The sequence below is a fragment of the Persicitalea jodogahamensis genome (genome assembly GCF_014651615.1).
GTDB classification, from domain to species: Bacteria; Bacteroidota; Bacteroidia; order Cytophagales; family Spirosomataceae; genus Persicitalea; species Persicitalea jodogahamensis.
In genome coordinates this window covers 795,300-852,970 of sequence record NZ_BMXF01000002.1, presented here as the reverse complement: position 1 = coordinate 852,970, position 57,671 = coordinate 795,300, and the positions used below count along the sequence as shown (strand labels likewise).

Annotated in this window: 41 protein-coding genes (2 of these 41 cut by a window edge); 24 read left to right on the top strand and 17 right to left on the bottom strand. The window is 50.5% G+C overall.

Annotated features, from left to right (window positions below):
* The 8 genes from IE117_RS13775 to IE117_RS13740 form a co-directional block, all read right to left on the bottom strand.
* Positions 1 to 7,121, bottom strand: the 5' portion of a protein-coding gene (locus IE117_RS13775; RefSeq protein WP_189565010.1) for an SdrD B-like domain-containing protein. 3,025 nt of this gene lie to the left of the window's left edge; the window shows 7,121 of its 10,146 coding nt (coding positions 1–7,121); its start codon is at positions 7,119 to 7,121; its stop codon lies beyond the left edge, outside the window.
* Between the two features lie 741 nt (positions 7,122 to 7,862).
* Complete coding sequence (locus tag IE117_RS13770) at positions 7,863 to 11,081, bottom strand: hypothetical protein (protein WP_229580854.1); 3,219 nt, start codon at positions 11,079 to 11,081, stop codon at positions 7,863 to 7,865.
* Positions 11,082 to 11,100: 19 nt separating this feature from the next.
* Positions 11,101 to 12,174, bottom strand: a complete 1,074-nt coding sequence (locus tag IE117_RS13765; RefSeq protein ID WP_189565009.1) for an NAD(P)/FAD-dependent oxidoreductase — start codon at positions 12,172 to 12,174, stop codon at positions 11,101 to 11,103.
* Entirely contained in the window at positions 12,171 to 12,875 is a 705-nt protein-coding gene (gene cmk, locus IE117_RS13760) for a (d)CMP kinase (protein ID WP_189565008.1), read from the bottom strand. Before cmk ends, IE117_RS13765 begins: the two co-directional genes overlap by 4 nt.
* Positions 12,876 to 13,029: 154 nt before the next feature.
* Positions 13,030 to 13,461 carry a nuclear transport factor 2 family protein gene (locus tag IE117_RS13755; RefSeq protein ID WP_189565007.1) on the bottom strand — a complete coding sequence of 144 codons (432 nt, stop codon included), beginning with the start codon at positions 13,459 to 13,461 and terminating at the stop codon, positions 13,030 to 13,032.
* 69 nt (positions 13,462 to 13,530) lie between these two features.
* Positions 13,531 to 14,313, bottom strand: coding sequence for an endonuclease/exonuclease/phosphatase family protein (locus tag IE117_RS13750; RefSeq protein WP_229580852.1), 783 nt, complete (start codon positions 14,311 to 14,313; stop codon positions 13,531 to 13,533).
* Between the two features lie 103 nt (positions 14,314 to 14,416).
* On the bottom strand, positions 14,417 to 15,277 hold the full coding sequence (locus tag IE117_RS13745) for a fumarylacetoacetate hydrolase family protein (RefSeq protein WP_189565006.1): 861 nt from the start codon (positions 15,275 to 15,277) through the stop codon (positions 14,417 to 14,419).
* Between the two features lie 18 nt (positions 15,278 to 15,295).
* On the bottom strand, positions 15,296 to 16,069 hold the full coding sequence (locus IE117_RS13740) for an SDR family NAD(P)-dependent oxidoreductase (protein ID WP_189565005.1): 774 nt from the start codon (positions 16,067 to 16,069) through the stop codon (positions 15,296 to 15,298).
* A 146-nt stretch (positions 16,070 to 16,215) separates the two neighbouring features.
* On the opposite strand from IE117_RS13740, the gene ade reads away from it, so the two are divergent.
* Positions 16,216 to 17,850, top strand: a complete 1,635-nt coding sequence (ade, locus tag IE117_RS13735; protein WP_189565004.1) for an adenine deaminase — start codon at positions 16,216 to 16,218, stop codon at positions 17,848 to 17,850.
* 178 nt (positions 17,851 to 18,028) lie between these two features.
* Entirely contained in the window at positions 18,029 to 18,610 is a 582-nt protein-coding gene (locus IE117_RS13730) for an RNA polymerase sigma factor (protein ID WP_189565003.1), read from the top strand.
* Positions 18,611 to 18,709: 99 nt separating this feature from the next.
* On the opposite strand, the gene IE117_RS13725 is transcribed toward IE117_RS13730, so the two are convergent.
* A complete protein-coding gene (locus IE117_RS13725; protein ID WP_189565002.1) occupies positions 18,710 to 19,345 on the bottom strand; it encodes a 4'-phosphopantetheinyl transferase family protein in 636 nt (211 codons plus the stop codon).
* A 42-nt stretch (positions 19,346 to 19,387) separates the two neighbouring features.
* Between IE117_RS13725 and IE117_RS13720 the strand changes: the two genes are divergently transcribed.
* From IE117_RS13720 to IE117_RS13705, 4 genes are all read left to right on the top strand, one after another.
* Positions 19,388 to 20,290 (top strand): WD40 repeat domain-containing protein, encoded by a 903-nt coding sequence (locus IE117_RS13720; protein WP_189565001.1) that lies wholly within the window; start codon positions 19,388 to 19,390, stop codon positions 20,288 to 20,290.
* 192 nt (positions 20,291 to 20,482) lie between these two features.
* Complete coding sequence (locus tag IE117_RS13715) at positions 20,483 to 21,433, top strand: DivIVA domain-containing protein (protein ID WP_189565000.1); 951 nt, start codon at positions 20,483 to 20,485, stop codon at positions 21,431 to 21,433.
* Positions 21,434 to 21,442: 9 nt separating this feature from the next.
* Positions 21,443 to 21,793 carry a dihydroneopterin aldolase gene (gene folB / locus IE117_RS13710; RefSeq protein WP_189564999.1) on the top strand — a complete coding sequence of 117 codons (351 nt, stop codon included), beginning with the start codon at positions 21,443 to 21,445 and terminating at the stop codon, positions 21,791 to 21,793.
* Between the two features lie 183 nt (positions 21,794 to 21,976).
* The gene (locus tag IE117_RS13705; RefSeq protein ID WP_189564998.1) at positions 21,977 to 22,552 is read left to right on the top strand and encodes a pentapeptide repeat-containing protein; all 576 of its coding nucleotides are present in this window, start codon (positions 21,977 to 21,979) and stop codon (positions 22,550 to 22,552) included.
* 8 nt (positions 22,553 to 22,560) lie between these two features.
* Here IE117_RS13705 and IE117_RS13700 read toward each other — a convergent pair whose 3' ends face one another.
* Positions 22,561 to 24,090 (bottom strand): SulP family inorganic anion transporter, encoded by a 1,530-nt coding sequence (locus IE117_RS13700; RefSeq protein WP_189564997.1) that lies wholly within the window; start codon positions 24,088 to 24,090, stop codon positions 22,561 to 22,563.
* A 326-nt stretch (positions 24,091 to 24,416) separates the two neighbouring features.
* Here IE117_RS13700 and IE117_RS13695 point away from each other — a divergent pair, with 326 nt between their 5' ends.
* Together IE117_RS13695 and IE117_RS13690 are read left to right on the top strand one after the other, a co-directional pair.
* On the top strand, positions 24,417 to 25,133 hold the full coding sequence (locus IE117_RS13695; RefSeq protein ID WP_189564996.1) for a DUF8737 domain-containing protein: 717 nt from the start codon (positions 24,417 to 24,419) through the stop codon (positions 25,131 to 25,133).
* Positions 25,093 to 25,623 (top strand): DUF1572 family protein, encoded by a 531-nt coding sequence (locus IE117_RS13690; RefSeq protein ID WP_189564995.1) that lies wholly within the window; start codon positions 25,093 to 25,095, stop codon positions 25,621 to 25,623. Before IE117_RS13695 ends, IE117_RS13690 begins: the two co-directional genes overlap by 41 nt.
* Here the strand turns inward: IE117_RS13690 and IE117_RS13685 are convergent.
* Entirely contained in the window at positions 25,587 to 26,195 is a 609-nt protein-coding gene (locus IE117_RS13685; protein WP_189564994.1) for a fatty acid desaturase, read from the bottom strand. The genes IE117_RS13690 and IE117_RS13685 overlap by 37 nt on opposite strands.
* Before the next feature lie 521 nt (positions 26,196 to 26,716).
* Between IE117_RS13685 and IE117_RS13680 the strand changes: the two genes are divergently transcribed.
* The 11 genes from IE117_RS13680 to IE117_RS13630 all read left to right on the top strand — a co-directional run bounded on the left by IE117_RS13680 (position 26,717) and on the right by IE117_RS13630 (position 45,031).
* Positions 26,717 to 29,788 (top strand): SusC/RagA family TonB-linked outer membrane protein, encoded by a 3,072-nt coding sequence (locus IE117_RS13680; protein WP_229580850.1) that lies wholly within the window; start codon positions 26,717 to 26,719, stop codon positions 29,786 to 29,788.
* A gap of 62 nt (positions 29,789 to 29,850) precedes the next feature.
* A complete protein-coding gene (locus IE117_RS13675) occupies positions 29,851 to 31,692 on the top strand; it encodes a RagB/SusD family nutrient uptake outer membrane protein (RefSeq protein WP_189564992.1) in 1,842 nt (613 codons plus the stop codon).
* 45 nt (positions 31,693 to 31,737) lie between these two features.
* Positions 31,738 to 32,145 (top strand): SGBP N-terminal domain-containing protein, encoded by a 408-nt coding sequence (locus tag IE117_RS13670; protein WP_189564991.1) that lies wholly within the window; start codon positions 31,738 to 31,740, stop codon positions 32,143 to 32,145.
* Positions 32,146 to 32,160: 15 nt separating this feature from the next.
* Positions 32,161 to 33,156, top strand: coding sequence for a DUF4466 family protein (locus IE117_RS13665; protein WP_189564990.1), 996 nt, complete (start codon positions 32,161 to 32,163; stop codon positions 33,154 to 33,156).
* A 291-nt stretch (positions 33,157 to 33,447) separates the two neighbouring features.
* A complete protein-coding gene (locus IE117_RS13660) occupies positions 33,448 to 35,283 on the top strand; it encodes a heparinase II/III domain-containing protein (protein WP_189564989.1) in 1,836 nt (611 codons plus the stop codon).
* 160 nt (positions 35,284 to 35,443) lie between these two features.
* Positions 35,444 to 35,953 carry a hypothetical protein gene (locus IE117_RS13655; RefSeq protein WP_189564988.1) on the top strand — a complete coding sequence of 170 codons (510 nt, stop codon included), beginning with the start codon at positions 35,444 to 35,446 and terminating at the stop codon, positions 35,951 to 35,953.
* A gap of 144 nt (positions 35,954 to 36,097) precedes the next feature.
* Entirely contained in the window at positions 36,098 to 39,115 is a 3,018-nt protein-coding gene (locus tag IE117_RS13650) for a SusC/RagA family TonB-linked outer membrane protein (protein ID WP_189565385.1), read from the top strand.
* Between the two features lie 32 nt (positions 39,116 to 39,147).
* Positions 39,148 to 40,815 carry a RagB/SusD family nutrient uptake outer membrane protein gene (locus tag IE117_RS13645; protein ID WP_189564987.1) on the top strand — a complete coding sequence of 556 codons (1,668 nt, stop codon included), beginning with the start codon at positions 39,148 to 39,150 and terminating at the stop codon, positions 40,813 to 40,815.
* A 236-nt stretch (positions 40,816 to 41,051) separates the two neighbouring features.
* Positions 41,052 to 42,425, top strand: a complete 1,374-nt coding sequence (locus IE117_RS13640; RefSeq protein WP_189564986.1) for a 3-keto-disaccharide hydrolase — start codon at positions 41,052 to 41,054, stop codon at positions 42,423 to 42,425.
* 124 nt (positions 42,426 to 42,549) lie between these two features.
* Complete coding sequence (locus IE117_RS13635; RefSeq protein WP_189565384.1) at positions 42,550 to 43,893, top strand: Gfo/Idh/MocA family protein; 1,344 nt, start codon at positions 42,550 to 42,552, stop codon at positions 43,891 to 43,893.
* 103 nt (positions 43,894 to 43,996) lie between these two features.
* Positions 43,997 to 45,031 carry a DUF6807 domain-containing protein gene (locus IE117_RS13630; protein WP_229580848.1) on the top strand — a complete coding sequence of 345 codons (1,035 nt, stop codon included), beginning with the start codon at positions 43,997 to 43,999 and terminating at the stop codon, positions 45,029 to 45,031.
* An 85-nt stretch (positions 45,032 to 45,116) separates the two neighbouring features.
* On the opposite strand, the gene hemW is transcribed toward IE117_RS13630, so the two are convergent.
* Entirely contained in the window at positions 45,117 to 46,256 is a 1,140-nt protein-coding gene (hemW, locus tag IE117_RS13625; protein WP_189564985.1) for a radical SAM family heme chaperone HemW, read from the bottom strand.
* A gap of 68 nt (positions 46,257 to 46,324) precedes the next feature.
* Between hemW and IE117_RS13620 the strand changes: the two genes are divergently transcribed.
* Positions 46,325 to 47,137, top strand: coding sequence for an alpha/beta fold hydrolase (locus IE117_RS13620; protein ID WP_189564984.1), 813 nt, complete (start codon positions 46,325 to 46,327; stop codon positions 47,135 to 47,137).
* Between the two features lie 142 nt (positions 47,138 to 47,279).
* Here IE117_RS13620 and IE117_RS13615 read toward each other — a convergent pair whose 3' ends face one another.
* Positions 47,280 to 48,626, bottom strand: a complete 1,347-nt coding sequence (locus tag IE117_RS13615; protein ID WP_189564983.1) for a tetratricopeptide repeat protein — start codon at positions 48,624 to 48,626, stop codon at positions 47,280 to 47,282.
* Positions 48,627 to 48,908: 282 nt separating this feature from the next.
* Here IE117_RS13615 and IE117_RS13610 point away from each other — a divergent pair, with 282 nt between their 5' ends.
* Positions 48,909 to 49,460 (top strand): TlpA family protein disulfide reductase, encoded by a 552-nt coding sequence (locus IE117_RS13610; protein ID WP_229580846.1) that lies wholly within the window; start codon positions 48,909 to 48,911, stop codon positions 49,458 to 49,460.
* A 748-nt stretch (positions 49,461 to 50,208) separates the two neighbouring features.
* On the opposite strand, the gene IE117_RS13605 is transcribed toward IE117_RS13610, so the two are convergent.
* Positions 50,209 to 50,841: a hypothetical protein gene (locus IE117_RS13605; RefSeq protein ID WP_189564982.1), complete on the bottom strand. Its 633-nt coding sequence runs from the start codon at positions 50,839 to 50,841 to the stop codon at positions 50,209 to 50,211.
* 215 nt (positions 50,842 to 51,056) lie between these two features.
* Between IE117_RS13605 and IE117_RS13600 the strand changes: the two genes are divergently transcribed.
* Complete coding sequence (locus tag IE117_RS13600; protein ID WP_229580844.1) at positions 51,057 to 53,561, top strand: heavy metal translocating P-type ATPase; 2,505 nt, start codon at positions 51,057 to 51,059, stop codon at positions 53,559 to 53,561.
* Between the two features lie 257 nt (positions 53,562 to 53,818).
* Here the strand turns inward: IE117_RS13600 and madM are convergent, their stop codons facing one another.
* The 3 genes from madM to IE117_RS13585 are packed head-to-tail and all read right to left on the bottom strand — an operon-like array spanning position 53,819 to position 56,474.
* Positions 53,819 to 54,577, bottom strand: coding sequence for a malonate transporter subunit MadM (gene madM, locus IE117_RS13595; RefSeq protein ID WP_189564980.1), 759 nt, complete (start codon positions 54,575 to 54,577; stop codon positions 53,819 to 53,821).
* The gene (gene madL, locus IE117_RS13590) at positions 54,561 to 54,947 is read right to left on the bottom strand and encodes a malonate transporter subunit MadL (RefSeq protein WP_189564979.1); all 387 of its coding nucleotides are present in this window, start codon (positions 54,945 to 54,947) and stop codon (positions 54,561 to 54,563) included. The genes madM and madL overlap by 17 nt, the downstream gene beginning before the upstream one ends.
* 42 nt (positions 54,948 to 54,989) lie before the next feature.
* A complete protein-coding gene (locus IE117_RS13585; protein ID WP_189564978.1) occupies positions 54,990 to 56,474 on the bottom strand; it encodes an acyl-CoA synthetase in 1,485 nt (494 codons plus the stop codon).
* A 208-nt stretch (positions 56,475 to 56,682) separates the two neighbouring features.
* Between IE117_RS13585 and ccoS the strand changes: the two genes are divergently transcribed.
* On the top strand, positions 56,683 to 56,847 hold the full coding sequence (ccoS, locus tag IE117_RS13580; RefSeq protein ID WP_189564977.1) for a cbb3-type cytochrome oxidase assembly protein CcoS: 165 nt from the start codon (positions 56,683 to 56,685) through the stop codon (positions 56,845 to 56,847).
* Between the two features lie 102 nt (positions 56,848 to 56,949).
* On the top strand, positions 56,950 to 57,671 hold the start of the coding sequence (gene ccoN / locus IE117_RS13575; protein ID WP_229580842.1) for a cytochrome-c oxidase, cbb3-type subunit I. Its footprint extends 1,456 nt past the window's final position; the window shows 722 of its 2,178 coding nt (coding positions 1–722); its start codon is at positions 56,950 to 56,952; its stop codon lies off the right edge, out of view.

Here is a 57,671-nt window from a genome sequence, read left to right as displayed (position 1 = left end):
AGCTTACAGGTTGCCGAGTACGAAGTGGTGGCGGTCGGCTTCACATAGATGCTGGCACCCGTGGCACCATTCGACCACATTACTTCACCCTGGCAACCGATGGCGGTCAGTTTGACGCTGTCACCCGCACAAATCCGGTTTGAGCTTACGGTCAGCGTCGGAGCTTCCAGTCTGGTCACGCTTACAGTCACAGCATTGGAAACAAGGCTCATGCATTCTTCATCCAGTTTGCAGGTGGCGGTGAAGGTAGTCGTCGTGCTCAGTGCAACAGTGATGCTAGGACCTGTCTGGCCATTCGACCATACTACCGTGTTGGCACATCCCGTGGCAGTCAGTGTTACATTGCTGCCCACGCAGACCGTCGGAGAGCTAGCCGAGATGACAGGTGCCTCAACTTTACAATCCTTGACCTCAATCGTGAGTTTGGCCGTATCGCTGGCGCATTCTTTCACCAGGCATATGACCGAGTAGGTAGTTGTGACTGCCGGAGATACCGTAATGCTTGATTCCGCACTGCCATTCGACCATTCGAGTGAACCATTGCACCCAGTTGCAGTAATGGTCGTTGACTCGCCGGGAGCAATCGGGTTCTTGGAAGCCGTCAGAACAGGTTTCACTGGCTCAACCACGTTGATCTTGTACTGAATAGAGCTGGCGCTTTCGCAGCCATTCACTACACAAGAGGCAGTGTAAGAAGTCGTAACCATCGGGCTTACCACGATGGCTTCGCCGGTCTGGCCTGTCGACCACTTGGCGGTGCCTTCGCAACCCTGGATAATGAGCGTTACGCTCTCACCCTTACAAATGCTATCCGTCGAGCAGATCACGGTTGGCGGAGGTGTTGTAGTTACGTCGATCTTGATCGTCGCTTTCTCACTTACACAAACTCCCTTATCGCAGGTAGCGCCATAGGTCGTGGCCGCGGTCGGCGACACTTTAATGCTCGCGCCCGTCATACCGTTATCCCACTTCACCGTACCCGTGCAACCCGTCGCGGTCAATGTCACTTCCTCGCCCTGGCAGATGGTCAGCTTACTGGCCGTGAGCACCGGAGCAACCGGGGTGCCCACCTTGATGGTCACCGTATTCGATGGGCCGCTGGCGCAAGTCGCAGCTGTGATCTTACAGATCGCCGTGTAGCTGGTCGTCGTCGTCGGGTTTACCTTGATAGAAGCGCCCTCCGTGCCGTTTGACCATTTCACCACGCCAGTGCATCCCGTCGCGGTAAGCGTTACTTCCTCACCAGCGCATATGTCCGGCTTACTGGCCGCAATGACCGGAGGCGTACCCGCCGTGTTTACATTGATCGTAACCTTGTTAGACGCATCACTGGCACAATCATCCACCTTACAGACTGCGCTGTACACTGTCGTCGCTGTCGGAGCCACTTTGATACTGGCGCCGGCCATACCATTCGACCACGTTGTAGTGGCTGTGCAGCCCGTAGCGGTCAGCGTGACGCTGTCACCCGCGCAGACTACTGTTTTGTCGCTGGCAATGATTGGCGCAGTTGGCGCAGCCACTTTAATAGTTACCATGTTCGACTCGCTGCTTTCGCAGGCGTCGGTCTTGCAGGTTGCCGTAAAGCTCTTGGTAGCATTCAGCGTAACTACAATTGAACTGCCCGTCTGGCCATTCGACCATTTCACAGTACCATCGCAGCCAGTAGCGGTCAGCGTGGCAGTCCCGCCAGGGCAGATCGTCAGATTGCTGGATGCAATCACCGGAGCCTGTGGGGTAGTTACTTTGATCGTGTGCTTCTCAGACTCCTCGCTTTCGCAAGTACCTGTTACGCACTTGGCAGAATAGGTAGTGGTGGCAGCAGGGCTAACCGTGATGGAGGTTCCCGTGGTACCATTGGACCACTTCACCGTGCCTGCGCACTCATAAGCCGTTAGCGTCACACTCTCGCCAGGGCAGATTTCCATCTTGCCACAAGTAATAACCGGTGGAGGACCAGGCTGGCCAATCTTGATCGTGATAGAAGCACTTTCGCTCACACACTCACTTTTCTTGCAGTAAGCCGTGTAGGTCGTCGTTTCGGTAGGCGTCACCACTAATGGCGAGCCGGTAGCACCTGTTGACCATACCACTACACCGTTGCAATTCGAGGCAGTCAGAGTAGCGCTTCCACCGATGCAAACTTCGCTTACGTTGCTGGCCAATACTGGCTTAACAGGTGCAGCAACTTTGATCGTGATCGGATTGGAAGGCGCACTTTGGCACTCACCCACTTCACAGACGGCCGTGAAGGTCGTTGTTTCGTTGACCGTTGCCATAATGGAAGCGCCTGTCATACCGTTCGACCACTTCACAGTACCGTTCTTACAACCGACCGAGGTCAGCTTGATAGAAGTACCAACGCACACATTCGTTTCGGCGCAGGCAATGATCGGCGGCTCAATGGTCGGGCAACCGACGTTAACCGTCACAGAAGCTTCATCATCCTGACCGTTCGTGTATCCGTCGCCCGGGGTAGAGTCAGGATCTTTCTGATCGGACTTGCTGATCTGGGCGACGTTTTTGATCGCTCCGGCACCCGTCACCTTGGCTTCGAAAGTCAGTGATTTGGTTTCACCCACACCGATGCTGGCGACGATTCCTTTCAGAATGTTACCCGTCTTGGAGAAATCCGTGCTTGATACGAACTCAAGTCCGGCGGGGAGCTGATCCGTCACTTCCACATTCGTGGCTTTCTGCGGACCATCGTTTGTTACTTCAAGCGTGTAGGTAATGGTCTCACCCGTTACCGGATTCACTTTCGATGCCTTTTTGGCCAACATCAGGTCGGCTATATTATCTACCTTGATGGTCACGCTGGACGTATCATTGGTCGTTTTGCCAGGGTCATTATCCGCGCTGCGGACAATGGCGGTGTTGGTGATGCTGCCCGCTGCTGAATCCTTGATCTTGGCGGTCATGATCAGGACACGATTGGAGCCGTTCGTCAGATCACCGATTGTCCAGATTCCAGAGCCGCTATTGTATTCACCAACCGGAGCCGATGAAACGTAAGCGAGTGAGCTTGGGAAGATATCTTTCACCGTCACACTTTTGGCGTTTCCGATTCCCAGATTCTGTACCGTCACCGAGTAGTTGATTTCCTGACCCGGCGTATAAGGGCCGGGAGTCAGTATTGTCTTGACAACGGCCAGGTCAGAGAAGCAAGGCTTCACCACTACCGTCACCGGAGTGCGCTCGGCACTTACGCAACCTTTGTCACTGACCGTCTCGGCGTAATAAGTAGTCGTGGCCGAAGGCGTCACTACCAGTTTGCCGCCGCTTGGCGTCGACCCGATGGCCGTACCACCCTGTTCGGCCAGGTACCACTTGATGGTAGCACCCGGTGCGAAGCCGATGAGTTTCGTGCTCTTGCCCAGACATACCAGGGTATCGTCACACGCTACACCGAAAGCAGGAGCAGGCATTGGGTTGATGACAACCGAAAGCGCATCCATTTTAGGTACGCAGGTTCCGTTGCCGTCGGGATCATCAGTAGTGGCTGAAAGTACCACGCTGCCATCCGCAATATCAGCGGCCGATGGGGTGTAAGTAGTCGTCAGGCTGTTGGCGCTGGCGAATGTTCCCGTTCCGGTGGTCGTCCAGGTGATGCCTGCGGCCGATCCGGTCAGCGTGGCAGTTACCGATACAGACGATCCGGCGCATACTTCCTGATCTGCCCCCGCATTTACGTTGTACACCAACTGACAATCACAAGAAACAATGTTCACTACAATAACCGCAGGATTGCTGTAGCATCCGGCAGGAGATTTTTCGAAGAGGTAATACTTGCCGCCTTTCACTTTGGTTGGGTCGGTCACCAACGCTGAGGTAGTTGACGGGCCGACGCGCCATTCGAACACACCACCTACAATCGAGATTGGCGAGATAGTGATGGCCGTCAGATCCACCGTAGAATCTGGGCAGATATTCGTGATATTACTTATGCAGGTCGGCGTGGCGGGCTTGGCATTCACAACTACGGTAATCGGAGTGCGGTCGCTCATACAGCCCTGATCCGTCATGGCCTGCAAATAATAGGTAGTTGTTGACGTTGGACTGAGATTCAGATCCAGTCCGCTCGTGGTCGTGGCGAAAGCTGTCCCGCCAACAGCGGCGTAGTACCACTTGATCGTCACAACCTGCACATTGGACGTCGCACCCAGCACCACTGCCTCACCCACGCAGATTTCCTGGTCGGGTGATACTGTCAAAGTAATCGTGGGACACTGTGGAGCTATACCCGCATCAATATTCGGGTTGTTGCGGAGCGTATCGTCGATTGGTTTGGTAGTGTCAATAGTGATCGCCTTGGTCTTGCCAGGTACGCCACTCGCGCCGGCATCGCTATCCTTGGTAGGGTCGCTGCCTTGCTTCGGCTGCACGAGTGTCTGGTTTGGTCCGGCGATGAACCGTACGAAATAAGTACCGCTTGCCAATGAGTCGAACAGGTACTTGCCACCATTCTTCGTGACGGTAGTTTTGATCGGGATCATGGCCGAGTCTTGCAGCTCAACCGTCAGACCATCGACTCCGGTTAGTTCGTTAGCATCCTGAACACCGTTGTTGTTCGTGTCCAGCCATACGAAGTCACCAATCGAGCCGTAAGGCGTAATGATTTTATTGAATCCTGCATCAATCGTCAGGTTGTTGCGACCAATGTCGTTTACGGGAAGGCTGGTGTTAATGGTAATGCCATTGGTTTTACCGGGTGTGCCACTTTCGCCTGCATTGCTGTCCTTGGCAGGGTCACCGCCCACGTTCGGCGTGATGAAGGTTTGTCCGCTTAGTGCGAAGAACTTCACAAAATAGGTTCCGGTTGGCAGACTATCGAACAGGTACTTTCCACCGTTGGCAGTAATCATACTGTCAATGGCAACCATGTTTTCGTCCTGCAATTGCACTTTCACACCGTTGATTCCAGGCTCACCGTCATCCTGCACACCATTATTATTGGTATCAAAGAAAACGAAATCACCGATTGAGCCGTAAGGCGTCAGTGAAACATTGACTGAGGCCGAAGCCGCATCGTCTTCACCATTGTTCGAACCGTTGCCCGGAGTCGAGTCTTTATCGATCACGGGGTTGCCGTTCTGATCCTTAGCATCTTTAATCTGTGCGTAGTTGAGTAGGATGCCGCTTGTAAAGGTAGTTTCCACCTTTGTTTCTATATCGACCGTGATTGAGTCACCCGGCGCCAATGGACCTGGAATGAGCTCGGTACGGGTGGCAATGGCACCTACCTGTGGCCAGCCGGCGTCAATTGACGTCAGACCTGCCGGGAGCGAATCGCTAAGTGCGATCTGAGTTGCAGCAATCTCGCCCTCATTTTTCACAGTAATCGAGAAAGTCACTGTGTCACCAGGCAGAACCGTGGTGGGCTGATTAGAGGCCAGGGTCTTCCTTAGAGTCAGGTCGAATATCGGCGCACGGTAGATACCCGCATCGATATTCGGGTTGTTCCTCAACGTATCGTTAGAAGGTTTAGTCGTATCGATGGTAATCACGTTGGTTTTGCCCGGGGTTCCGCTCTCGCCCGCGTTGCTGTCCTTAGTGGGATCGCCGCCCTGGTTGGGCGAAACGAATACGCTGTCGCCCGGTGCGAAGAACTTTACGAAGTACTGCCCACTGGCAAGGGAGTCGAACAGGTACTGACCACCACCCGCGGTAATCATGCTGTCGATGGCTACCATGTTCTGGTCCTGAAGCACGACTTTCACACCATTGATGCCCGGCTCACCACCGTCCTGCACGCCATTGTTGTTGGAGTCATAGAAGACAAGGTCCCCGATTGAACCGTAAGGCGTTGGCGAAACGTTGATCGGCTCATCGTCTGCGTCATCTTCACCATTGTTGAAGCCGTTGCCCGGCGTCGAATCCTGATCGGTCACATCATTTCCTTCGCCATTTTTGGCATCCTGAATTTGGGCGTAGTTGGTCAGGCTGCTTCCCGTGAAGCTACCGGAAACTTGTACTGACACGTCGACAAAAACGGAATCACCCGGTGCAAGTGGCCCCGGGATTGGCGTATTCAAAGTCAGAATGTTTCCTGAGCCATTGGCGGTCCAGGCGGTTTCGCCCGGCGCGATGCTCAGGCCCGCCGGAAGTGAGTCCGTCAGCGCAATTTGCGTAGCGGGGGTATTTCCTTCGTTTTTAATGTAAAGCCGGAAGTTTACGATATCGCCCGGCATAACCAGCGAAGCCTGACCGGGGGCCAGGTTTTTCCTCAGAGCCAAATCAAATATAGGCCCGTCCACGATCTCGATGGCGCAGCAACCCGTAGCAGGGCAAGAAACACCTACCGTAGATATAAAGGTGTAAGAACCCGGCCCCATTATGGTTAAGGTAGAATCAGGGTTTACCCTTGCCCGAACTTTTCCGTCCACCATGACGGAATCCGTTATCGCGATCCCGTTGTACGACCAGACGACGCCCTTGTAGCCTGAAGGCACGGAAACGTCGAACTCATCGCCCGCGTAATAATCAATGGGTACCGAGAAGCAAGTGGAAGCCAAATCATCCTGATCAAGCGCACCATCGTTTGGCCAGGAATCCATATCGTCTTCATTCATGGAAAACACTTCGGCCACATTGAAGAAAACCCCCTGGGCCAAAACGGTAGCTGAGATGGTAAGGATCGCCGAATCACCGGGGGCAACGGTCCCTACATTCCACATACCCGTAGCCGACGTGTAGCTGGTTCCGCCGCGGACAAGCGTACTGCTCAAGTACGAAACGCCGCCGAGTGGCAGGCTGTCTTTTATCATCACGCCGGTGGCTTCCAGTATTCCGGAGTTCTTCACCGTAATGGTATAGGTAACCACATCGCCGATTGCCGGCTTGGATTTATCGATGTTTTTGGAAAGGCTTAAATCGACCTGAGCCCAGGTAGTACCGAGCGATAGAAAAAACAATGCTACAAAGGCAACAGTCCTTGCGCGAAGCTTCCCGTCGAACGCCTTTTCAGCCACCTGCCGAAGCAAAGCGGGGCGAGCGGTAACAGAAAGATTCTTGTGCCCAAGTGACGCCCTGCTGAAAAAAGAGGAAATCGCTGACACGAATGTCGCGATTGTCATCCCGATAAGTTGCGTTAATTTTTCTGGTAGAAGTGGATGGTTCATATGTGTTTCATTGGTAATACCTGTGTAGCTTTTCTCCGGTGCGTGATCTGAACTCTCAATACCAGGCGGGCTTTCCTCGCTCATGAGCGTTTTGCCCGGTTGCATAATAAATGAAATATGCAACTTTAATAGAGCACCCTGAAACAAACCGAGAAGTACTTTCGCGGCCAGACGGGCAGGGCGAAGAGTATCATCAAACCTAACAAATGTATTTGTTAGGCAGGTGATAACCAAAAGGGCAGACTTGCTCACAAATAATTTTGCTGACTTATCTATGGCAGTACTTGCTTTCTCACCTGAGCGTAAAATACCTTTCATGCGTTTTGGTATTAAAATGATTATTGATAATAATTTTTTTGATCAGCTGCCGCAGTATCCATACCTGTAAAGGTTTTGACACATTCCCTTAGCAACACAAACTATGCCAAATTGACCGTTGGGCCAATTCTCTTGGCATTAATAGGTATCATCCTACTTGTCAGGCCGTTTGCCTTTCACCAGAAGACAATTTGATTTGTATCGAAATGGTACTGAAATGGCTTAAAATGCCCGAAGAGTACCTCTCATGCTGATGAAGAAGCTTAAGCTAAAAAGGTGCCAAAAAAATAGTCTCTTGGTCAATCTTCCACCCTCCCTCACCCCAAAACTGCGTCGGCCAACTGTTTACAAGAGCCTGACAAAACAAAAAAGGGGCTGGAATCAGATGATTCCAGCCCCTTTGGGTACTTGGTGCAGGTCGTATTAAAAATCGTAGCCTAAGGTGATATACGGGATTGCCTTATTCGTGACCCCATTGTCAACTCCCCATGCGTAATCGAACTTCACATAAAATCCGAAAAGCATGGTGCGGGCACCGACACCGTATCCCATGAGGTAGGGATTCCGGAAGTTTGTAACTGTGGCCCGGAATGGATCCGATCCACTACCGATGATTTCCGTGTTCAGACTATTTTCCTGACTAAATGGTCCCTTCCCTGTCCAGGCTGTGCCAATATCGGTAAAGCCAATGATTTGGAAGTTGCGCAGAAAATTAGAAGTGATCGGGCCACGGTAGAGGTACTTGATCAGGGGAACCCTGAGTTCCAGGTTGGCCAGCACATAGTTTGTGCCTGACAATCGGTTGAGGTTGAAGCCCCGGAGATTGGTGGCAAACTCGGAAAAGAAGATATCGCGATTGTCGACCCCTTCACCAAAAGTTAATGGGTTGTTGTTTGCAGCATTATCCTTTTTATTCAAAATCCAGTTTTCCATGCCACCCATAATGCTCTGCTTGGGTGCGCGCCCACCCGAACGACTAAATGCCAAACGGCCGGCCAGGATCAGATCACGGTGAATTTTCTGATAGCGGCGCAGGTCGATGCTCAGGCGGTAGAAATTCTGGAAAGCCTGCCCGACCCCTAGCTGATTTTCATAACGGACTTTGAAGCGGGTACCCTGCACCATATTCATGCCGTTAGTTTCGGTGTTATCCAGCACAAATTCCGAGATAGCACCGGCATACTGGGTAGAGCGGTCAGGCTCCGACAGGATTCCCACATCCACCAGTCGGGTAGTGGTGAAAGTAGGGCTAACGCTTACTCTTACAAATGAAGAGAATGGATAAGAGACCGTTGCTTTGATTTGGTTGAAACGGTACTTCTGGGTAGCACGGTTGTAATCTACATACAGGCTCTGGCGATCCACTCTCAAACCGAAGTCTATCCGGTGCGTATTATTGGTATACTCAGCAAACAGGTTGCTGTTGCGAAAAGTAGTCGATATAAAGAAGCCTGCTTTTATGACATGATTTTCGAGCAGATCATTCATCGAAATAGATTGGGCGTACCCAAAGCCCCGGATAGGATCAACCCGCCAGTCTGATGACGCATCATTGGCAATAAACAGACCACGATAGTCATACGGCCCTTTGATCGCAATGTTTTCGCGTTTCCGGCTGCGGGGGATAGGAATCGGAATGTTGTTTGCCAGATTGCCACGCTTCTGCCGAAACTCGAATGTTTTCAGTACGTCTTCATCAAACTGATAGTCATCCGTATCTACCTCCCCTGGCCGCAGAGCTATTTTTTGGGGCTCCGCAGTCGGGGCCAAAGTATCCGCTTTGGAATTGGCCGGATTGGCACCGGAAACGGCACTTGGCTGCGACTTTGGCCTACCTTCTCTTGAAAGCACGGGCGCATCCAGTGAAACGTCGGGATTCAGGCGGTCAATGTAAGCCATGCTGTACATTCCATTTTCAAGCCTGGAATAGACGATTCCCCCGCTTCCCTGTAAGGTAATGTCAGCACTCAGAAGCGAGAACAGGTAGTTTGTAAGCTGAGAAATTGCCCCGGACTGGCGGTTGTATTTGAAAAGATTTTTGATCCCCTTGTAGTCGGACAAAAAGAATACGTCTTCTTCATTAGCCCGCACAGCCGCTAACGACAAACCGAGCGAATCCACGAGACGGGTAACGGTCTCGGCGCGGGGAGAACCATCGTGTTCGAAAAGGCTTACCGTCGCATTGAGATTTTTGTAATTACCCTGATCCGTTCCCAGGGAGTCGGTAGGACGGTTGGACGTAAATACCACCCGCCGTGAAGACCCGGTCACAAACTGGGGGCTCAGGTCATCGAACAAGTCATTGGTAAGTGGGATAACAGAAGCCCGTGACACACTAACCAGATAAAGGTCATTTTTGCCACCTTTATCAGCGCTAACAGCCAGCATGGTACCGTCGTCCGACACATCCATTGCCACGATCTGGTCCAGCCCACGAATGTTGCGCTTAATCCTGATGACAGGCCGCTTGGTGTCAAGTTTGTCAAAAATGAAAAGGTTGTGTCGGTTATTTTCTTCAACCACCATAGCCAACGTATTGAATTTGGTCCAGGCGATCAAAGGCAACATGCTGTTCTGCTGTGCATTGCCAATCTGGATTCCGCCCTGCCGAACTACCATGTCGCGCCCCGTTTCCAGGTTGAATACCGTTACCTTGTAACGACTTTTGTGCATCTCACTGACAGCAATCCATTTTTTGTCAGGAGAAAGCTTAATGGATGAACTATTCCCAATTTCATTGAACTCATGGAGCCGGTAACGCCAGGTAGGAGATGGTTCTGTGTATCCTTTGCTTGCCTGCTCCGTGGTGCTACTGTAAAACGCCTGCCACTCCCGCAGGAAACGCGAGTAAGAAGGTACGCCAAGGGTACTTGTAATACTGGTCTGCTCGGTGCGAATGATGCGGGTCAGATTGAGGATATTGGAAATGTTGTCTTTGCCGTATCGCTCCGCAATGTAATTCCAGATCGACTGACCAATCAGCGTTGCGTCTTTTCCATACAGAAGAGCCGGTTTCTTTATGGGCCTTTTCAGCGTGACATCCCGCATGTAATCGCTCAGTTCGGGTGTCCAGCCTTCGGCAATGTAGGCTGCAATGCCGGACATAAACCAATCAGGCAAGGTGAGCAACAGTGAGCTTTGGAGCGCATCTTTCAGATTCCCGCCATAAAGCATGTCATATACGAAGAGCCGGGAAATTTCCATGACCAGTTTCTTGCGAAAACTGATTTGATCGCCCGTGAACGCAATTTCAACGCGGGATTGGGCAAGGTCGAGCTCCTGATCGTCAAGATCGCCAAATGTGGCTAACCCCATGTTGCTCTGCATCAATTCGCCGGGCGAGTTATACAGGAAAATCTTGATTCGGTTGTAAGGTGTGTAACCGAGAATTTCAGTTATGCGATCGAACTCGGTTTCGGCAAACTGAGCAGTAAGCTTGGCCATATTGGTACCGCCCTGGTAATGGTACACCTCAAAATTGGATGTCCGGAATATCTTCCAGTCAAAGGTGCGGTACTGAATACGGTTCTTGCCAAATTTTTCCTGCGAGGGGTAGCGTTGCGCCTGCGCGGGCAGAGCAGCCCACAGCACGGCAAACAATGCAAGGAGATGCCGGGGATTTAGTCGGAGAAATATCTTCATTTGAGCTAGGATGCTGTCTTTAGTGGTAATATAACGAAAAATAGCGGGCAATATTCGCTTCGGGATTCAATTTTGTGCCTTCACAAAGATGATTCACAAACTCATTTGCAAAATATGGTGCCAGCGTAACTCCCTTAGTACCCAACCCGTTGAATATACCCACCGCTTTATGTTCGGGATGCATCCCCACTAACGGCCGGCGGTCTTTACAAGATGGGCGAATACCCGCCTGCTGCTTGTTGATCGTGTAGCTTCCCGGTACTAACGGTTGCAATTTGTTTTCAAGATACGCTCGCCCATCCTCAGTGGATTCCCAATCCAGATCGTGCCAGGAGTAAGTGGCCCCTACTCGGTACTCAGTCTTTGTTAAAGATGGCAAAATAAAAATTCCCTGATTGACAATTTTATCGGCAGAATAGTCGTCAAAAGTCACGTCGAGAATTTGCCCTTTCACAGGATTGAACGGAAGCCAATTGAATAACGTATTCTCGCGGGCATCATAGCCTTGACAAAATATGACTTTTCCGGCATCCACCCCTTTCCATGTTACTCTTTTATCGCTGATTAACAGATCCCTAGTCTCAAAACTACTCTCGGCATATTGATTGTTTTCAATAAAATAATTTTTGCTATTTTTTATCAGCTCCTTTAAGTCCACCCAACCCGACCCTTTTACCTCCAGTCCACCATGCGGAGCGTTGAGACCCTTTACTTTTGCTTGACTGTCAGACTCTTCCGCTATGTATTCCGCAAGGTCGCCATCAGAAACGTAAGACAAATAGCGGTCGCGCTCTTCGGACGATCGGTAAGGACGGAAAATGTTTTGTGGATAAACGAGTTGAACACTCAGGCTTTCTCCGATTTGATTGTAAAACCGGACAGCGTAGGGAAATATTTCATCCGCCAGCCAGGTTTTCACCAGCTTCCGGCCTGTGAGCGGATTATAAATACCGGCGGCCACGTTCGATGCAGATGGACGTGATGAATCGCCAACTACCAGCACGCGCTTTCCTGCCTGGATCAGGTGCCAGGCCAATGTGGTGCCGGCAACACCCTGTCCAATAATCAGGTAATCATACTCACTGATCTTCATTTCTTTTCGTGCCGGCGAACCGCCTGACCAATCCGCTCGTCCGCCAGCCGGACCACCAGTTCTACCTGCTCATCCACTGTCATGAATGTATTGTCAATCAGCAAAGCATCCTCGGCCTGCCGAAGCGGGCTCTCCTCACGGTGGGTATCGATATGATCGCGTTTTTCAAGATTTGCGACAATTTCGACCAGATCAACCATTTCGCCTTTGGCCAACAGCTCGGCCTGACGGCGCTGGGCACGCATCATAGGATCGGCCGTCATGAATATTTTCAACTCTGCCTCGGGGAAAACAACGGTACCGATGTCGCGGCCATCCATGACGATGCTTTTGCTTTTACCCATTTTCTGCTGCTGGGCCACCATTGCGTGGCGTACCTCGGCGACAGCACTCACCTCACTCACCCGCTCGGAGACATACATTTTGCGGATTTCCGTTTCAACATTCAAGCCGTTCAGGAAAGTGTCATTACTTTTTGTTTCGGGATGCCGCCGGAAAGTTATGTGTATGTTGTCCAAAGCCTTACCTACCTCATGCGGATTGGTAATGGAAACGTGATTCTGTAAAAAATGTAAGGTAACGGCCCGGTACATGGCACCTGTGTCAATGTAGGCGTAACCGAGTTGCTTCGCCGCCAACTTGGCCGTGGTACTTTTACCACAACTCGAATAGCCGTCGAGTGCAATGATGATGGAGGACATTTATTTGATTGACAATGAATAGTGGGCCGCTCCGGTAGCTCGGATTGGCAAATGCAGACGAAACACGGAACAATTCAACTTTTTACTTTCAGCGGTGGCAGGCAAGTACAGTCTTTAAACCAATACTACCCTTGCCTATATGGTCAGTACTGGTTTAAAGCTTAAAAGCCTGGCGAGCCAGTAGTTGCCAGCCATTGTTTGTTTTGCTCCAGACCTGCAAAACGCCCAGGTTTGGTTTGCTGGTAGTGCCATCTGAGATACTTACATTGCCGGTCATTTTGTGGCGTACTAATGCTGTATTCCCAACGACGCTCACCGTCATATCGTCCAGGTTGAGTTCATTGTACACTTCCTTTTTATCCCTGATCGTTTCGATGAAAGACGATTTGGTATCTATATGTCCATTGGAGTGGCCATAGGTCATCTCGCTGGCAAAAATTTTGTCCAGGCTTTTGATATCCTGAGCCAAAACCGCCTTGCGCCACGTTTCTACGCGGTCCAGCACCGCCTTTTCTTCCTTGGACTGCGCCATTGCCGCCGAGAGCATCAGTCCAAAGAAGAGTGTAAGCCACAGTTTCTTTTTCATATTCAATGAAAATTGGTTGAGTACAGATTTTAGGCTAAGATATGAATAGTTCTGGTTTTTGCCGGACTTTTACCAAAATTCAAAAGTAGCCAAAATGGGATAGTGATCCGAGGCGGTGGGATGGTCCCTGATTACCTTGTAGGATTTGACGCGGACTCGGGTGTTTTTCAAAACCATAAGGTAATCCAGCCGATCGCCTGATATGCCTTCTGTCCAGGTAGGCAGGAAAGAGCCCTTGGCAGCATCCATCCAGTTGGCATGATATGAGAAATACGGCTGCTCGTTGGGCCGTGCCCCCATATCCATCGCCAGTAACACGGGCTGAATGCTGGGTTCCAACACCCGATTTACAAAAGCCGACTGTAAGGCGCGATCGAACATCGAGGCGTACTCCATCCTGACGTTACACATCCTGAATGTCAGGCCCTTGATCGGACTGACCAGCGCACAAGCCATTACGCGGGGATCAGCCCCGGGAGAATGCGGCAAGAACATCTTTTGAGTGTTCTGAAAGGGCCAGCGCGACAGGATTCCCACGCCGTGGCTACCGCGGTCGTTGCTGTCGGAAGCGGCATATAAGTAGTGCATGCCTGCCTGTACAGCCAGCCGCCGGAGCTGGTGATTCACGATGCCGTCTTCCTGAATGCTGTCCACTGCCTGCAAAGCAACGAGGTCTGGTTTGTGCTCGTCGATAAGCCTGACTATATCCCGGAGGTTGGATTCCCCCCACTTGTCTTCTCCGTGATGCATATTGAAACTCAGCACCTTTACCTCGCAGGCTTGCCGGGGTCTTGATCCCAGCAAACTGCCAATGAAGACAAAAAGGAGAATTTGTAAAAGTTTCTTTTCCAAGAATCCGGGGTTAAAAGTTTCAGCGAACTTGCGCCGGGTATGGTACTTCGCAACATACGTGCCAAGTAATCACCCTCAGTTCACCACAGGACCCATTCTTCTCTTATAGTGCTTTCCAGGCAATGGCCTCCTGTTTTTGGGTTCCCAGGCCTTCGATACCCAGCTCTACCACGTCATTTGGCTGCAGGTACTTGGGAGGCTTCATGCCCAGTCCCACGCCCGATGGTGTTCCGGTTGAGATGACGTCCCCCGGCAGCAGGGTCATAAATTGGCTGAGATAGCTAATGATTTTGGGAATATAGAAAATCATGTCGGAAGTGTTGGAATCCTGTACCATCTCGCCATTCAATGACAGCCAAAGGCGCAGGTTATGGGGCTCCGGTATTTCATCAGCAGTAACCAGGTAAGGGCCCAGGGGTGCGAAGGTGTCATTGCTTTTGCCCTTCACCCACTGTCCTCCCATTTCCAGTTGAAAAGCGCGCTCCGAATAATCATTGTGCAGGGCATAACCCGCGACGTAGTCCATGGCCTCGCTTTCTTCAACATAGCTGGTCCGCTTTCCGATGACCACGGCCAGTTCCACTTCCCAATCAGTTTTAACGGAGTTCCGGGGTATAATCACCTGATCATTGGGTCCGCACAGCGCACTGGTCGCCTTGAAGAAGACAACGGGTTCAGCGGGCGGTTGCGCTCCCGACTCGGCAGCATGCTTGGCATAGTTGAGGCCGATACATACGATCTTGGAAGGGCGGGCCACGCAAGCCCCCAACCGCGTCTCGGCGGGAACTTCCGGACAGAAAGTGCTATTGTGCTGCAACCATTCAGCCAGGCGGGTGGTGCCATCGGTAGCGAAAAACTTTTCGTCGTAGTCTTCGCCGAATGCTGAAACGTCTAACCTTGTGTCGTCAAACGAGATTACTCCCGGCTTTTCCTGCTCATGCGCGCCGAAGCGAAATAATTTCATAAAATATTTTTTTGGGTTTTAATTATTTAGTTTCTCAAATCCTCCGTCGATCAGGTAGTCACATCCCGTGATGAACGACGCCTCATCGGAGCAAAGGTACAAAGCCAGGTTACCGATTTCCTCCGGCCTGGCCATGCGGCCGATGGGTTGCGTTTTAGAGAGTTTTTCAAACATTTCCTTCTCCTGACCGGGATAATTCTTGGCAATAAATCCATCCACAAATGGCGTGTGGACACGTGCAGGCGATATACTGTTGCAGCGAATGTTGTCCGCAAGATAGTCTTTTGCCACTGAAAGCGTCATAGTGAATACCGCACCTTTACTCGCTGAATAAGCAAATCGATCGGAAATTCCCACCGTTGCCGCAATGGAGACCATATTCAGGATTACGCCGCCGCCCGTTTTTTGCAAATGGGGTATGGTAGCAAAAAGGCAATTGTAAACGCCCTTGATGTTGACGTTTACGATGCGATCGAAATCCGCTTCCGCTGTGGTATGCGCTTTCCCGATATGGGCGACCCCCGCGTTGTTGACCAGGATATCAATTTTTCTTTTGGCTGCAATGGCGTCAATAGTTTCGATCACCTGAACCTGGTTTGAAATGTCCAGCGCATGGGCTTCGGCTACTCCGCCCGATGCCCTGATTTCCTCAACCGCTGCCTGCGCCTGACTCTCGTTGATTTCCAGAATATGGACTTCGGCTCCCTGGCTCGCAAAAACTCTGGAAATGGCCAATCCAATACCGCTGGCTCCGCCCGTCACGAGGGCTACTTTATTATCTAATCGAAACATGAAGAAGTATTGCTATATTGAAACAAAGGCGAAAATACGCCGATGTTAACCGTGCGAACCAAGTTTTTTTAAGAAACCAAACATTTAATTATTCTGAGATTCTGCTTTTCTTTGGTCGTAGACCCATCCTGAACCTGAAAACGCCCATGCACGCCAATATCCTGAATATTTTTGATCGTACCATCCGTGAAGGTCGCCTTGACCTAAATAATGGTAGAATCTCGGCCATTTCATATCTTGGCAAAGAGGTACCTTCCCTCCCCTACGTGCTGCCAGGATTTGTGGATGCGCACGTACACATTGAGAGTTCAATGCTCACACCCAGCCAGTTTGCCCGACTCGCTGTGGTGCATGGCACCGTAGCCACCGTCTCGGATCCGCACGAAATCGGGAACGTGCTGGGGATTGCAGGCGTGCAGTACATGATCGAAGACGGAAATCGTACCCCCTTTAAGTTTTGTTTTGGCGCCCCATCCTGTGTTCCGGCCACAACGTTCGAAACCGCAGGCGCAACCATCGGGCCGTCTGATGTGCGTAAGTTGCTGGCTATGAAAGAAATTGGCTACCTTGCCGAGGTCATGAACTACCCCGGCGTACTGAACGGAGATCCGGACATGACCGCCAAAATCGCTCTGGCTAGGGCTTTTAATAAGCCCATCGATGGGCATGCGCCCGGATTACGAGGCGACTCCGCCTGCCGTTACGCCGAGGCGGGCATCTCTACCGATCACGAGTGCTTCACTTACGAGGAGGCTCGCGAGAAAATTGATTATGGGATGAATATCCTGATCCGCGAGGGCAGTGCCGCCAAAAACTTCGACGCCCTGATTCCGCTTCTGGCCGAGTTTCCAAAAAAAATCATGTTCTGCTCGGATGACAAGCATCCTGACAGTCTTGTAGATGGACATATTAACTCCTTGGTCAAGAGAGCCTTAAATTTAGGATATGACCTTTTCGATGTATTACAAGCCGCCTGCCTGAACCCCGTTCTCCATTACAGACTCCCCGTTGGTTTGTTACGCGAGGGCGATCCGGCTGATTTCATCGTAGTCGATAACTTATCAGATTTCAATATCACAAAAACGTACCTTAATGGCGAACCGGTCGCTGAGTCCGGGCATTCTCTGTTACCAGACCTTCGTAGCGAGCATGTCAACAATTTCAACTGCCTGCCTAAAAGTACCACTGATTTTGTTTGCTCCGCTCCCTCCGAAACAATCTCATTGCGAATCATAGAAGTCCTCGACGGCCAGCTCATCACCAATAGTATAGAGGAGGAAATCCATGCTCAAAATGGTGCAATAGAAAGTGATGTTGAACGGGACATTTTAAAGATAGCCGTTGTCAACCGTTATGAAGAAGCCAATCCGGCGGTAGCTTTCATCCGAAACTTTGGCTTGAAGAGCGGAGCCATCGCTTCCTCTGTCGGCCATGATTCTCATAACATTATCGCCGTAGGCTGCGACGACGTGAGTCTGTGCAAGGCCGTGAACGCAGTCATTGAAGCCAAAGGAGGGATTTCGGCTGTGGGACTAGGTCAAACGCACACCCTGGCTTTACCCATTGCCGGCCTGATGACCGATTCGGATGGATATGATGTAGCCGATGCCTACACCCAACTGGATCAGTTTGTAAAGCAGAAACTGAAAACTACACTTACTTCTCCCTTTATGAGTCTGTCATTTATGGCTCTGCTGGTCATTCCTTCACTCAAACTCAGCGACAAGGGGCTGTTTGACGGCGAAAAATTTTCTCTCGTTTCCCTTACGGGTGGGTCGTGAGATTCTTCGTCCCTATTTTGTACAATTCCCGGATTTAAAGAAAATTAATTTGAATCGAATAGAATTTTCTAAGCTGTATATTTTTTTTTAATGTTTTTTTATAAATATATTTACAAGTGTAATAAAGACCTTTATTCCTATCTCCTCTTCAAAATCTAACCATCCTTAACCCCTGATTATGGCCTACGTACGGTACAAACAAGAAGAAGAACTGCGTTACTGGAACCAGTTTAGAAAAGGCGATGAAAACGCCTACGCCTGTCTTTATCAATCCTACGTCCACATTCTCTATCAGTATTGCTCACAGTTTACCGCCGACAAACCCCTCATTAAAGACTGCATCCACGACCTTTTCGTGGAACTCTGGAAAAACCGTAAAACTATCGGTGACACCACCTCAGTGCGTTTTTATCTCATGGCTTCCATAAAGCGCAAGCTGGTTCGCCACCTCAACGCCCTGCAGAAGCACACAAGCAACGAAGACATTCCTGTGGAGTACTGGCACATCCACACTACTTCGCACGAAAAAGATCTGATTTCGGACGAGGAGTTTGAAGCCACTAACAAGCACCTCAACAAGGCAATCAACCATCTGCCCCGCCGTCAGCGCGAGGCTATTTTCCTGAAATTCTACATGAACATGAATAACCAGGAAATTTCAGACCTGATGAAAATCAACATTCAGTCGGTTTACAATCTGGTTTTTGGTGCCTTAAGCAATCTAAAAAAGAACATGACCCTGGAAAGCGTTACACTCTAAGGTTTCTGTTCGAATCATAAAAAAGTGCAGTCTTCATTGGGAAGGCTGCACTTTTTTTATGTCGTGATTTACTCCTTCGCTTCTCAGAGTTAGGGTACCTCAACTGACTTCCGCTACCACCAGGCAATACGTCCCGAACCAGCGAAGGTGCAGATCAGCCCTCACTTTCTGGCCAGAATCCCGCAGCGTCCCTTTCAATACCGTAGTTTTTCCGTCAAAAGGATCAATACTTATATCATTTTTAAAGCTTACTTTATTTCTGCCGTTCAGTTTATAAAGGGCTTCCTTCGCGCACCAATACGTACCCAGCATCGATAAAGTATTGTCCGATTCGACCATTTCTGTTTCATTGAGGTACTTTCGGGCAGTACGTTGGAGTTTGGCATCCATTTTTTCCATATCGATCCCGATCGGAGAGCTAGGATGGATCACCGCCGCGACGTAATCAAATGTATGGGTGATCGATATGAAACAGGAGCTCTCAACCAAATGGGGTTTGCCGTGCGCATCTTTCCAGGTACCTTTGAATGTTTCGCCCATTTCGGACACAATCTGGCCCAGCAACACCCGCCCGGCTAACCATTCACGTCTTTTCTGGGGGTGTGATATGCCGGAAAACTCCACCATATCGGCGGCGGCGGGCAGCATTTCGTGCAGCACTTCCACGGATTCGGTGAGCTCCCAAACCATCAGGCGGCATTCTTCGGTGATGTTCTCGGTATGAACGAGCGGCATATTATCTGCGTTTGTTTCCCAAACCTTCCAGTACCTCTTGCTATGAAAGTGCGCAAAATAGATACTTTTTCGGGTCATCGCGACTGTGTGTACGCATTAATTGCCGATTCCGACGGGTCGGGGTTCTATTCCGCCGGGGGTGACGGGTTGATCGTGCGCTGGGACGTCACCAAGCCTGACCTGGGTACTTTGGTGGCTCGCGTCGAGTCTTCGGTATATGCCCTGGCGGTCGATCCGTCAACGGGCCTGCTTTGGGTTGGGCAAAACTACGAAGGCATTCATCTCATCGATCCCGTCGCCAAATCAATTGTAAAGTCAAAGAAGATAAGCTCAGCGGCGATTTTTGACATAAAAATCTGGCATGACAGTGCCTTCATTGCGTTGGGAGACGGTGTGATCGTAGTGATAGATGTGCCTACTTTTACGATTAAAAAGTACCTGAAAGCCGCCGTGAAAAGCGCACGAACCCTGGCCCTGCGACCTGATCACCGCGAACTGGCCGTCGGATACAGCGACTGGAATATTGGCATCTTCGATCTCGATACCCTGGCTCTGAAAACCATTATTCCCGCCCATGGCAACTCCGTTTTTGCCGCCCAGTATACCCCCGACGGAAAGTACCTGACGACGGGTAGCCGCGACGCGCATCTGAAAGTATGGGATGCCGACCAAGAATATTCGCCGGTTAAGGACGTTCCCGCCCACATGTTTGCCATTAACGACATTGCCTACCGCGCCGACGGAGCATTCCTGGCTACGGCCAGTATGGATAAATCCATCAAAATATGGCGGGCCGACACGTTGAGGCTGGTCAAAGTCGTGGATCGTGCCCGTCATGCCGGCCATGCCACTTCCATAAACAAGCTGTTATGGCTATCCGATACCAATTGGCTTATTTCCGCCAGCGACGACCGCAGTATTTCCGTCTGGGAAATTGAAGAGTGAAGTTTGTCGAACGGAAAGCTTTCCATAAAGTGAAGGCAGGGAATAATTTTTCAGGCATATTGGCGTGATTATTGATAAGCCGTATCCAAAATGCCGACGGCCGATCGCTCAAAATGTTTTTGAAATGTGCGATAATAGTCGGTACTTAACCGAATTATCCAAGCGAAATATTCCATAAAACGAGCCACCAGAATGAAAATCTCCCCTATCGATATCCGGCAGCATACCTTTGAAAAGGGATTCCGGGGCTACGACATCGATGATGTCAATGCCTTTCTGAATTCGCTTTCGCAGGAATGGGAGCGCGTGATGAATGAAAACAAAATGCTGAAAATGCAGCTCGAAATTGCGGAAAAAGAACTCAACAAATTAAGGGATGTGGAAATGACACTCTTCCGCACCCTGAAAACCGCCGAAGACACCAGTACCAAAATCACGGAACAAGCTAACAAAGCAGCGGAGAAATATCTTGAAGAGTCGCGCCGAAAGACCGATGAGACTATCGCCGAAACCCGGCGCAAGGCAAGTATGATTGTACAAGACGCCGAGAACGAGGCCAAGTATATCCGTGAAGAAATCATCAACGAACTCAAAAACCAGGAGCGCGACTTTAAGGCCATGGAGAAGTACCGTGACAACCTGGTCGTGCAGCTCAAATCGCTGGTGAATAATACCAATGAAACGGTAGAACGCTTCGAGAAAAAATTCAGTGAAGACTCCTCCTTTGCCCAAAAAATGGAGGGGATCAAGCAGCAGGTTACCGAAGCCGCCAACAAGCCTACGCAGGCAGAGATTGCGAAAAATGAAGATAACGAAGATCAGACCGCAAGTGAGGAAGAACCAGTAGCGGAAGACGCGGTTCACGAGGCGGCGGAACAGGCTGGCGAGCAGGCAGGCGAAGCATCAGTTACAGCCAGTGTCGACGACCTTTCCGAAGAGAGCGCTCATTCAGCAGATGATGGTGCCGATCACAGAAATGATAACCATGATGCTGCCGCCGATGCCCTGGCTGAGGTAGAAAAGATGGCCAATGCCCGTAGAGCCACCCAGGAACTGGAAGTGGACAAAGGTGCGAACGACGATCAAACGGCACCTGAAGAATCATCGAAAAGCAAGGGTTCATTTTTCGATGAGATCGGATAAAGGCACATCATGGGAACTATATCACTCGAAGGCCTGGAATTCTTCGCCTACCACGGTTACTACGACGAGGAACAAAAAGTTGGCAACAAGTACTCGCTGGACATCACGATCCATACCGACTTTTCGGTCGCAGCTCAGAACGACCGGCTGCGCGGCACGGTCAATTATGAGGAGCTGTATGCCATTGCTGCCGAAGTGATGCAGGAACGCGCCAGGCTGCTGGAGCACATTGCGTATCGCCTCATTGCGAAAGTACGGGAGAAATACCCCGATGTGGAAAAAGTACAGGTAGCGGTTTCCAAGTTCAACCCGCCCATTGGGGGGGTCTGCCTGCGGTCGAAGATCACGCTGGAAGGTTAAGGCAGGATTGTAAGGCCCAAGTACGCGGCTGCTTTTCCGAGATATTCACTTCAGCCCCGCATCCCAATCCCGGTACTTCTTACATGGGTGATGTTTCGTTGGTTTTTGTATGGCAAGCGAATCATCACCAATTGCCTCAGCCTTTGGTAATTAATCACAGTATCAGGTTCAAAAAAATAATAGATGAGCTTAAGCTATGTCGAAGGGAATACGTATAAAGGCCTTGATCATTCAGTAACTAACCTGCCCAAAGGAGAATATGAAGATTGTACTTTCCTGAACTGCAACTTCGCCAATTCCGATCTTTCCGGGGTAGTTTTCGTCGAGTGTACTTTCGAAGATTGTAATCTCAGTCTGGCCAAAATCAGCAATACCGCTTTTAAAGACGTGCACTTTCAGCACTGCAAGTTGGTAGGCCTGCATTTTGCAGACTGCAATCCTTTTTTGCTGGAAATGAGCTTCGATGGCTGCCAGCTGAATCTCGCCTCTCTTTACAAACTGGTGCTGAAGAAATCGAAATTCAGGAATTGCAGTTTGCACGAGGTCGATTTTACCGAAGCAGATTTTACGGGTTCAGTTTTTCAGGAGTGCGACTTTGCCGGAGCAATTTTTGACCGCACGGTTCTGGAAAAAGCGGATTTCAGAAGCTCCTATAACTACTCCCTTGATCCCGAAAACAATCGGATCAAAAAGGCAAAGTTCTCCCTGACCGGGTTGGCCGGATTACTTGATAAATACGGAATCGAGGTGCAGGCATAATCAAAAGGCTACACCATATCCACCGCCACCTTATAGTTCGGATCTTCAACCACATTCACATCGATCAGCGCTTCGGCGTTGGCCAGCAACCGACGGCAATCGGGGCTCAGGTGTTTCAGGTGTACTTTCTTTCCAACTTTTTGATACCGCTCCGTGATTTTGTTGAGCGCTTCGATGGCCGACATATCTACCACGCGGCTTTCCTCAAAGTCAATCACAACTTCACTGGGATCATTCAACACATCGAACTTTTCGTTGAAAGCTGCCACGGAGCCGAAAAAGAGCGGGCCGTAGATTTCATAGTGCTTTGTACCGTCTTCGTCGAATCGCTTGCGGGCCCGGATACGCTTGGCGTTGTCCCAGGCAAATACCAGGGCGGCGATAATCACCCCAACAACCACGGCCAGCGCCAGATTGTGCAGCAGTGCCGTCACCAGGGTCACCAGTACCATCACAAATACATCCGACTTCGGCATTTTGTTGAAAGTCCGCAGACTCGCCCATTCAAAAGTACCAATCGCAACCATAATCATGAGCCCGGTAAGGGCGGCCATTGGCAGGCGCTCGATCAGGCCCGAGCCAAACATGATAAATACCAATAGCATCACCGATGCCACTATGCCAGACAGGCGCGCCCGCGCGCCCGATGAGATATTGATAAGACTCTGACCAATCATGGCACAACCGCCCATACCCGAAAACATTCCGGAAAGGATATTGGCCGCGCCCTGCGCAACCGCTTCTTTGTTGCCACGACCTCGCGTTTCCGTGATTTCGTCGATAATATTCAAAGTCAGCAGGCTCTCGATCAGGCCCACGCCAGCCATAATGCCGGCGTAAGGGAAAATAATGATAAGTGTTTCAAAAGTAAATGGTACACTTGGCAAGTGAAAGGGCGGGAAACCGCCCTGAATGGACGCCATATCGCCGACGGTCTTGGTATCGATCCCGAAGTAGGTCACGATGCCGAAAATCACCAGAATTGCGGTAAGCGACGCGGGTACTACCTTGGTAAACTTGGGCATGGCCCAGATGATAAACATGGTAAGCAACACCAAGCCCAACAAAACATACAGCGTGTTGCCCGTCAGCCAGGCACCCGAGGCATCTTTGAACTGATCGAGCTGCGACATGAAAATGATAATTGCCAGCCCGTTCACAAAACCAAAAATGACGGGGTGCGGCACCAGCCGCATCAGCTTGCCAAGGCGTAGAAATCCGGCGGTGACCTGAATGATGCCTGCCAGAATCACCGTGGCAAAAACATACTCCACGCCGTGCGACTTGGCAAGGGCCACGATTATCACCGCCACCGCGCCAGTGGCGCCAGAGATCATGCCGGGCCGACCGCCAAAGATGGACGTAACCAGCCCCATCATGAAAGCCGCGTAAAGGCCCGTAAGTGGCGAAAGGCCAGCAATGAAAGCAAAGGCTACCGCTTCAGGAACCAGCGCGAGTGCCACTGTCAAGCCGGAGAGGATTTCAGTTTTGTAGTCGACCTTTTGTTTAAGATCAAATAGATTGAAGTATTTTTTCATGCAAAAAAAATATGATTCAAGTACGAAAATGGATTATTTCGCGAATTTTGAAATGTTAGATTAGTAAGATCGGAAGGCTTTTTGCGGGAAAGGAAAGGAAAAAAAGGCACTTTTTAGTATTTCCGCTTCTAAAAATAGAAATGCAAAGGTAGGATTTTTTATGAAAATCTTTCTCATTCACTTGAATCGGACTCAGACGGAATCGCAGCGGTCGATCATTATAAGCGCCGAACGAGTTTTTCTTTCATTCGCTGGCTGTGATTTCAATTTCCGATATTGTGAATGACAATCCTGCATTCAGACAAAAAGCTCAAATCAAAGAAATTATGGAAAACACAAGTACTGCGCTTGACCTGGTCTTCATTCTCATTACGCTGGTCACGGCGGGGTTTTTCTGCTTATCCAAGCCCAAACCACGCTGGATCTTTTTTGCGGTGGGTACCTGGATGCTCATCCAAATGTTGCTGGGGCTTTCCGGCTTCTACCAGACCCAAACTACCCCACCGCGCATCATGCTTCAGGCGCTGCCGCCGGTGGTCTTCATCGCGGGGTTGTTTGTTACTGCCCGGGGAAGACTGTTCGTTGACAGTTTTGATGTCGCAAAACTGACCCTATTGCACACGGTCCGGATCGCCGTCGAGATAGTCCTGTATTTTCTATTTTTGGCCAAAGCCATTCCCGAAATAATGACTTTTGAGGGAAGGAATCTTGACATCGTAGCGGGTATCACGGCTCCAGTAGTCTATTACTATGGTTTTAGGAAAACCGTCCTGCCAAGTTCTTCTTTGATGCTATGGAATTTGACCTGCCTTGGGCTTTTACTTAACATCGTGGGGCTGGCGATTCTTTCTTTTCCCACCCCTTTTCAGCAGTTGGCCTTCAATCAGCCCAATTTAGCAATCATGTACTTTCCCTACGTTTGGTTGCCGAGCGTAGTAGTTCCCATCGTTTTGTTTTCGCATTTGGTATCCATCCGGCATTTTTACAAAAAAACCAAAGCCCATGAACAGCAACTACCTCCCGGAGGTCATCCAGCGATTTGAGTATTATAAATCGTTGGGCGATAAAACTTTTGAGCAACTTTCGGATGAGCAGCTTTTCTGGAAAGCCAATGTCGAAAGCAACAGCATTGCCAACATAGTCAGGCATCTGTGGGGGAATATGCTCTCCCGCTGGACGGACTTCCTCACGACCGATGGTGAAAAGGAATGGCGCGACCGCGAAGGAGAGTTTGCTGACGCGAATGCGAACCGAGCAGAAATGCTCCGTCAATGGGATGCTGGCTGGAATTGTCTGTTCGATGCCTTACGATCTCTTACCGAGCAAGATCTGGATAAAACGATTTATATCCGCAACCAAGGCCATACGGTGACCGAAGCTATAAGCAGGCAGCTGGCACACTACGCGAGTCATGTCGGACAGATCATTTTTATTGGCAAAATGCTGCGTGGTAGTTCGTGGAAATCCTTATCCATCGGGCGGGGTGAGTCAGTAAACTACAACGCGGAGAAATTCTCACAACCAAAACAATAGGAAATCTTACCGTACAACCAAATTGGTGGCAGCAGCGCCATCGTTATCATCATGAAGTATAGGTAAGGCATTTTTGGTCCTGCTTTCAAGTTGGAAAGAGTGACTTTGCAGAAGTACGTGTAAAAGTCCTCGTTCAGTTTGGCCGTAGTGACATCCTTCTTAAGGCCGATATAACGGTGGTGGCCGAAAACATGCTCGGTTGCGAAATGGGGAATTCCCGACATCGTGAGCAGCAACACGGAAAGTACCTTTTGTAATCGGGAACGGCTATGCAGCAAGTCGTGCGCCAAAGTGACGATAAAGCAACCCGAAAGTAGTCCGGTGGTGATACCGAATCCCAGCAAATATCCCAAGGAGAATCCCTTACTGTCTACGAAAGCATTCCCCAAGGCAATAAGCCCCAACAAAACGATGGCATTCAAGCATTTGAGGTAGTAGGATGTTTTCGAGCAATAAAAGTACCGTAGTTCCTCTAAGAGTTCAGAATTCTTGAATTCCCCCCAGTATACATTCAGCAAGTTCGCTACCAGCAGGAGCGGATACAGATAATAGTAGTGTGCATACGTACACAAAAATATGTATACAAGCGTCAGAAAAGACGGAATCAACTATCGCCAGGAACGATCCATCCCTGTTGGTTGAACCCAGATTTCTTGCTTATCCAATTTTCAAATAAAAGATAAGGAAAATTCAGTGAGCAGTATTGTATTCACACGCAAAAAACTTAAAAGATTGATATTCCAATTTCCAAAAGACGTAGCGCAATAATCATAATATATTTATTGCTAAGTAACCCGATTTTGCCATATCAGTTTCATTAAAGACCATCAAGAATTTCCACATAAGTACCTTTATAATAGATATTTATGAGATAAACAAAGAGTGATAATTGTTTTTTTGAATAGTGTGTAAGGGATTGATAAGAAAAGAGCGTCGTATACCAACAGGATTCATAATGTCTAATGACAATCTGCAAACTCATTCTAAAAAATTCATGAAACACAAATTACCAATTCGAAGGAAAAACAGGTCCGCTAGCACCGGATTAAGGTTCCTTCTTCAATGCTTTCTGATGGGATGGTTAGCCATACCCATGCTCCGAGCCGAAACAAAGGCCAATCCTGCGCCTGGTCGCGAGATTGCAGCGAGGGCCCTGCCAATTTCCGGTCAGGTGACCGAAACCGACGGCACACCGATTCCTGGTGTAAGCATCCTGGAAAGCGGCACCACGAATGGCACCAACACTGACGCCGAAGGGCGTTTCACATTGAACGTCACCGGGGCCGACGCGGTACTGGTCTTCAGCGCAATCGGCTATGTGACTCAGGAAATCAAGGTAGGTGCGCTCAGCACACTTGATGTTAAAATGGCCAGCGACATAAAGGCACTCAATGAAGTGGTAGTAGTGGGATACGGCACCCAAAAACGCGCCAACGTAACGGGCGCGGTAGCCACGGTTACCATTGACGATAAGATTACCAGTCGTGCCCTTACGAATGTATCGTCAGGTTTATCGGGTCTGGTGCCTGGTCTGGCCGTAACGCAATCCACCGGTATGGCGGGCCGCAACGGCGCCGCACTGATTATCCGTGGCTTGGGAACGGTTAACAACGCCAGCCCGCTGGTGGTAGTGGACGGTATGCCCGATGTGGACATCAACCGTCTTAACATCAATGATATTGAAACCATCACGGTACTCAAAGATGCTACGTCGGCGGCGGTGTACGGATCACGGGCGGCTAACGGGGTTATTCTTATCACCACCAAAACAGGTAAAGGACAGGCCAAAGCAAGCATCAATTATTCGGGTACTTATGCATTTCAAAACCCCACCCGGGCCTATGACTTCCTGCCCGACTATGCCCGTGCGCTCACACTGCACCAGCAGTCGGCGGCGGTCAATACGCTGCGGTCCAACTATTTTTTCAGAGACGGTACCATCGATCAATGGCTGGCTTTGAGCAAAGTAGATCCGCTGGCCTATCCCAGCACCGACTGGTGGGATGTAATTCTGCGTACGGGTGCCGTACAAAACCACAACATTTCGGCTTCCGGTGGCGGCGACAAATCCAACTTCTTCATCTCAGTAGGTATGATGGATGAGAAAGGCTTGCAGGTCAACAACGACTACACGCGATACAATGCCCGCTTTAACTACGATTACAAGATCCGCGACAATATCAACGTCGGCGTACGCTTCACGGGCAACTGGTCTAACCTTACCTACGCCCTGGAAGATGGATTTACTGACGACAATTCCAGCAACACGGCGGGCTTCGACATGCAATACGCCATTGCCGGCATTGTACCCTACGATCCCGTATCAGGGTACTTTGGCGGCGTAATGGCCTACAACGAAGACCCTCAGGCTTACAATCCATACACACTGTATGTGAATAACCTGAACCGTCAGGATCGTCAGGAAGCCAATACCAATTTCTTTCTGGACTGGTCGCCGATTCCCGGGTTGACTGCCCGCATAGATTACGCGCTGAACTACTACAACCAGTTCCGCTGGAATGCCAATACGCCCAACCAGTCGTACAATTTCCAGACCAACTCCTTTGGTAGCCGGGTATATGTAGGCCCTAATGCAGGCGTAGGCAACTTCACCAATACGGGCTACAAAACCCTGTTGAACGGACGCCTTACTTACAAAAAGACGATTGCCAGAAATCATGACATCACGGCTCTTTTTGTGTACAGCGAGGAATACTGGAAGGATCGCTACCAGGCCAGTTCGCGTAACGACCGCCTGTATCCCAACCTGCACGAAATCGATGCTGCTCTTACTGATATTCAGTCTACGGGAGGTAATTCAAGTACTGAAGGCCTGCAGTCCTATATTGGACGCCTCAACTACGCTGCCTATGACAAGTACCTGCTGGAATTGAACTTCCGGTACGATGGTTCGTCACGATTCCTGGATGGCTACCAGTTTGGTTTCTTCCCTTCGGCAGCTTTGGGGTGGCGCTTTACGGAGGAGAACTTTATCAAGTCATTCACCGACCGCTTCATGTCGAGCGGAAAGCTGCGGGTATCTTACGGAGCACTGGGTAACAACAGTGGCGTAGGCCGTTACGAGCAACAGTCGACCTTGAAAGCTAGTAATTATTTTATTGGTAACGGGATCGTGAAAGGTTTTGTAAACCAGAAATTGGTAAATAAAAACCTTTCTTGGGAAACTACGACCGTCTTCAATACGGGTCTGGACCTGGGTTTTCTCAACAACCGTCTGACGGCCGAACTCGACTACTACGACCGTCTCACTACGGGTATGAACCGCCCCTCTGAGATGTCTATCCTGCTTACAGGTGCATATGACGCGCCGCGCAAAAACATCGGCAACCTGCGCAACCGTGGCGTGGAGGCTAATATTACCTGGCGCAGTAGCTTCCGTGACTTGGATTACAGTGTCAACTTGAACGCTTCTCATAATGCTACAGTATTGGAAGAATGGAATGAATTCTTGAGTAGGACATCTCAAAATGACAATAATCAGGTATTTCTAAATATGCCCTACGGCTTTGTGTACTCATACCAAGATTTAGGTATCGCCCAAACCTGGCAAGATGTATTCAACGCCACGCCACAGGGAGCCTCGCCTGGAGACATCCTTCGTAAAGACATTAATGGCGATGGCCGTATCGACAACAACGATAAAACTGCTGATCCCCATGTCCAACGTGATCGCCCAACTACATACTTTGGCATGAATGGTAGCGTGTCCTGGAAAGGCTTCGATCTGACGGTATTAATGCAAGGAGCAACGGGCCGTAAGGATTACTGGCTCAATATCTACAATAACGTAAACTTTGGCAATCAGCGCTACGCCTCTACCTACGCACACCTGACCGAGCCCTGGTCGGTAGAAAATCGTGACGGCTCATGGCCTCGACTGGGAGGCAATGCCAACCGCGAGGAAACTACCTTCTGGCTCGATGATCTGAGCTACCTGCGCCTCAAGAATGTTCAGTTTGGCTACAATGTACCCAAGGCCTGGGTCAACAAAGCACGCCTGAGCAATGTCCGCTTATTTGTTTCTTCGGAGAACCTAGCCACCATTACCAAATTCCGGGGGCTCGATCCTGAGAAAGCAGGTAACAGGAGCGATGCTTATCCGCTCAACAAATCGTACTCGTTCGGTATTAACGTCGGTCTTTGAGAAGACTAACACTGTGCACCGATGCGGTCAAAAACAAAAAATTAAACATGATTACGCTAAACATGAAAAGAACACTCTCAAAATTACTATTCCTGACGGTTTGCACCGGCATGGTCTTCGTGACTGCCTCGTGTAAGGACGACCTGCTCGATCAGGAACCCACCACGGAACTGGCGGCCAACGCCTTCTGGAGAACGGAAGATGACGCTTTGATCGGCCTGTATGGAGCGTATGCCGATGTGCGGCCTCTCTTCGACCGCGATTACTATTTTTCCGGTCACGGGGAGTACACCCGGGTGCGGGGTACCAGTGCTACCAACGGTAACCTCCAGCGGGGAGATGCCTATCAGGGAGCCAACTACAATCCTTCGGGTTATGGAGCTGGATTCGATAAGTACTATCGATACCTGTACGGTGGGGTCAACCGTACCAATTACGTGATCGAGAACGTCAACCGTCTGCTCGCTACGGCCAACCCGTCGTCCGTTCCTGGCCTGGAAGCAATCGTGGGTGAAGCCCGACTACTACGGGGCATGGTGTATTTCCGCCTGATTTCCATGTGGGGTGACGTACCCTATTTCAGCCGAATTATCAACGATAATTCTGAAGTATCAAGCATCGCCCGTACTCCCATGGCTCAGGTAAAGGACTCCATCATGGCTGATTTTACCTACGCGTTCGAAAAACTACCCGTCAAAGGAGCCACTGTAGGTCGTGCCGGAAAGCCAGCAGCCCTCGCCTTCCGGGGTAAGTTGCAATTGTACTGGGCAAGCTGGAACAAGAACGGCTGGCCTGAACTCACCACGTTCACACCCAACGCTTCCGAAGCCAACACAGCCTACGCAGCTGCCGCTGCAGATTTCAAGAAAGTAGTTGACGATTATGGCCTGACGTTGTTCCGCGGTGGGGAACCCGGTCCCATCGATGACCTAGGTGAAGCCGAACAGCTTCCTAACTACTACTATTTGTTTACGCCTATTGCCAATGGCGATGCCGAAATGATTATGACCTTCACGCATGGAGGTACGGGGACTAACCAGGGTGAAGAGCTTATGCGCGATTTCTCAGGCCGCTCGCACGAGGGGTCGCAGTGCTGGGTAGCGCCGCGCTACGAACTTGCCGACCGCTACCAGCTGGTGGCTACGGGTGATTTTGCTCCGCCGCTCATCCCCATGAACCCAACTACGGCCGGAGCCCGAACAGCAAAGAATTCGGCAGTAAATCCACAAAGTTACGTTGGCCGTGATTACCGTATGAAAGCTTCCATCATGTGGGACTACGAAGTAAGCGTCGGGCTGAACTCTCTGAAACCAACCGGTTGGGTACCTTTCATTTACAGAACTTACAATCAGCCTATCGTCATCAATGGCGAAAGATTGACGACCTACAATACCGATGGCACCAATTCGGGCTATGTCTTCCGTAAGTTCCTGCGTAATTACGCCGGTCAGGGTCGTAGCGACGGCGACTATGATTTTCCGGTGATGCGTCTGGCCGATGTATACCTGATGTACGCCGAAGCCACCAATGAAATCAACGGGCCACAGGCTGATGCCATCGCGCTGGTGAACAAGATTCGCCACCGGGGCAACCTGCCCGTTCTAACCGCGGCCAAAACCGCTAACAAGAGTGCTTTCTTCACTGCTATTGAGCAGGAGCGAATTATTGAACTTGTAGCCGAAGGCCACCGGGGCTTCGACCTGCGCCGCTGGCGGGCGATCGAGCGGGTGTGGGGGGCTCCGTATACCGACGGTGTATGGCGTATTGATACGCACGGCGCCAATCAGCAACGCTATTTCCAGAACACCAGTGAACGTACGTATGAGCAGGCGTACATTTTCAGAATTCCTCCCGGAGAACGCGATCGGAACCCGAATCTGACCCAGAACACACCCTGGCTGTGATTACTTTCCGGTATTGAACCTTATTTTATCTCAATGCATAATAATATGAAACGATATATCAAATTATTTTCCATCCCGCTGCTATACGCTGTGATGCTGGTCAGTTGCAAGCAGGATTTTCCGATCGACGAAGATGGCTTGTTAATTACGACCCGTGCAGAGTGCTACGTCAGTAATTTTGAATTGCTGGGGTCCGATTTTCAGACCGTGCGTACTAAAAACCCGGTGATCGATACCACGGCCCAAACCATTGCGGTGGAAGTTTTTTTCGGAACCGACCTCAAAAATTTGTACCCTCAGTTCTCGCTGGTGACCGATGCCAAGCTAGATCCCAAGATCACTGGTCCTGTGGATTTTTCTGATCTGGTTACGCCTAAAACTTATACCGTAATCTCCGGGAATCGCAAAGTCAGGAAACCCTATACTGTGACAATCACTGTTCAACAACCGTAATCAATCCCATCAACTATGCAACACCGCAGCTATTTAACCTATACGCTCGTCGTGCTGTCCCTCCTGGCGGGGTTGACGGCCTGCGATCCAAGTGATCACCCGACTGTGACACCTTTGAAAAAGGTAGGATTTCAGAACGACGTGATCAAACGTACCCTGGGCCCCAACGTAGTGGGTCTAGAGATGGAGTTTGCCTTTGCCATGGCCTTGCCCGCTACTGAAGGCAAACTCACCTCCGCCCAGGTCGAGGCTTCCATCGGTGGCGCTTCGGGTACTTACCTTGAACACCGTTCCTACTATACCAATGGCAGCGGAAACGATATTGGGGTGGTAGTGGGTAGTCCGTCGTCCAGTGAAGGCAAGATTACCAAGGTCAACTTCACTGCTGACACTTCGGCGGCCACCCTTCGGTACTATTACAAAATTCCCGAAGGCGCAAGAGGCCAATCCGTTTCGTTCACGTTTACTTCCACCAGCAGCACGGGTGAAGTGGTCACCTACAATATGGGTCCTTACCAGATTGCCAAAATGGATATAGTGCTGGACCTGGACGTGAAAGATGGTGGTGCACAGTACATTTCCATTGCGGATATGAAGGTGTACACTGCTGCAGAAGCAGCCCAAATGCCCAACAAGATTGATCTGGTGTACCTCTATCGTTCCATTCCCAACATCACGTTCAATCATGCTTTGGTATCGCCGGCAACAGATGCCCAGTACCGTCCCGGCCTGACTCTGCCCGCCGGACTTACCAATAGCACGAAGGTCAGGAAAGAATGGGGGCTCCGGGATTTTCATCTGGCCCGTCTTCAGTACGGCATCTACATCGACGATTTGGATTTCGAAAAGCTTACCATTTCTACGGCGCCGAACTACGCAATTAACCTTCGGGCCGAATCAGGCGCCTGGGTTGAGACCGCCGACGGTAAGTACCGGGCTTACATCTATATGAATTCGGTAAACAATACAGCCAAGAGCGCCAAGATCAGTATGAAGCGCTATACTCTATAGGTAGTAGGAGATTAGGTTTCCCTAGAAAAGAGCACCCTGCGGTAATTAGCAGGGTGCTCTTTTTATTTAATGAGGTAAGTAATGAAGCGGAGTTTGAGAGAAAAATGAATTTATTTCAAATAAATATTCTATGAACAAAGTATAATAAACTCATCCCGGTCTTTTGCCGGTAAAGTGTGTCAAATACACACTTAAAAGACTGCCACGCACACTCTTGTTATGAGAAGCCTACTTTTATTTGTCTTAGCTTTCGTTACTCTCAACGCATGCGGTCAGCAGAACGCTAGCCCTTTGCCTGATAACGAGACCTTTACAGGCAAACTGACTAAACTCAAACGTCCGCATCCGCGGCTGTTGCTGCTAAAAGGCGACGAGCAATTTTTAGTTCAGAAAATCCAAAGCGACAAATCTCTTAAAAATATCCACGACGCAATTCTGGCTGAGGGCAACCGGCTTATCAATCAACCACCCGTGGAGCGAATTCAAATCGGGCGTCGGTTGCTTGACAAATCGAGGGAAGCGTTGCGGCGTATTTTTCAGTTGTCCTATGCCTACCGCACCACCGGAGAAAAAAAGTACCTGCAGCGCGCCGAGAAGGAAATGCTGGCCGTAGCCAATTTCTCCAACTGGAACCCAAGCCACTTTCTGGATGTGGCCGAAATGACGATGGCCGTCGCCATAGGCTACGATTGGCTGTATGATGACCTATCCGAAGGGAGCCGACAGAAAATACGGGAAGCCATTCTGAAAAAGGGTATCGAACCCTCTTACAAAAAGGAGTACAACTGGTTTCTAACCGCCGAACACAACTGGAATCAGGTGTGCAACGCCGGAATGACTTTCGGCGCATTGGCCATCGCCGAACATGAGCCGGAGCTGGCTGAGCGTACTATCGAGCGTGCCCTGGAAAGCATCCCCAAGTCAATGGAACCTTACGGGCCCGATGGTGCCTACCCCGAAGGTTTTGGTTACTGGGAGTATGGAACAAGCTTCAACGTGCTATTTTTGAGCGCGTTGGAAAGAGCACTGGGTACCGACTTTGGCCTCGCTCAAACACCGGGCTTCTTGAAAACGGCTGGCTTCGAGCAGAACATCGTCGGCCCGCTGGGCATCGTTCATAACTGGGGCGATAGCGGCGACAGGAATGGCGTAAGTCCGGCCCTGTTCTGGTTTGCCAACAAAAACAACGATCCTTCTCTACTATATATGCAGAAGAAGGTCATCCAAGAGCAGCCGGGGCGCGACCTGGTGAAAGACCGTACCCTGCCGGCCCTGCTGCTCTGGGGGGCCGGCATGAACTTGTCCGACATCCCGCCACCAAAGGAAAACTTCTGGATGGGCCAAGGCCCGAGTCCGGTAGCCATGATGCGCAGTTCATGGACCGACCCCAACGCATTTTTTGTGGGCTTCAAGGCAGGGTCGGCTTCCGTCAACCACGCTCACATGGACGCAGGCTCTTTTGTACTGGATGCCCTGGGTGAACGCTGGGCGATGGACTTCGGGCCGCAGAACTACAATTCCCTGGAAGAGCGGGGCATTAAACTCTTTGGCCGTGAACAAGACGCCGAACGTTGGGATATTTTCAGATACAATAACCTGGTTCACAATACGCTGACGATCGATGGCCAGTATCAGCGTGTCAAGGGATACGCTAAAATAGATGCCTTTTCCAGCGATCCCCGGGACATGGCAATCGTCTCCGATCTATCAACAATATATGATGGTCAGGCTAGCGCCGTAAAGAGGGGCATTGCACTGCGGGATTCCAGGCAGGTGATCGTAAGGGATGAAGTGAAAGCGCCAGATAAGGACATTACCCTTCGTTGGACATTGCTCACGCCCGCGCAGGTCCTTATTCAGGACGGTAGTACGGTGGTACTTTCACAAAAAGGAAAAACGATGTACCTGACCTTTAACGCATCGACTCCACTCAAAATTAAAACATGGTCAACCGAACCGACTCATGACTATGATGCCCCTAACCCCGGCACAACGATGGTAGGCTTCGAAGCCACCCTACGCGCAGGTTCGCCCCATTCTTTTGACGCTACTTTTTCGGCCGATAAAAATACCAATACTTCGTCAGCAGGGCCAATTTCCGGCTGGAAGGTAAAAAGTACCAAGTAGATGCCACTATCTGTTTTCTTTATTTAACAATTCCCCGAAATATTTGCATGAAATTAAATCCCTAATCGTGTAAGGGTCGTTAACTGGTTTGCTCGTCCGCTGAATATGTCATCGGATTATCCAGATTAGGTACAACTTCCCTGATCCCCTGAATTGACCGATGAAGCCCTACTCGGAATATAGCGCTGAAGAGTTAGCGATGGAACGCCTGTTCATTCGGTGGGTACGCCATCCTGACGACCCGCACGTATCCAAGTTTTGGGTCAACTGGGTTCAGGAAAACCCCCAGCAAACTGAAACAGTAGAGTCGGCAAAAATGCTGGTAGATACGGTTTCGGACTGGGAAGAAACGGAAATGTCCAGCGAAGAGAGAACATCGCTATGGGAGCTGATCCGACAATCCATTGGAAGTATACCCTCGCTGGTTGAGTCAGGACGTCAAGGTGTTGCGCCTGTTGAGAACTGGTCTTTTTTGAAATGGAGCATCGGAATTGTGACTACGGTAATTTTACTCTTTTTGTTTATCAGAGAAACACCCCTGTACACCAATAATGCTGAAAGTCAAAATACAAAAGCATCTCCGATTGATGTAATCAGTCCTGCGCAAGCAGACACTTCCCGCTCTTACTCTTATCCCGACAGCACCAAAAATAAGATTGGGATAAAATAAATAGTATTTAATTTAGTTTTAGTTTAAATAAGTATAGTACCTTTTAATTTTTTCCAAACTCAATTCAATTTAAAACCAATGAGAAAATTCTTTACCGAGAAGTCACCGGAGGCATCAGGCGGCCAAAGGCTGCGGACCTCCCAAATGCTGTCCTTCTTGCTCCTTTGGGCAATAGGGATCTTGCCCATGCACACACTCTTAGCCCAGGATCGCGCTATCACGGGCACCGTCACTTCCACCGAAGACAACACGGGCGTGCCCGGAGTAACGGTGGTGTTAAAAAACTCCAACGCTGGTACTACTACCGACGCCGATGGCAACTATCGCATCAATGCAACGGGTGCCAATCCCACGTTGGTTTTTTCAGCCGTTGGTTTCGCTACTCAGGAGATTGCGGTAGGCAATCGTAGTGTAGTCGATGTCAAGCTGGGGGTTGACCTGAAAACCCTGAACGAAGTGGTCGTTACGGGTTACGGTACCCAAAAGAAAAGCCAGGTCACTGGTGCTATTTCGTCGGTGAGTGCGAAGGCGATCGGCGAACTACCCGTTACCAACGCCCAACAAGCCCTGCAAGGTCGTGCGGCTGGTGTGGACGTAAACATGGCGGGAAGTAAGCCTGGCGCAACACCCCAGATTCGTATCCGGGGACGGCGCTCGTTCAACGCTTCTAACGATCCACTGTTTGTGGTAGACGGAATTCCACTTTCGGGCGGCATCGAGGATATCAACCCGAACGACATTGCCTCGATGGAAATCCTGAAAGATGCCTCCTCGACCGCAATTTACGGTTCACGTGGCTCCAATGGGGTTGTGATTATCACCACGAAGCGTGGAACACCGGGTAAAACTACGGTAAGCGTCGATGCTTACAGCGGTATCAACAAGTCGCTGGGACGGATTGATGTCTTCAATGGTCCGGAGTTCGCCGAGTACAAGCGGGAGTCGCGCCGGGCGGGCGGTCACTATCCAGCAGGTCCGGCTACGGACGCCGCTGATGCTGTTATCTTTGAACCCGTAGAATTGGAATCAATCAAACTGGGCCGCAGCACCGACTATCCTGATGCCCTGCTTCGTACGGGTTCCATCAATAACTACCAGGTAGGTGTATCAGGTGGTACTGAAAAAACAGTGTTCAATATATCGGGCAACTACTTTAAGGATAAGGGTGTAGTCAAAAACCAGGATCTGACCCGCTATACGTTCCGTGTTAACCTGGACCACAAAATCAACGATAAGCTTCGCCTAGGTATCTCCTCATTGACCAGTCACTATGTGCGTAACGGCGAAAACTTCAATCCGCTGGGAGGAGCCTTGGCCGAAAACCCACTAGGTAAGCCTTACGACGATGAGGGCAACCTGATCTTCCTGCCTACTCAGGACGGACTCAGAACCAATCCATTGGCCGAGATCGTGCCGGGTGCAATCATAGATGAGCGGAAAAACTACCGTATTTTTAATAGCATTTATGCAGAATGGGATATCATCGACGGACTAAAATACCGGGTTAATTTCGGACCTGACTTTAAGATCGACCGGTACGGACGTTATTTTGGCAGCCAGACCAACGCCCGGCGCGGTGCTCCAGCCTCAGGTAGTGTAGGCAACCAGTTTACGTTCAACTACACGATCGAAAACCTTCTGAACTACAACAAACAATTCAACGAGGTCCACAATCTGGGCGTTACGTTGCTGCAGTCATACCAGAAGGATAATTATGAAAACTCGTTCATTAACGTAACAGGTATTCCGGCTGCAACTCAGCAGTTCTACAACCTGGGTGATGCCAGCCAGGTTAATGGTGTGGATACCCGGATTAGTCAGTGGACGCTGCTTTCTTATATGGCCAGGGTCAACTACGACTTTAATGATAAGTACCTGCTGACTGCTACAATCCGGGCTGACGGCTCGTCTCGTTTTGGTGCAAACAACAAGTTTGGATACTTCCCCTCGGTGGCCGTAGGTTGGAACATTTCCAACGAGAACTTCATGCAGGACGTTCGTTGGATGGATCAGCTTAAGCTCCGTCTTAGCTATGGCGCAGTAGGTAACACGGCTATCAACCCGTACCAGACTCAGGCAAGTTTGAGCCGTTCTTCTTACGCCTGGGAAAATAACGCCGCTTTCGGCTATCGTCCCGGTTCGATCGGCAACCCCGACCTGAGATGGGAAACCTCAGCTACCGCCAATGCAGGACTTGATTTTAGCTTCTTCAGTGGTCGCGTATCGGGTGCGGTTGAGTACTACATTACTAATACGACAGATCTTTTGGCTCCCCAGCCGCTACCTAACTCGACGGGCTTTGGAGGCTTTACCACCAACATCGGTCATACCCGTAACAAGGGTATCGAATTGACTCTTTCAACGGTGAATGTAGACAAAGGTGGCTTCCGCTGGAATACGGATCTGACCTTCGGACGAAACAAGGAGGAGATTGTAGAACTGGCCAATGGCAAAGTAGATGACGTTGCCGCCGGACGCTTCATCGGACAGCCACTTTCGGTGGTGTATGATTTGAAAAAAATCGGTATCTGGCAAACTGACGAGGCCGAACTTGCTAAGTCGTACGGCTACAATCCCGGTGAAATCAAAATCGAGGACCTCAATAACGATGGCGTAATCAATGCCGCTGACCGTCAGATTCTGGGCTCAGCTATCCCTGATTTTGTGGCGGGATTGACTAACCGTTTCGAGTACAAAGGCTTCGACCTGTCATTCTTCCTGTATGCCAGAGCGGGTCAATTCATTGTTAGTGGTTTCCACCAGGGTAACAACGCTTTGGCCGGTCGCTACAACAACCTGGACATTGACTACTGGACTCCCAATAATCCTACGAACGAGTTTCCTCGTCCGAACGAGAACCAGGAATCACCACGTAATAGCTCCACGCTGCAGTATTTCGACGGTTCATTCCTGAAAGTGCGGAACATCAACTTTGGCTACAACGTGCCGGGTAACTGGGCTTCCAAATTGGGCATGACCAGCCTGCGCCTGTATACCAGCATTCAGCAGCCGTTCATCTTCTCGGAGTACCGTACCAAGTACAAAGGAATCGATCCCGAAGTAGAGTTGGATAATGGCCCCAGCAACCAAAACCGCTCGATTGGTTCTGACCTTTCTCCCGCAACGTCGGTCATCACGTTCGGTATCAATGCCAAGTTTTAATCAGATCGTAAGAAATTAAAAAAGATAGAAAAATGAAGTTTCAAGCAAAATTTCTAAAAATTGGTGCCGTGTGCGCTGCCCTGGTATTCGGGCAGTCCTGTAGCACCGACGTACTGGATGAGGAAGTGATTTCGGGAATTGGCAGCAACTACCTTAATACAGCTGCCGGTTTCAACGACGGAGTAAACTCCGTGTACTCAACCTTACGGGATTGGTACGGAACCGAGCGTGGTAACAACTTTACCATTTTTGGAACCGACATCTTCACGAATGGTGCGGATGGTAGCCACAAGTTCATCAACACCTACGATGGAGCCTTCGACTCCCGCTCGGCGCATCCACGCGAAGTGTGGGATGCCATGTATAACGGAATCAATGTCGCCAACGCAGTTATTGAACGTGCCCCTGAGGTGACAGGCGTCCCCGAGGCTACCAAGAAGCAACGTGTGGCCGAAGTAAAAGCACTTCGCGCGCATTATTATTTCATTCTGACTCGGCTGTATGGTGGTGTGGATTTGCGCCTGACTGAGACAGTAGCTCCCACGAAAGTGGCTACCCGGGCTACTGTTCCCCAGATGTACACGGCCATAATCAAAGACCTGACTGAAGCCCTGCCCGATCTTGAAAACAAAGGTCAGGCAGCAGAATACGGAAGAGTAACCAAGGCAGTTGCCGAAATGATGCTGGCCGAAGTCTATCTGACCAAAGCTACCTCGGCCGCCAAAGCGGGAGACGATTACGCCAAGGCGGCTACTTACGCCAAAAACGTAATCAACAATTACAGCTTCCGGCTTCTGCCAAACTTCGCCGATGTGTATCGGCAGGGGAACGAGAAGAACGATGAAATCATATTCGCGACGCAATACACAGGTAGCCCGCTTACCAATGGTGGCGGTAACAACTCCCACGTATTCTTCCTGATGGAGTATGATGTTCTTCCAGGGATGCAGCGCGATACCGAAAATGGACGTCCTTTCAAGCGGTACCGTCCTACTGACTACACGCTGAACAAGATTTTTGCCCCGGCCAACCGCACTGTCGACAGCCGCTACTACAAGACTTTCAAAGATGTGTACTACTCAAACAAGCCTGGTACGTATAACACAACTTTCGATAAGTCGAAAGCAACTGTGACATTCGCTCTCGGCGATACGGCAATCTACGATCCCGGTTACGAAATGCCCGTTGCCGAGCGTGCAAAGAAAAAGTACCAGGTTTTGGTGCCCAGTGCCTACTCGGAGCGGGTTTTCCCCGCTTTGCGCAAGCACCTCGATGGTGCCCGTAACGACCGTACTCAGTTTGAAGGAACACGCGACTACTTCAACTACCGCCTGGCCGAAGCTTACCTGATTCTGAGTGAAGCTCTGTTGAATTCGGGTGACAAGGCTGGCGCCGTCGCTGCCATCAATGCAGTACGCCGCCGCGCCGCCTGGCCTGGTAAAGAAAAGGAAATGGAAGTGACCGAGGCCGGAATGACCATGGAACTGATCTACGAGGAAAGAGCCCGCGAGCTATACGGTGAAATGCAGCGTTGGTTCGACCTGAAGCGTTGGGGTATACTAATTGAGCGCGTAAAATTACACAACCCACAGGCCGCTCCCAACATTACTGAGAGACACCTGTTACGCCCGATTCCTCAAAACCAGCTGGACCGGGTAGAAGGCGGAGAAGCCAGCTTCCCACAAAATCCTGGCTATTAATAGTCGCGCCGGATGAGCGGATGAACGTCTTCTCACAATTCATTGCATGGAAAAGCCTCCGATTTCGGAGGCTTTTCCTGTATTGAAATAGTAAAAAAACTTTCACCTGTCCTTTTGTAAGGGTAAAGCAAACATAACGTCGTTTTTGTAGGAAGGGGAATATCTCCTGAAAGCAAACGTTGAATACTGGGCTCGGAAAAATGCCGAGCAAAACTCATTGAACAAATAACCCAAGAATGAAAAAAACATTATTAGCACTTACAGTCTTGGTCACAAGCTGTTTCATGCAACCTGCAGCCGCCCAAACAGCTTCCAAAGATGGCTGGAAAAGCCTCTTTAATGGCAAGGACCTCAGCGGGTTCAAACAACTGAATGGCAAGGCCAAATATGAGGTAAAAGACGGGGCTATCGTCGGCACCTCGACAATGAACACCCCCAACTCTTTCCTGACCACGGAGCAAGATTACGGCGACTTCATCATGGAACTGGAAGTAATGGTGGACGACAAGCTGAACTCCGGTATTCAGATTCGCAGCGAGTCGACGCCCGACTACATGAACGGTCGCGTTCACGGCTACCAGGTAGAGATCGACCCCAGTTCACGCGGCTGGGCGGCAGGCATTTACGACGAAGCCCGGCGCGGTTGGCTTTATCCGGTGGATCTGAATCCTAAGGCGAAAACGGCTTTTAAGAATAATCAATGGAATAAGTACCGGATCGAAGCTGTCGGGAACCACATTCAGACATTCCTGAATGGCGTTCCGGTAGCCCACCTCATTGACGACATGACTCCCAAAGGTTTCATTTGTCTTCAGGTTCATGCCATCAATAAGCCCGAGCAGAATGGTACACAGGTAAAGTGGAAGAATATCCGCATCAAGACAGATAATCTGAAACTCAGCCCCTGGCCTACTGATGTGCGGGTTGTGAATATGGTTCCTAATACTTTGTCGCCCGAGGAAAAGGCTCAGGGCTTCAAAATGCTCTTTGACGGCAAGTCGGCCGACCAGTGGCGGGCCTACGGTGGTACCGATTTTCCGCAGAAGCGCTGGTCTGCCGGCGACGGCACCATCAGCGTCGCCAAATCCGATGGTTCCGAGACAGGCAACGACCTCGTATCCCGCGAGAAATATGGCCCTGGTTTCGAGTTTGACTTCGAGTTCAAGCTTACCGAAGGTGCCAATAGCGGTGTGAAGTACTTCGTAAACGAAAACCTGGACTCCAAAGGCAAATCGGGCCTGGGTCTGGAATATCAGGTACTTGACGATGCCAAGCACCCCGATGCTAAAATGGGGGTAGTTGGCAACCGGACGCTGGCCTCACTTTACGACCTGATCCCGGCGGAAAAGCCCGGCAACTCGGTCAAGAAGATTGGGGAATGGAATCGGGGACGGCTCGTTGTCCATCCCGACGGCAAGGTCCAGCATTTCCTGAACGGACAACTGGTATTGGAATATCAGCGCGGCGGCCCGATCTACCGCGCTCTGGTAGCTCGCTCGAAATACAGCAAATACGAAGATTTTGGTCTGGCCGAAAAAGGAAATCTTCTTCTTCAGGACCATGGCGACAATGTAATGTACCGGAGTTTGAAAGTAAAGGAGATCAAATAAATGGCAAAGTACCTGCGTAATTGAAATGTGTATCAAGTACCCGTGTAAGCAAAGCCATTCGTTAGTTTCCACCCAGGTACTTTCCGAATCAAAAAATCAAAGCATAAATAAATCAACAACCATGATGGATAACAGAAGAGACTTTCTAAAAAAAACAGCGTTGGCCACAGCGGGAGTAGCTGCCGTGGGGTCAAATGCATTCAGTGCCAAGAGTTATAACAAGATCGTCGGCGCGAACGACCGGGTTCGGGTAGGCATCATCGGTTTTTCGAACCGCTTTCGGTCTTCGCTGGCGCCCAGCTTTGCGGATCACTCCAAGAATATGAACTTTGAGTTCATGGGCGTATCCGACATCTGGAACCGGCGCCGCGACGAGGCAGCAGCCTACTTCAAGGGTAAAGATTCGGCAGCCAGTGATTTTATCAAATGCCGCAACAACGACGAACTACTGGACCGGAAGGATGTGGATGCCGTCATCATCAGCACCGCCGACTTCCAGCACGCCCTTCATTCGGTGGCGGCCATCAAGTCAGGTCGCGACGTGTACATGGAGAAGCCCTTTGCGGAATCATTGGAAGATGCCAAACTGTGTTTGAAAACCGCCGAGGCTTCCAAGCAGATTGTGCAGGTTGGTTCGCAGCGGCGTTCGGCCCCCAACTACCATGCAGCCAACAAATTTATCAATTCCGGTGAGTTCGGACCAATTTCTATGGTTGAGATGACCTGGAACGTCAATCAACCCGGGCGCTGGCGTCTGCCTGAATTGACGAAGGAAATCCGCAAAGAGGATACCGACTGGGATCGCTTCCTGATGAACCGCCCCAAGGTAGCCTGGAATCCGCGCTTCTATCTTGAGTACCGTCTTTTCTACCCTTACTCTTCCGGTATTCCCGGTCAGTGGATGTCGCACCAGATCGACACTGTGCACTGGTTCTCAGGACTCGATGCCCCGCGCTCAGTTTCGGCCAACGGCGGTGTGTACGTTTGGAAAGATGGTCGGGTGAATGCCGACACTTTCTCGGCGGTATTTGAGTATGGTCCTTTTGATGACCCCAGCAAGGCCTTCCAGGTGATTTACTCTTCACGGATGCACCAGGCGGCGGGCGATGTAAAGGAATACTACTACTCCAATGCGGGTATGATCAACCTCGACACCAACGAGATCACCCCCGAGGGCGGCCTGCAGGCTGGCCCAGCCAAAGCGATGGGTATGAAGCCCAACCTGTTGCCCACCAAGAAACTCGGCGAAGTAGCCAAGATGGAAACGGGGGCGAATACGGGCGCCGATCCGATGACCTCGCTGCATATGCTCAACTGGATGGAATGCGTGCGCAGCCGCAAACAGCCCAATGCTCCGGCGCGTGCCGGCTTCAACCACGCCGTAGCCAACATCATGGCTACGCGGGCTCTGCACACAGGTAAGCGCGTGACCTGGGATGAGAAGAAGAGCGATATTGTCGTAAGCTAGACAGGTCTTTAATTTTATAAATGGTTTAATCGTTTAATTGTGCCTCTGTTTAGTGATTTCTCACAAATCATTTGAATAGAGGCACATCGCTTTTTTTAGATATATGAAAAAGAATCTTTTGATGGCTGGCGCTTTGTTGGCAACATCCGTACATATCGCGAATGCTCAGCGGGTGGAATTGATGAATAATGGTGCGGAGCGCAAAGTGGAAGTGAGCGTGGATGGAGAACCTTTCACCTCCTACATTTATCCAGGTACCGATGTGCTGAGGAAAGCTGTTCTGTATCCGGTGCGGACAGCACAGGGAACGGTTGTCACCCGCGGATGGCCGATGGACCCCCGCCCGGGCGAGCGGGTGGATCATCCACACCATGTGGGCGTGTGGTTCAATCACGGTGATGTCAATGGCTACGATTTCTGGAATAGCTCCAATGCGGTGGATCGCACGAAGCATAAGTACGGCGACATTGTTCACACGGGCATAACCAACCTGAAAAGTGGCAAGGGAAAGGGCGAACTGAACGTCACTGCCGACTGGGTAAGCCAGGATGGAGACACTTTCCTGAAAGAAAAAACAACCTACATTTTTCGGGCAACCGGCGACGAGCGGATTATCGATCGTATCACGACGCTTACCGCTCAGGAGGACGTAACCTTTAATGATTCAAAGGAAGGAATGTTCGGGATGAGATTGGCCAGGCAACTGGAACTCCCTTCTAAAAAAGCCGAGGTGTTCACCGACGCCAACGGCGTGGCTACCAAGGTAGCTACACTCAATAATGACGGTGTTACGGGTAATTACCGCAACAAGGAAGGCGTCGAGGGTGACGATGTATGGGGAAAGCGCTCGGCCTGGAATGACCTGAGTGGTAAAATCGGAAATGAGGACATCAGTGTCGTTATCTTCGATCATCCCCAGAACGTGGGCTATCCCGCTTATTGGCACGCACGTGGCTATGGCCTTTTCGCAGTAAACCCAATGGGTGACAAAGAATATTCCGAAGGCAAAGAGACCCGAAATCACAAACTGTCCAAGGGACAGTCTATGACGCTCCGGTATCGTCTTGTCGTCGCCTCGCATCATCTCACCGAACCAGAGAAGAACAAGCTGGCGGGAGAGTTTAGTAAAGTAAAATAGCCCTTGATCTTCTTGGATTAACGGGTAAAGGTTAAACGGCGTTTTTCGATCTCAAAAGGAGAGTTCGGAAAACGCCGTTGACTATTCAACCCTTTTTCGTTTGCTCCAAAAAGAGCCGACTCGCCACCTGATCCGCAAAAAGCTTCCCTTTTTCCGTAAGCAACAAAAGGCCATCGCGGGAGTGCAGCCAACCGATTTCGTTGAGGCGAAAAATCTCTTCTCCCGTTTTCATCAGAAAACTACCCCCCGAAAGCTCCTGTAACAGCTCCAGCCGACAGCCCCACTTGGTTCGCAGACCGGTGAGCAGGTATTCGTTTACCTGGTCTTCCATGCTCAGGATTTCCACGGTTATGGGCAATACCCTGTTTTTGATCGATTCCAGATATTTTGCGTTGTTGCTCACATTGTACTGACGACTTGCTCCATTATAAGAGTGCGCGCTGGGGCCAACCCCGAGGTAAGGGCGCCTCTGCCAGTAGGCACTATTGTGGCGACTGTATTTCTGATTTCTGGCAAAGTTCGAAATTTCGTACTGCTCAAATCCCCCCTCCTGCAACTTGCTGATCAACACCTCGAACTGTCGGGCCGCAAATTCGTCTTCGATAGGTGCCATCTTTCCAGTTTTGGTCCAATTCCCGAATGCCGTTTTAGGCTCCACCGTCAGGCAATAGGCCGAGATGTGCTCGACACCCAGCGCCAGCGCTTTTTCAATATCACTCAACAGGATATCGTCGTTCTCGGCGGGAATGGCATAGATAAGATCCACAGAGATATTGGTGATTCCGGCATCCTGAGCCCGCCTGACGCTTTCTTCGGCTTCCGATGCAGTGTGAAGCCGGTTCATAAATCGCAGGTGCGGATCGTGGAACGTCTGAATTCCTATGCTGAGGCGGTTGATCCCCTGATCGGCCAACGTGGCGAGAGTGTCCTCTGTGAGATCGTCAGGATTGGCTTCCAGGGTGATTTCGGCATCTGGTTTGAGATGAAATTGCTTCTTGATGGCATCCATCAGGAAAGCCAGTTCCTTTTCACTGAGCAACGAAGGAGTACCTCCGCCAAAATAAATGGTATGGAGATCGTCCGAGGGAAGGTAATCACGCTGCAGCTTCAACTCCCGGATCATTGCCCGCACAATTTTCCCTTTGTTCCGCAAGGACATACTGAAATGAAAATCACAGTAATGGCAGGCTTGACGGCAAAAGGGAATGTGCAGATACAGGTGCATCAGAAAAGGATTTAGGAGAGGGCGAAGACCGCCGCGAGGAGTTTTGCAAAATTAACTACATTCGCAGAATGAAAAAGTTAGGGGGCGCAATTGCCATGATTCTTTGTTTTTTACAAGGCTGTACTACCTTCAAAACCGAGGATCCGATGGCGGGTAGTAAGCTCCCGGCAGTTCATAAGTACTATCATTCGCGTCAGGGCGAAATGCACTTCGTAGCAGTCGGTGATTCTACCCTGCCGCCCGTCCTTTTTGTTCATGGCTCACCCGGTGAGTGGGACAATTACAGCGGTTTCCTGAAAGACTCGGTCCTGCAAAAAAAAGCCTACCTGCTGTCGGTAGATCGGCCCGGTTTTGGAGAAAGTGGCGACATGGCCGTGAAAACGCTGGCTGATCAGGTGGAGGCGCTTTTACCCATCATGAAGTACCAAAATCAAAAAGTGATTCTGGTCGGCCATTCCCTGGGCGGCCCCATCGTGGTTCGCTTCGCGATGGCTCACCCTGAGTACGTGCGGGGGTTGGTACTGGCGGCGGCCTCGGTCTCGCCGGAGCTGGAGCCGACCAACTGGTACCGCTACATTTTGGGAGCTCCGCCCGTGCGCTGGTTCATTCCCCGCTCTTTTGAGTCCAGTAATGACGAGTTGTTGCCCCTGAAAAAAGAATTGAAAAAGATGGCGGATTCCTGGGACAAGGTCAAGTGCCCGGTAGTTGTGATTCAGGGGGGCAGCGATGTACTGGTGCCCGCCGAAAATGCCGACTACATCGAGAAGAAACTAGAAGGTCGTGTCCCGTTGACCATGATTCGCAAAAAATCCATGAACCATTTCATCCCCTGGTCCGACCCCGATATTATTCGCTCAGGGATTCAACTACTTCTGAAATAACGACAAATTTTGCCCGTTCAATGACTGGTTCTTTGCAAAAGTACCACTGGGCGCAGTTGAAAAGTAAAAAGCCGTTGCAAAACGAATTTTGCAACGGCTTAACAATCAAGCTAAGATAATCTGAAATTTAAAGTACCCAAGCCTAATTACAATAATCGCTAATCACTTTGTACGCAGGCGTATAACCAAGCTCACCGGATTTACTCAGGTCCAGGCAGCCGCCATTGACATCGCCCAGGCTGTGCTTAATGATTCCGCGCACGTAATAAGCTTCCGAGTAAGTGGGGTTAATCTTGATTGCACTGCTGCAGTCCAGAATGGCTTCCATCTGGGAGCCAATGGAAGAATGAACCAAGCCACGCGTAAAGTACGCTTCGGCAAAAGTGGGGTTCAGGGCAATGGAGCTGTTCAAATCGGCAATGGCGCCTTTGCTGTCGCCGCTTTTATTCTTGGCCAAGCCACGGATGAAGTAAGCCTCGGCCCGCTCGGGCGACAATTCGTTGATCTTGATACTCTCCTGCACAACGCTGCGTAGTTTGTCCAGCGTTCCCCGGTTAATGGGACCCATATACACCAGTTTTTTCGCATCGGTGGTATATGAGTTATTGAGTTCCACAGCCCGGTCAAGATCCTGGATGGCAGATTTCTGATCGCCCAGTTTGCTTTTGGCAAATCCCCGGCCGTAGAACGATTCATAGTCACCGGGGTTCACTTGCAGGGCACGGTTATAATCAGTGACGGCACCGGCAAAATCGTCCACTTTTGCTTTGGCAAAGCCCCGGTTGCTGTATGATGCACCATCTTCGGGACTCATGCCGATAGCTTGGGTATAATCGGCGATAGCACCTTTGTAGTCACCCAGTTTGATTTTAGCATAGCCACGCCCGGCGTAGGCTCCCGCCCGCTTGGGGCTGAGATCGATGACCCGCGAGAAGTCGGCCAGTGAACCCGCGTAATCTTCCAGCTTTTGCTTACAGGTACCGCGGGCATATAGCGCCAATACATCATTGGGATCGACAGTTATCGCCTTATTATAATCCTGTAAGGCACCGCGCTCGTTGTCAATTTTTGCCCGGCTTACGCCGCGATTGTAATACGACTTGGCATCGTCGGGATTTAACTCAATGGCCCGGGTGTAGTCCTGAATCGCAGCACGGTTATCATCCTGCATGCTCTTACTCACGCCCCGACTCTGGTAGTAAAGGGCCTCCTTGCCGTTCAACTCGATGGCCCGGTCGTAATCCAGGATCGCGCCGCGGTGGTCTTTAAGGTTGGCTTTGGCCAGGCCCCTATTAAAATAACTAGGCGCATGATCAGGATTCATGGCGAGAACCGCACTGTAAGATTGCAAGGCTCCCGCAAAATCACCGCCGCGTGCTTTGGTGTTGCCTTCTTCAAAAAACTCCGCCGCCGACCGCTGGGCAACTGCTTCACTCATCCCACCCACAAAGAGGGCCATCATCATCAAACACGCAAAAAGTTTTTTCATTAAGAGTAGGGTTATTTTAGTGATATATAACAAGCCATAAAAGTATTGAAATTCGAACGGAGGGACAAAGTTTAACCTTTAATTTTGTGTCAATTCCGGCGCCATGGACTGGAAAACAGATTGGTAACAGGGGTATTGGGTTACCGGATTCTATTTGAATGTTTCCGGCAGGGTTTGAGTTTACAACGGAGATTCGTTAGTTTGTAACGACGTGGGCGTCTTCCATCCGGGGCTGTTGTGCCTCCCCTATCCAACCTTCAAAAAAACCAAATTCTAAAACATATGAAACCTGCTCTTAAATATTCCTTTATCGCACTGGCCGCAGCGGTAGGTTCAGCTGCAATATACCTGAGCTTGCGAGATACTCCTTCTACTGACAGTGAAGTGGCGATGGAATCAGTTGCCGACTCACCAGCTTCGGCCAACGATCCCAATTCTGTATATCTGACGCTGAGCGATCTGAAAGGAAACATGGTAGCGATGGACACCTCGAAGCTGACCTTTATTAACGTGTGGGCTACCTGGTGCGGCCCATGCAATGCCGAAATGCCAAGCATCCAGAGCCTGTATGAGCGATACAGGGACAATCCCAAGATGGCCTTCTACATCGTGTCGGACGAAGCGCCGGCCACGGTTCAGAACTTTCTTCAGAAGAAAAACTATGAGCTTCCCTTTTACCTGCTCAATGGTGACTATCCCGGACCACTGAGCGGCAACGCCATTCCGCGCACGTACATGGTCAGGAATGGTCAGGTTCTGGCCGAGCAGGTTGGGGCGGTCAACTGGAACGACCCGCAGATTTTTAAGTTCATTGATGAGCAGCTGGCGATGTAGATTCAGAATCCCAGCGGTTAGTTATCACAAAAAAGCGAGTGGCTGATTTTCATATCAGCCACTCGCTTTTTTGTTGTCCAGCCTTCCTAACCTTGGGAAGTACCACCGTAAGGAACACGAAAACCGCTCACTAACTCGCGCCCCTACTCCACTCTTCAAATCCAGAGGTGGTCCGATCCCGCAAATAACCGCTGTTTTCGCTTCCACAGCGCTGCGGTACTCACTGCCACGGCCACTGGAACTAACCAGAAAATGTTTCTCATCCTATCGTTCGTTTATATAAATTTTACTAATAAATACAATAATCATGCTAGATAAATCACCAAACAGCGAAATTTCGCAACTATCGTATAACGCTAAATTATGTTAAATAGTAGCCTGGATGGTTGACAATCTGGAATAAATTATCAAACGGAAGTTAATTATGAGGTTACCTTCCGCCCTCTATAGATCTTCCGGTCTGACAGGAGGTAATTATTACAATTTTTGCGCCCCCGAAATAGCATAGCTTTGTAAAGTACCCCTGAATGCCTGACGGCTCACTGCCTGAGTGGATGGTAGTTTTTGTAATGTATGCGAAGATAGAATCCCGCCAAAAAACCCTCGTAGTTTCCGACGAACCATCATAGTATTTCCTGATCCTGAGTTGACCAACCATTACCAGATTTTGGGAAATTTAATGGTACTTCGCATGACCATTTAAGGTAACATGTGGTACTCTTTCTGATAAACAGGAGTAGTAGGGTACTTAAAAAACGCTGGTCTTTTCTGCAAAACCATCTTCCTCTTTTAAAATGACTGTGGAGCCCACTGAAAAAAGTTTGTTGGGATCGTTCCTGATTTCTTTGACGTACTGCGCAAACTGGTAGTCTTTGATGCCCTCGCTGGTTACTTCACCCGAAATGGCTATCACCAACATAACCGAGGTGAGACCGCTGTACTGCACAAGATCTTCCGTAAAGGCCGTAAACTTGTTTCCGCTCCCCGATACCTTCCCCTTCCACAGCGCAAAACCGGAGCTTGTTGCCTGCTTGAAATACAAATCGACAGCCTCGTGATCCGTCGAATCGAACGTGTCAAAAGAAACGACCTGCAGTTTGGTCTCAGCCGCCTTTGTACCAACCCTGGAAGGGGTACTTGCTGCCCAGTCTTTTACAAATACCAGAGAATTCGTCTGGAAAACGCCTTTTACCAAAGGCTCCTCAGTACCCGCATTGATCGTCATCCCCTGCGCCCGCAGATCATCGATAATTTTCTGGGAGGCAATATCCAGTACTTTTTCTGAAAATTGGTTGGGTTCAACCTTATTCTGTCCACCGTTTTTACAGGAAAAAGTGATCATTACGAGGAACAGCAGCGAAAAATCAATGGCCTTTTTCATAGGTGTACGATTTATAGACCCTCTGATAACTTTCTTAAAATTAATCAATTAGCTACTCAGATGCTCGCAATTTTATTAAACGGTAACTGACGAAGGTCATCTTTACCAATGAGGCAAGGTCATCCTTTCGCCCGAAGTCTATCCCGACTTTTGAGGTTTATTTGAAACACTCCGCCAGAACGCCCCCGATGGAAAAGCAAGTGTCAAACCCAGATATGATCGTTGAAGCAGACGTCGACTGCTACCATTGTGGTGAAAACTGCCTGGACGAGCACTATGTCCACGACGGTCATGACTTCTGTTGTACGGGCTGCCGGACAGTTTATGACCTTCTGAAAGAAAACGATCTTTGTCAGTATTACGGATTCGCCGACGGCAAGGGTATCTCTCCGCAGGAGCATATCTTTCAGGGCAAGTTCGACCACCTGGATTTTGAAGAAATCCGCGCACAGCTGCTCGAATTCACGGACGGGCGACAAGAGCGCGTCAACTGGTCGGTACCAGGCATGCATTGTTCATCGTGCATTTGGCTGCTTGAGCAACTTCACCGCCTTCATCCGGGCGTAGGAAGTTCGGTAGTCAACTTCCCGGAGAAAACCGTCCGGATAAGTCTCGATCCGACCCAGATCAAGCTTAGTGCACTGGCCACTCTCATGGCTCGGCTGGGTTACGAACCTTACCTGAGCCTGAATGACACGGATCACTCAGCGATAGGAGGAGGATCCCACAAGCAGGTGAGCCGAAAGAAACTTTATAAAATCGGCGTGGCTGGATTCGCCTTCGGCAACATCATGATGTTGAGCCTGCCGGAGTACTTCAACCTCGGCCAGGGTTTCGAAGATCAGCAACTACGCCTGCTGTTTAGCGGGCTGAACCTGGCACTTGCGCTGCCTGTGTTTCTATATAGCGCATCCGAGTTTTTTATCTCGGCCTGGAAAGCCCTGCGGGGACGATACCTCAACATTGACGCGCCAATCGCACTGGCGCTGATTTCGGTGTTTCTGACCAGCCTCTATCAGCTCGCCACGCAGAGCGGACCAGGCTATTTTGACTCGCTGGCCGGAGCCGTATTCTTTATGCTTCTGGGGAGGTACTTTCAGGATAGAACCTACGCGAACATTGCCTTCGACCGCGATTATAAATCCTATTTCCCTATTGCCGTGTCAGTCATGAACGAGGGCATCGAGTCGCGGCGTCCCGTGCAGGATTTGCAGCCCGGCGACCGGATTCTGGTACGTAACCGTGAACTTATCCCGGCGGACGCCACGCTACTGAGTCCGGCGGCCCTGATCGATTACAGTTTCGTTTCGGGCGAGGCCGACGCGCTGGAACGCCGCCGGGGCGATCTGCTTTACGCCGGTGGACGGCAGTGCGGCCCCGCGGTCGAGTTGGAAATCGTGCGTCGGGTTTCTCAAAGCTACCTGACGCAGCTTTGGAATAACGATGCCTTCACCAAAAAAAAGGAGGATCAGAATAAAACCCTTGCTTCGCGTATCAACCGATATTTTTCGGCAGCGGTGCTGTTGCTGGCAGCGATCACTTTTGCGGTGTGGGCAGTGCAGAATGAATGGGGTACCGCCTTCAATGCCTTCACTACCATTCTGCTGGTGGCATGCCCATGTGCACTTTTGTTGTCATCTACGTTTACAAATGCCAATCTGCTGAGCTTGTTCGGAAAGCACGGTTTTTACTTTAAAAACGCCGATGCCATCGAGCGCCTTGCCAAAACTGATACGGTAGTTTTTGACAAGACGGGGACCGTCACGCTCCCCCATGAGGCAGAAGTACAGTTTGTGGGTGAGACTTTGACTCATGAGGAAAAAACGATTGTGAAAACCCTGGCCGCGCAGTCGTCGCACCCGCTGAGCCGCCTGATTGTGAAGTCAATGGCTGAGGCTTCTTCGAGCAAGAAAGCTTTTACTGATTTTGAGGAAAAAGAAGGCGCGGGCCTGGCCGCTTTGTGGGGACGGAAAGAAATACGACTTGGATCGAAAAAGTGGATATCGAACGGCCAGCGTGACAGGCTGTCTGCTAGTGATCCTGTTATCACAAGCAGATCACTCACCACCAAACAACTTCTGACACAACCTCCGCGCGTGCACGTCTCCGTTGACGGTGATTTACGCGGTCATTTCGATATCCGCCCCAAGTACCGCCCCGGCCTGCCCCCGGCATTGACGGCCCTGCAGAATGAAGGCTACCGTACTTTTCTCCTTTCAGGAGACCAACCTACGGATCAGGCATTTCTGGGAGGATTGTTCAAAAACGAATCCCAATTGTTTTTTGAACAAAACCCTGGACAAAAACTCGACTTCATTGCCAGGCTGCAACGCGAAAAAAACCGGCACGTCCTGATGGTCGGCGACGGTTTGAACGACGCCGGAGCCCTACAGCAGAGCGACGTCGGCCTCGCCGTCACGGACGATATCAACAACTTCTCGCCCGCCTGCGACGCCATCGTGCAGGGCGAAAAACTACCCCTCCTCCCCCGCTATATTCGGCTGGCGCGAGCCGGGCAGCGCATCATTAAAACCAGCTTTGGGATTTCGCTGCTGTATAATCTAGTGGGAATTTCCTTTGCCATTACGGGCAGGCTTTCGCCTGTGACGGCGGCAATTCTGATGCCGCTGAGTTCGATCACCATCGTGCTGTTTACGACGGCGGCCACTAACCTGGCAGCGCGGCGGTGGCTGCGGACTGGCGACGTTTGCGCGGATTGAGGGTCAGTCTTTTGCCATTGAGATCATTTCGGGCAATGACCAGATCAACCAGATGGAAAAGAAGCTGACGGAATATTTTCTGGCCGGAGTTCAGGTCGTATAGACAGTCAACCCCCAGAAAACAGTTGTCAACGTCTACACGTCCCGTCGCGAAGTGAAAATATGCTTCGGGGACGACGTTTGTGCTGCTACCCTGTATTGCCCGATTTCGAGATCAGCGTAAACGCACTACTTGAAGTATCTGAATAACTCTCCGCTCAGAATATTCCCCGCATCAACAAATACAGCAACGATGGACAAAGCAGGCATCCAATTCCTGTATAAAACGTTGCGGTGAGCGCTCCGTAGGGCACCAGCTTAGGGTCAGTGGCGGCGAGGCCCGCCGTGACGCCACTGGTCGTCCCCATGAGTCCGCCGAAGATCATGGCCGTATGCGGGTTATCGAGGCCAACGGAGCGGGCTACGAAGGGGGTTCCGATGGTTACGACGATCGTTTTGACTACCCCCGCCGCGATGCTCAGCGCTATCACGTCCGAACTTGCACCCACGGCGGCACCCGTGACGGGCCCTACAATGTAGGTACAGGCTCCGGCACCAATGGTAGTAAGACTTTCGGCGTCGCGATACCCCCAAAGAAAAGCCACGATGACTCCACCAAGAAAAGACAGCAAAACTCCCAGAAATAATGACAAAAGCCCCACCCAGCCCGTACTGCGCATGACCAGCAGGCTCGCCCCCATGGCCGTGGAAACGACCGCAAAATCACGGAACATGGAACCGCCCATCAGGCCGAAACCCGAAAAGAATGGTACATCGGCCAGGCCCTTCTGACCGTCGGTGAACACGCCCCCAAGGTAGGCCAGTACCAAACCGATGATGATCGCAATGGCCGAGCCGGGAATTTTTTTATTGGTCAGCCGGATCGACATAATCCCTGAGCCGTACATGATCATCCCCACGACTAAAAAGGCAAAAACCAGTCCGTTCTTTTCCAGGAATTTACTGAGGATTTCCATGCGGAGCGCGGGAAGCGGATTTGGACAAGCGAGATAGAAACGGAATAACGGCCAGACCAATCACGACCGGCACCAGTCCGGCAAAAAGCGCAATCAGGCCGCTGGAAACGGCTACTTTGACGTTTTGGGTCGCTGCCATGGCCACGATGATGGGAATGTACATTTGGCTCCAAAACTGCACACCGTTTTCGGTGAGTGGATCGAGGTAGTTCTTTTTGCGCAGCCAGTCATTGAGCAGAACCAGAAGCAGCATGGCAAAACCCACCCCGCCCACGTTGGCGTCGACGCCGATGAGTTGGCCAAGGTACTCTCCCAGTAGTTGACCAATTACGTAGCAAAAAGCCAGCAAGGCTACACCATAAATAATCATTCAGTTGAGATTTGAAAAGGAGTATGTTATCAAACTACCATCTCAGAACAGTTTCTTCAAATCGTTTTTTGTCACTTTGCCCATAACATTGCGGGGTAGTTCGGCGAGGATTTTGTACCGGCGCGGAGTTTTGTAAGCAGGCATTTTCTCGCGCATCCAGGCGGTCAGCTCAGATACGTCGAGAGCCGGGTCATTCACTATTAAAGCGGCCACAACCAGTTCGCCCCATTCATCGTTGGGAATGCCGACTACTCCGCAATCAGCAATGGCCGGGTGGGTGCGCAGGACTTCCTCGATTTCCAGCGCTGATATCTTATAGCCGCCCGACTTGATAATATCAATCGAATTTCGGCCCAGAATACGGTAGCACCCTTGCTCGACCACCGCCACGTCGCCCGTATGGAACCACCCATCTCCGGTAAACGCCTCCCGCGTCGCCTCCGGCTTGCCCCAGTACTCCCGGAAAACACCCGGCCCTTTCACCTGAATTTCGCCTGGCTGTCCGGCTTCCAATACATTATCCAGGTCATCTACCAGCCGTACTTTCACGCCCGGCAACGGCTGACCGATGTACCCTGCGCGACGCTCGCCCTTGTACGGATTGCTGATCCCCATTCCGATTTCAGTCATTCCGTAGCGTTCCAGTAAGGTATGGCCGCTGATTTTCCGCCACTTTTCCATAACCGAAACCGGCAAAGCCGCCGATCCTGATACCATCAGCCGGAATTTTGCCAGCGTATCCGACACCTGTTTCTGTTCAGCGGGAGGTAGTTCTTCCCAGTAGGCAATCAGCTTGAAGTAAATCGTCGGGACGGCCATAAATACATTGACCTTCCCTGCTTGAAAAATGCCGAATACCGCCTCAGCAGAAAACGAGGGCAAAAACTCGACCGTCGCACCCGCCCACAGGGCGCAGGAAACGACGTTAACGATGCCGTGTACATGATGCAGCGGCAGGATGCACAAAGTGTGGTCGCTAGTCGACCACTGCCAGGCTTCGACCAGCGTCGAAATCTGGGCTTCAAGGTTGGCATGGGTCGTCACTACGCCCTTGGGGAGGTTGGTGGTACCGCTCGTGTAAAGAATCATCGCCCGGCGGCTCGGGGCGATTTCGGGCAGTTGCTTCGGAGCGTCATCGCCGTCATTAGTCTGATCCAAAATAATAAAACGCAACCCTTTCTCCTCCGCCAGAGGCGACAGCGTGGCCGCAAACTCACGCCCTGCTACGACAACCTCCGCTCCCGTATCCTCGATTACGTACTGCAGAGAAGGCAGCGGGTAAGTAACGCATAGTGGAACGGCCACGCCCCCCGCCCGCCAGATAGCCCATTGCACCCGCACATAATCGAAGCCGGGAGCAACCATGAACGCTACGCGAGACTCTTGCAGGTCAGCGTCTTGACCCAACAATAATGAAGAGAATTGACCAGAGGCATCGAGCAGCTCCTGGTAAGAGTAGGACCGGCCTTGGGAAACGATAGCGGGATTTTCAGTTTTTTGTGTGGCGTTAGCAATGAGCTGAAGCATAAGGGAATTGATAACTCTTTCTTGACTATTCCTTTCCAAAAGTGCGCCCAGACAAAACTATACTGCTTGAGCTTATTCGCTCCCGACTGACCAAAGTCAGTTTTCCACCTAACCTCTCTCATCGTTAGCCCAAAGCGTGTCCCGTAGTTTTGTTTTTGAAAAAAGGAGCATGTCGATTCCATGACCCTAATCATAAAACTACCTGCTTATGAGCGCTTTATTCATCCTTATTGGTCTAAGTCTACTGACAGCCCTGGGCTTTTTGGGTGCGTTCATCTGGTCGGTGCGCAAAGGACAGTTCGACGACGATTACACGCCTTCCATTCGCATTCTCTTCGACGATACCGTAAAAGAACCACCCTCGGGCAAATAGCTGTCGACGGAACCAGATTTTCATTTCCCCGTCCACTCTGGTTTAAAAACCTTGACACTTTGTCGCTTTTCATTCACTCAATCACTCATTCATCATTTACACATGAGTACAGCAATCGCTACTGACGTTAACCCTCCGATTCATATGGAAGAGTTTGAGTACGACAACAAGATCGTACGAAACTTCGCCATTGCCACCGTTTTGTACGGTCTAATTGGTATTCTGGTCGGGGTTCTGATCGCCTTTCAGCTGGTCTATCCGTTTCTCAACTTCGACCTTTCCTACACCACCTTCGGGCGGTTGCGCCCTCTGCACACCAACGCGGTGATTTTTGCCTTCGTGGGCAACGGTTTTTTTACAGGCATGTACTACTCTGCCCCACGCATTTTAAAAGCATCCATGTGGAGTAAAAAGCTGAGTTACTTCAATTTCTGGGGTTGGCAGGCGATCATCCTGGCGGCAGCCATCACGCTTCCTATGGGGCTGACTACCTCCAAGGAATACGCCGAACTGGAATGGCCTATCGATATCGCGATTGCGGTGGTATGGGTGGCGGCCATGATCAACCTGCTGATGACAATGGTCAACCGCCGGTCGGAGCATATCTACGCCGCCATCTGGTTCTATATAGCCTCGTTCATCACGGTAGCCATGCTGCACGTGGTCAACAGCCTGGCACTTCCCGTTTCCTTATTTAAAAGCTACTCGATTTATGCCGGGGTGCAGGATGCGCTGGTCCAGTGGTGGTACGGGCACAACGCGGTGGCATTCTTCCTGACCACGCCCTATCTGGGACTGATGTACTACTTCCTGCCCAAGGCAGC

Excerpts from the sequence above, each read along its gene's own strand:
- IE117_RS13585 (WP_189564978.1), bottom strand. The coding sequence starts at position 56,474 with ATGCTTCAGCTCATTGCTAACGCCACACAAAAAACTGAAAATCCCGCT.
- IE117_RS13620 (WP_189564984.1), top strand. The coding sequence starts at position 46,325 with ATGAAAAAGTTAGGGGGCGCAATTGCCATGATTCTTTGTTTTTTACAA.
- IE117_RS13615 (WP_189564983.1), bottom strand. The coding sequence starts at position 48,626 with ATGAAAAAACTTTTTGCGTGTTTGATGATGATGGCCCTCTTTGTGGGT.
- IE117_RS13695 (WP_189564996.1), top strand. The coding sequence starts at position 24,417 with ATGGAAAACACAAGTACTGCGCTTGACCTGGTCTTCATTCTCATTACG.
- IE117_RS13720 (WP_189565001.1), top strand. The coding sequence starts at position 19,388 with ATGAAAGTGCGCAAAATAGATACTTTTTCGGGTCATCGCGACTGTGTG.
- IE117_RS13770 (WP_229580854.1), bottom strand. The coding sequence starts at position 11,081 with ATGAAGATATTTCTCCGACTAAATCCCCGGCATCTCCTTGCATTGTTT.
- IE117_RS13705 (WP_189564998.1), top strand. The coding sequence starts at position 21,977 with ATGAGCTTAAGCTATGTCGAAGGGAATACGTATAAAGGCCTTGATCAT.
- IE117_RS13675 (WP_189564992.1), top strand. The coding sequence starts at position 29,851 with ATGAAAAGAACACTCTCAAAATTACTATTCCTGACGGTTTGCACCGGC.
- IE117_RS13680 (WP_229580850.1), top strand. The coding sequence starts at position 26,717 with ATGCTCCGAGCCGAAACAAAGGCCAATCCTGCGCCTGGTCGCGAGATT.
- IE117_RS13665 (WP_189564990.1), top strand. The coding sequence starts at position 32,161 with ATGCAACACCGCAGCTATTTAACCTATACGCTCGTCGTGCTGTCCCTC.
- IE117_RS13725 (WP_189565002.1), bottom strand. The coding sequence starts at position 19,345 with ATGCCGCTCGTTCATACCGAGAACATCACCGAAGAATGCCGCCTGATG.
- IE117_RS13730 (WP_189565003.1), top strand. The coding sequence starts at position 18,029 with ATGGCCTACGTACGGTACAAACAAGAAGAAGAACTGCGTTACTGGAAC.
- IE117_RS13670 (WP_189564991.1), top strand. The coding sequence starts at position 31,738 with ATGAAACGATATATCAAATTATTTTCCATCCCGCTGCTATACGCTGTG.
- IE117_RS13640 (WP_189564986.1), top strand. The coding sequence starts at position 41,052 with ATGAAAAAAACATTATTAGCACTTACAGTCTTGGTCACAAGCTGTTTC.
- IE117_RS13650 (WP_189565385.1), top strand. The coding sequence starts at position 36,098 with ATGCTGTCCTTCTTGCTCCTTTGGGCAATAGGGATCTTGCCCATGCAC.
- IE117_RS13655 (WP_189564988.1), top strand. The coding sequence starts at position 35,444 with ATGAAGCCCTACTCGGAATATAGCGCTGAAGAGTTAGCGATGGAACGC.
- IE117_RS13645 (WP_189564987.1), top strand. The coding sequence starts at position 39,148 with ATGAAGTTTCAAGCAAAATTTCTAAAAATTGGTGCCGTGTGCGCTGCC.
- IE117_RS13690 (WP_189564995.1), top strand. The coding sequence starts at position 25,093 with ATGAACAGCAACTACCTCCCGGAGGTCATCCAGCGATTTGAGTATTAT.
- ade (WP_189565004.1), top strand. The coding sequence starts at position 16,216 with ATGCACGCCAATATCCTGAATATTTTTGATCGTACCATCCGTGAAGGT.
- IE117_RS13700 (WP_189564997.1), bottom strand. The coding sequence starts at position 24,090 with ATGAAAAAATACTTCAATCTATTTGATCTTAAACAAAAGGTCGACTAC.
- IE117_RS13745 (WP_189565006.1), bottom strand. The coding sequence starts at position 15,277 with ATGAAATTATTTCGCTTCGGCGCGCATGAGCAGGAAAAGCCGGGAGTA.
- folB (WP_189564999.1), top strand. The coding sequence starts at position 21,443 with ATGGGAACTATATCACTCGAAGGCCTGGAATTCTTCGCCTACCACGGT.
- IE117_RS13610 (WP_229580846.1), top strand. The coding sequence starts at position 48,909 with ATGAAACCTGCTCTTAAATATTCCTTTATCGCACTGGCCGCAGCGGTA.
- IE117_RS13600 (WP_229580844.1), top strand. The coding sequence starts at position 51,057 with ATGATCGTTGAAGCAGACGTCGACTGCTACCATTGTGGTGAAAACTGC.
- ccoS (WP_189564977.1), top strand. The coding sequence starts at position 56,683 with ATGAGCGCTTTATTCATCCTTATTGGTCTAAGTCTACTGACAGCCCTG.
- madL (WP_189564979.1), bottom strand. The coding sequence starts at position 54,947 with ATGATTATTTATGGTGTAGCCTTGCTGGCTTTTTGCTACGTAATTGGT.
- IE117_RS13765 (WP_189565009.1), bottom strand. The coding sequence starts at position 12,174 with ATGAAGATCAGTGAGTATGATTACCTGATTATTGGACAGGGTGTTGCC.
- IE117_RS13715 (WP_189565000.1), top strand. The coding sequence starts at position 20,483 with ATGAAAATCTCCCCTATCGATATCCGGCAGCATACCTTTGAAAAGGGA.
- IE117_RS13605 (WP_189564982.1), bottom strand. The coding sequence starts at position 50,841 with ATGAAAAAGGCCATTGATTTTTCGCTGCTGTTCCTCGTAATGATCACT.
- madM (WP_189564980.1), bottom strand. The coding sequence starts at position 54,577 with ATGGAAATCCTCAGTAAATTCCTGGAAAAGAACGGACTGGTTTTTGCC.
- IE117_RS13630 (WP_229580848.1), top strand. The coding sequence starts at position 43,997 with ATGAAAAAGAATCTTTTGATGGCTGGCGCTTTGTTGGCAACATCCGTA.
- IE117_RS13635 (WP_189565384.1), top strand. The coding sequence starts at position 42,550 with ATGGATAACAGAAGAGACTTTCTAAAAAAAACAGCGTTGGCCACAGCG.
- hemW (WP_189564985.1), bottom strand. The coding sequence starts at position 46,256 with ATGCACCTGTATCTGCACATTCCCTTTTGCCGTCAAGCCTGCCATTAC.
- IE117_RS13755 (WP_189565007.1), bottom strand. The coding sequence starts at position 13,461 with ATGAAAAAGAAACTGTGGCTTACACTCTTCTTTGGACTGATGCTCTCG.
- cmk (WP_189565008.1), bottom strand. The coding sequence starts at position 12,875 with ATGTCCTCCATCATCATTGCACTCGACGGCTATTCGAGTTGTGGTAAA.
- IE117_RS13740 (WP_189565005.1), bottom strand. The coding sequence starts at position 16,069 with ATGTTTCGATTAGATAATAAAGTAGCCCTCGTGACGGGCGGAGCCAGC.